Here is a 57,671-nt window from a genome sequence, read left to right as displayed (position 1 = left end):
CATCGCAGGTTTGGCAGCGTCGTGCGGCAATGTCGTTTTCCGCGCCGCAGTGCGGGCAGCTTTTGAAGCGGAAGCGGTAGTCGCATTGTTGTCGCCGCCCTTGTTCATCGTCCTGCCAGCCCTGACAGCGGCGGCCGTAATGCTCGATCACGCTGCCGTCATCGGTGCATTTCCCCCAGAACAGGTTGGCGAAGCCGCATTGCGGGCAGAATACCTGAACGGGTTGGCTGTCGCTGTGCGGTTTACTGTTGCCGACTTCCGGCGTGTAGAGATCGAAAGGGTTGCCGGCATAGTCGAGTATCAGGCAGTCGGTTTTACCGGGAAACAAACGCAAGCCACGCCCGATGATTTGCTGATAGAGGCTGACGGATTCGGTTGGCCGTAAAATGGCGATGGCGTCGACATGTGGCGCATCAAAGCCTGTCGTCAACACCGACACGTTAACCAGATAACGCAATTGCTGCTGTTTGAAGGCGCTGATGAGCGCGTCTCGCTGTGGGGTAGGCGTTTCCCCGCTGATAAGCGCCGCTGCGCCGACCGGTAACAATCCTTCGATTTCCCGCGCATGTTCCACCGTGGCGGCGAAAATCATCACGCCGCGTCGGTTTGTCGTGTATTCGATAATCTGGCGAATGATGTGCGGGGTGACGCGTTGCTGACGCTTCAGCTCCCGGTTCAGATCCGCATCGCTGAACGATCCATTATTGAACAGCCCGTTGCTGCGCGCCGCCAGTTGGCTGAAGTCGTACTGCACCACCGGCATGTCCAGCCGTTCCGGCGGCACCAGGAAACCGTGGCGGATCATGTAGCGCAGAGGCAATTCGTAGATGCAGTCGCGGAACAGGCAGCTCTCGTCGCCGCGGATCATGCCATGATAATGGTATTGATAGATCCAACCCCGGCCAAGGCGATAGGGGGTGGCGGTCAATCCCAGCAGCCGCAACTGGGGATTGGCCTGCTGTAAATGCCGGATGATTTGCTGGTACTGGCTGTTTTCATCGTCGCTGATTCGATGACACTCATCGACGATCAACAGTGAGAACGCCTCATCGAATTTTCCGGGGTGACGCGCCACTGACTGCACACTGCCAAATACCACTTTGCCTTCGCTGTCGTGCTGATTGAGCCCGGCGGCGAAAATATCCGCCGGTAAACCCAGCGCGCAATATTTGGCGTGATTCTGCTCAACCAGTTCTTTGACGTGCGCCAGTACCAATACCCGCCCGCGCGCCAGCCGCGCCAGTTCGGCAATTACCAGGCTTTTGCCGGCGCCGGTAGGTAAAACGATCACCGCCGGGGCGGTGTGCTGGCGAAAATAGGCAAGGGTGGCGTCAACCGCTTCTTGCTGGTACGGGCGCAGTGTAAATGACATCAGTGGCGGCAGATTTTGCTTTCGTGGGTAGTAAAGCCGCTATCTTGCGCAATGAATTTGCCTTTGTCAGCCAGAAATTGCACCAGCCCGGCAGCCGTCATGTCGGCGGCGGAACAGGTGTGAAAGCGGGCATCGCGGCCAAAACGTGCTTCAATGGCGGCGATCAGCTCGTCAGTGGTAAAGGATCTGTTGGCGGCCACCATCATATGTAATACTTCATGGCCGTGAATCGATGACATAATAGGTCTCCTGATAATTATCGGGCGATCGGTCATCGCCAGTACGGCGAGACGTCGCGGTTATACTTGCTATCGCGTACCGGCCGATAAGGCAGGGCGGCAGAATAGTAAAATTGCTTTTATTATGCTTGTTTTAACGGTGCAGAAAGACGGTTTACATCAACATACGCTGTGAAAGGCATACGATGTAACGGCGGTGCTTATGTCAGGCGACGCCATCGCCACCTCTGACCGGTAATTCATGACGACCATAGGCAGTCATTCATTAATGCGATTGGATAAATTTCTTTCCCAGCAGTTGGGGATCAGCCGTTCGCTGGTCGCGCGCGAGTTGCGTGCGCAGCGTGTGACGGTTGACGGCGAAGTCATAAAAAACGGCGCATTCAAACTGCTGCCGGAGCATGAGGTCGCGTTTGACGACAATGTGCTCGTACAGCAGAACGGGCCGCGCTATTTCATGCTCAACAAGCCGCTGGGGTATGTGTGCTCAACCGATGACCCTGATCATCCAACGATTTTGTACTTTATCGATGAACCGGTCGCGCACAAACTGCACGCCGCCGGGCGGTTGGATATCGATACCAGCGGTTTAGTATTGTTGACCGACGATGGTCAGTGGTCGCACCGCATTACCTCGCCGAAACACCACTGCGAAAAAACCTATCTGGTGACGCTGGATCAGCCTTTGGCGCCGGATACCGCAGAGAAGTTTCAGGCCGGCGTACAGCTTCACGGCGAGCAGAGCCTGACGCGCCCGGCCACGCTGGAGGTTATCTCTGAGCATCAGGTGCGTCTGACCATCAGCGAAGGGCGTTATCACCAGGTGAAACGCATGTTTGCCGCGGTGGGCAATCATGTGGTGGCGTTGCACCGTGAGCGTATTGGCGCCATTACCTTGGATGATGCGCTGGAAGCGGGCGAATATCGGCCGCTGACACCGGAAGAAATCGCTGGCATCGGGCAATAACTGCACGCAGTCAGTTGTTGATGTTATCCGGCGTAACGTCTTGATCCCCGCCGTTCCGTGGCGGGGTGCTTCCTTTTATCTGGAGAACCGCTTTTCGTGCCATCACCCTCATCTTCGCGCGTCGGTCTGATTTTTATCCTGGGATTAATATCGATGCTGATGCCTATCGCCATCGATATGTATTTGCCGGCGTTGCCGGTGATTGCCAAAGAGTTTTCGGTCGATCCGGGCCGGGTGCAGATGACGCTCAGTTCATATGTGCTCGGTTTCGCTATTGGTCAGATCTTTTACGGCCCGATGTCGGACAGCATCGGGCGTAAGCCGGTGATTCTGGGCGGGGTTCTGGTCTTTACGCTGGCGGCCGCAGCCTGTGCCTTGTCGCAAACGGTCGACCAACTGATTCATATGCGCTTTCTGCATGGCCTGTCGGCGGCTTCAGCCAGTGTGGTTATCAATGCGCTGATGCGGGATAGATTCTCGAAAGATGAATTCTCGCGCATGATGTCGTTCGTGATTCTGGTCATGACGGTGGCACCGCTGCTGGCGCCGATCATCGGCGGCGCGTTGTTGTTCTGGCTTAGCTGGCACGCCATCTTTTGGACGATAGCCGCGGCATCGCTGGTGGCGACGGTGCTGGTGTGGCTGTTTGTGCATGAAACCTTGCCGGCCGAGCAGCGACAGCCTTTCCGTTTGCGTACTACGGTGAGGAATTTTTTCCAGTTAGTGCGTCATCGCCGTGTTTTCAGTTATATGTTTGCCAGCGGACTGTCGTTTTCGGGGATGTTTGCTTTTTTGAGCGCCGGGCCGTTTGTCTACATCGACCTGAATGGCGTATCACCCCAACACTTTGGTTACTATTTTGCGCTGAATATCGTGTTCCTGTTTTTGATGACCTTGCTCAATAGCCGCATTGTGTCGCGTATGGGGGCGATGTTCATGTTCCGGTTGGGGCTGCTTATCCAATTTATGATGGGGATATGGCTGGTGGCGGTTTGTAGCTTTCATCTGGGTTTTATCCCGCTGGTGTTTGGCGTGGCGGTATTCGTCGGGTGCGTCGCGACGGTGGCGTCTAATGCCATGGCGGTGATTCTTGATGATTTCCCGCATATGGCCGGGACGGCCTCCTCACTGGCGGGTACGATGCGTTTCGGGTTGGGGTCGCTGGTAGGGACGTTGTTGTCGCTGGCTACTTTCCAAAGTCCTTGGCCGATGGTGGGCGCTATGGCGTTCTGTTCAACCGGCGCATTCGGCTTATTTCTGTACGCAGGCCGCCGCTAAGCGTCATCTCCTGATGTGTCCTTTCCTGATGTTGCTGCCGGCGTGTTGTCGGCAGTGTTCCCGCCTGCGTTCTTAAAATGTGAAAAATTTGAACCAAAAGTGAACAATCAGAAGAAATGGGTTGAGATATTGGGAATAAAAGGTTACATATAGCGCAAAATCGATCAAGAACGTGATCTTGCTAACGTTTTGAACGGTTGTCACGCTGAGCGCCATGCTTCTGGGGCGGCCTCATCATGAAAACATGTTACTTTTTTGTGTCGCCATCGTGGTAAAAAAGATGCGAAGCAAAGAAAACTTGTGAATTTATGTTATAATTTTGTGAATTTATGGCAGCTTAGCTGAGGAAGACCGCTGTGAATACTCTCCAACTTTCGGTAGTTCATCGCTTGCCGCAAAGTTATCGATGGTTATCGGGTTTTACTGGCATAAAAGTTGAACCGATTCCGCTTAGCAGCATGGATGATGACAGTTGTCTGATTGGTTTTAAACTACTCAGCCACGACGGCGAAGAAGCCCGTCAGATTATGCGCCATCTCAACCAGTCTCTGGATGAGATTCAACTGCAGTGCGCCGTTGTGGAGTGGGAGGGCGAGTCATGTCTGTTTTTGCATCGTCATGACGAAAGCGCCGCGATGTGCCGCCTGAAAGACGTGGGCGTGGCAATCGCCGAGTCCGTATGCGCGCAGTATCCTTTCTAAGCTCGCCGCATCGAAAAAAGCTGCAGTCGCCGTTCTCCCGCCCGGCCTGATGCCTGGCAGATTGTGCAAGTATCAGGCCGGGAGCGCATCAGGCGGATAACCGTAGCAATTGCCGGGTGTAGTCCTGCTGCGGGTGTTCAAAGATCTGCCGACAATCGCCTTGCTCTACGACTTCGCCGTGCCGCAGCACAATCACCTGATGGCACAGCGAGCGTACCACGTGCAGATCGTGACTGATGAACAGATAGGCCAGTTGATGGGTCTGTTGCAGGGTTTTGAGTAACGCCAGAATCTGCGCCTGGACGGTGCGATCAAGCGATGAGGTGGGTTCATCGAGAATCAGCAGTTCCGGCTGTAGGATCAGTGCCCGGGCGATAGCGATACGTTGCCGCTGGCCGCCGGAAAATTCCGACGGATAGCGATGACGGCTGTCCGGGTCCAGCCCGACTTCCTGCATCGCCTGAATCACCCGTTGCGTCTGTTCCGTCGAGCTTAACGGGTAATGTACCCGTAGCCCTTCGGCAATAATCTGTTCCACATTTAAACGGGGATTCAGCGAACCGTTGGGGTCCTGAAACACCACCTGAATACGACGACGAAACGGCAGCATCTGCTTGCGGTTAAAGCGGTGTAGCGGTTGGCCATCGAACCAGATCTCGCCGCTACTGCGTAGCAAACGCAGCAATGCCAGCCCGGTGGTACTTTTGCCGGAACCGGATTCGCCCACCAGCCCGATGCTTTCGCCGCGGCGCAGATTAAAGCTGAGCGCCTGTAGCACCGATTTTTCCCCTACGGTGCGACGCAGCAGGCCACGTTTGATGGGGAAGCTGACGCCCAGTTCCCGGACATCCAGCAGCGTTGACGCCTCTTGCTCCAGCGGCAGAGCTTCTCCGGTCGGCTCGGCATCCAGTAACTGCCGGGTGTAAGCGTGCTGCGGCGTGCTGAACAACGCGTGGGTACGGTTCTGCTCGACGCAGCGTCCGGCCTGCATCACCACGACCCGGTCTGCAAATCGGCGCACAATGTTCAGGTTATGCGTAATGAACAGCAAACTCATATTCAGTTCCTGCTTCAGTTCATTGAGCAGATCCAGAATTTGCGCCTGTACGGTGACGTCCAGCGCGGTAGTCGGTTCATCGGCGATTAACAGAGCGGGTTGCGTCAGCAATGCCATGGCGATCATCACCCGCTGGCGTTCGCCGCCGGAAAGTTGATGGGGAAAATCCGCCAGCCGTCGTGCCGCCTGACGAATCCCGACGCGTTCAAGACAACCGATGATCTCACTCCGGGCGGCTTCATGGCGCATTCCCCGATGCAACACCAGTACTTCCGCCAACTGTTTTTCGATGGTATGCAGCGGGTTGAGTGATACCATCGGCTCCTGAAAAATCATCGCTATTCGATCGCCGCGCAACTGGCGCAACCGCTGTTCATCGGCGTTTAGCAACGATTCGCCGGCAAATAAAATGTCTCCCTGCGGGTAGACGACCGGCGGCGAAGGCAGTAAACGCAACACCGATAGCGCGGTAACGCTTTTGCCGGAGCCGGATTCACCGACCAGCGCCAGCGTTTCACCGGTTTCAACGCTGAATGAGACCTGGTCGACCACTTGCCGCTGCTGGCCGCCGTTGCGAAAGGCAATGCTCAGGTCGCGAATTTCAAGTAAAGGTTGTGCGGACATATCAATGCGCCTTGCCTGGGTCAAAGGCGTCGCGAACCGCTTCGCCGATAAAAATAAGCAGTGACAACACCACCGCCAGCACCATGAAGACCGTAATGCCGAGCCACGGCGCCTGTAGATTGTTTTTCCCTTCCAGCAACAGCCCGCCGAGCGAAGCGGAACCCATCGGCAGACCAAAACCCAGAAAATCGAGCGAGGTCAGGGTGGTGATGGAACCACACAAAATAAACGGCAGGTAGGTGAGGGTGGCGACCATGGCGTTGGGCAGCATACAGCGAAACATGATGGACCGATCGCTCACCCCCATCGCCTGTGCGGCGCGGATATAGTCGAAATTGCGGGTACGCAGGAATTCCGCTCGCACCACCCCTACCAGCGCCATCCAGCCAAACAGTACCGTAATTCCCAGTAGCCACCAGAAATTCGGCTGAATGACGCTGGAGAGCAGGATGATCAGAAACAGCGTCGGCATCCCTGACCAGACTTCGATAACGCGTTGTCCCCACAGATCGACACGACCGCCGTAATACCCCTGAGACGCGCCCACTACGATGCCAATCAGGCTGGATAGCAGTGTCAGCGCTAGCCCGAACAGAATGGAAATACGAAAGCCATACAGTATCTGCGCCAGCACGTCGCGTCCCTGACTGTCGGTGCCGAGCAGGTTTTGGCTCGACGGCGGCGAAGGAAACGCTATCTGGGTGGCATAATTAATGGTGTCGTAGCGGTAGTGAATCAACGGCCACAACGACCAGCCGCCTTGCTCCAGCCGCTGTGCCAGCCAGGGATCGCGATAATCAGCCGGCGTGGCCAGAGGGCCGCCGAAGGTGGTTTCGCTGTAATCCACCATGAACGGGGCATACCATTGCCCGTTGTAGCGCACCAACAAGGGTTTATCGTTGGCGATCAGCTCGGAACATAGCGTAACGGTAAACAACGCCAGAAAAATCCACAGCGACCAGTAGCCGCGACGATTAGCGCGAAAGCGTGCCCAGCGCGCCTGATTAATGGGGCTTAGACGGCTCATTGGCGCTCCTCGAAGTCGATACGCGGGTCAACCAGCGTATAGGTCATGTCGCTGAGAATGTTCAGCAGCAGGCCGATGAGGGTAAAAATGTATAGCGTGCCGAACATCACCGGGTAATCGCGTTGCAACGTGGCGTCGTACCCCAGTAGCCCGAGGCCGTTGAGGGAGAACATCACTTCGATCAATAGCGAGCCGGTAAAAAACATACTGATGAAGGTGGCGGGGAAACCGGCGATCACCAGTAACATGGCGTTGCGAAACACGTGGCGATAGAGAATTTTTTTCTCATCCAGCCCCTTGGCGCGGGCGGTGATCACGTATTGTTTGCGGATTTCATCCAGAAATGAGTTCTTGGTGAGCATGGTCAGCGTGGCGAAGCCGCCAATCACCGTCGCCAGCACCGGCAGTGCGATATGCCACAGATAATCGATGATCTTGTCGAACCAGGACAGGCTATCAAAATGCGGCGATACCAGCCCGCGCAGCGGGAACCAGTCCAGATAGCTGCCGCCGGCGAACACGACGATCAGCAGAATCGCAAACAGAAACGCGGGAATAGCGTATCCGACAATGATCAGCGTGCTGCTCCAGACGTCAAAGGCGGAGCCGTTGCGTACCGCTTTTTTAATGCCGAGTGGAATGGAAACCAGATAGATAATCAACGTACTCCACAGCCCAAGGGATATAGAAACCGGCATACTCTCTTTGATCAGTGCGATGACCGATGATCCGCGAAACAGGCTGTTGCCGAAGTCAAACCGTACGTAGTCCCAAAGCAGTTTGACGTAACGCTCGTGCAGCGGTTTATCAAAACCATAGCGTTTGGTGATTTCGGCGATCACCTCCGGGTCCAGCCCACGCGCGCCGCGGTAGGTATTTTCCACCGACGGCTTTCCGCCGCCCGGCCCGCGCGCCAGCCCGCCGCCGTCGTTTCCGCCGGCGCCGAAACTGCTGCCCTGGCCCATTTCAATGGAGGCGATGGCCTGGTCGACCGGGCCGCCCGGCGCTATTTGCACAATAAAAAAGTTAATGGTGATGATGGCCCACAGCGTGGGGATCACCAGCAATAATCGACGTAACAGGTAAGTTCCCACATCGGCTCCTTATCGACGCGCCGCCGGCAATGTGGCGGCTTTCTCTGCGTCATACCACCAAGTGTCGATGCCCAGCGTATAAGCCGGACGGGTCGCAGGCATGGCGAATTTATTCCAGTAAGCGAAACGGTCGTGGTTGGAATACCACATCGGTATGGCGAACTGATTCCAGGTCAGCACTCTGTCCAGCGCCGGTCCCAGCGACAACAGCGCCGGCTTGTCGCCCTGATGACGAATAATGTTGTCAATCAACTGGTCGATGGCGGCGTCCTGTACCCCCGGCGAGTTATAGGAGGAGTTGATATAGGCTGAACTCCAACTGACCGTCAGATCCGAACTGGGGTAGGGCATCGCCGGGTACAACTTCGGGATCATGTCGAAATCGCGCTTGCGAAAGCGGTTGTTGAACTGTGGGCTGTCGACGCTGCGCACTTCCATGCGGATACCGAGTCGCGCCAGGCTATGCTGAAACGGCAACACATAGATGGCGTTGGCGGCGCTCGGCAACAGCAGTTCGAAACGGAAAGGCTGGCCGGTTTGTGTATTCACCAGTACCTGATTTTTCAACTCCCAACCGGCCTGTTGCAGCAGTTGTAACGCGTTGATCAGACCGGCGCGGTCATAACCACTGCCATCGGATTTCTCAGGCCGGTACGCCGGGCCAAACACCTCGGCGGGAATGTTGTCTTTCAGCGGCGTCAGCCAGACCAGTTCTTCTGTCGATGGCGTTCCCTGTGCTGCGTACTCGGTGTTCTGGAAAAAGCTGTAGGGGCGCTGGTAGCTGTTAAAAAATAGCGCCTTGTTCATCCAGTTAAAATCAAAGGCGAGCGCCAGCGCCTGGCGCACCCGGCGATCGCTAAACTGAGGCCGCTGGGTATTGAATACCAGCCAGCGGGTATCCTGCGCCGCCTGATTGGTTTCATCTTTCTTCAGAATATACCCGCGCGCGAAGTTGCCGCCTTCATATTGAGTCGCCCAATGTTTCGGTGACCCCTCGATACGCAGATCGAAAGCGCCGGCCTTGAAGGCTTCCAGCGCGACACTGTCGTCCAGATAATAGTCGTACCGTAATTGGTCGATATTGTAGCGACCCCGGTTGACGGGCAGATCGGCAGCCCAGTAGTCGGTTACACGGGAATAAATGACGTATTGCCCCATGCGGTAATCGGTGATGCGGTAGGGGCCGCCGGCCAATGGCGGCGTGCTCAGCGGATCACTGAGTTTGTGGTCGCGCCAGAATTTCTCCGGCATCGCCGGCAGCGTCAACATCCCCAGCATTTTTTCTTTGTCGGGGTCGGGGAAGGTGAAACGTACGGTATACGGTGTGATGGCCTTGGCTTCGGTGCCTTTGTAGTAGACGCGGAATTGCGGCACGCCCTGCGTCATAAACATATTGAAGGTGAATGCCACGTCAGCGGCGGTCACCGGCGAGCCGTCGTGGAAACGTGCGGCAGGGTTCATGTCCACTTCGAGCCAACTGTAGTCGCTGGCGTACCGTGCGGTAAGCGCGATCAACGGGTAGTAGCTACCCGGTTCGTCCTCCGAACTGACGTACAGCGAATCGTACAAGCTTTCGGTGCGAGCGGCGGCCAGGCCGCGCAAGGCAAAACGGTTGAAGTTATCGAAGGTCCCCAGTGCGCTCAGCGTGATTTTGCCGCCTTTGGGGGCCGATGGATTGGCGTAATCGTAGTGGGTGAAGCCCTGCGAGTACTTCGGGTCTCCCAGCGTCGCAAACGCATAGGTTTGCTGCGTGACGGGGGCCGCGTGCGCCAGCCAGACGCTGGCGGACAGCATGGCGGCGAGAATGGCACGTGTAAACATCGAAATGGCAGACTCCTGATAACCTCATGTTTCTCCGCGTGAAAAGCAGGCTTGCCGGAGAAAGTGCCTGAAATTCCTGGCAATCGCGATGCCGGACGCTATAGCGTTCTGTTTTACCATGAAATCAGATGTCAAACCTACTGTTAATCGATCCACGTCGTGACCTGATCTGCTATCAGGTTGTAATAAAAAACGCCGCTGTCTGACGAGCGGCGTTTTACGTTTGTTTGGGCGACATCAAGGGAAAGAAAAATCAGCTGTGCGGTTCCTGTTTCAGCACGCGGCGTGCTTCACGGTAGCGGGGCTTCCAATAGCTGTCATCCATACTGGAGATCGTCACACCAATACTGGTGGAAGCATGAACGAATTGCTGGTTACCCAGATAGATACCCATGTGGCGGCCGGTTGAGCCTGCGTGGAATACCACCAAATCGCCCGGACGCAATTTATTGCGTTGGATTTGAACGCCGATATCCTTCTGCTCATAGCTGGAGCGGGGTAAATCCATACCGAATTGTTCACGGAAAGTCCGCTGAACGAAACCGGAGCAATCAATACCTTTACGGCTGTCGCCACCAAGACGGTAACGCACGCCTTTCCAGCTCGCGTATTGTTCAAGCAACTTGGATTTGATTTCCACGTTGCGAACCATCGCTTCGAATTCATCCTGAGAGGCTTGTAGTGAAGGGTCACCACCGTTAACTACACGCCTATCAGTTTGATTATTAAGGCTTGCGTTGTTGCTTGTACAGGCTGAAAGCGCTATCGCCATCGCCACGGCAGGCAAGGCCCGCCAGATATATCTCAGAGTCGGTTGAGATTTGACCATTGTTGTTGTGTTCCCTTGATGTCCTTAGCGATTCAATCGCTATCGCTGTGTTTATTATCGATGTATCTACTGATCAATGTATCTACTGATCGATGTATCTATGCCAAACAAAACGAGTGTCAGACTAAAGTACTACTATTACCGGGACAATTATTCGTCAGTTAATTTGTGCAACACCGCACATTATTATTGGTGTTGCAACATTTATTTAACTGGCCGGACATCTGCCGATAAATCACAAACCTTGGTGACCATACCCTAACGAAAATCAGATTGCGAGTTTTTTTGTCTCTTTTGTTAATACGATTTCGTGATGAAATCTTTCATGTCAGCCCGATAAAAACCTGCTACAAGCGTTCAGAACGAGAAATTACAGGGAGAATAACGCCCGGACAGACATTCTGACGCCCGTTAATCGCTGCCTGAGCGTGCCGCCGGCACCACTTATAGTAACCGTGCATCCAGCAACTGCTTTTGTAACTTGTTCCATTCCGCTTCAGACTCATTAATGATTTCGATGCGGCTATCTGGCGGTGATGCCGATTGTGTTTCAATACGCAGGTCGAATCCCTGGCGGTTGACCACCAGTGTGCCCTCCGGAATGCGCATCACGCCTTTAACGCGGCTTACCGGTGCCAGGCGTACCCAGTCCAGCAGACTGGCGGTATTGAATTGGGTCTCGCCATCAAAAATCCAGCCGCAGGCGTAATAACCCTGTCCTTGATTGAGGGCGCGGCGCCAGCTTTCCCGGCCGGTTAGTTTCAGTGCGGCCAGCCCGGTTTTGGCAGCGGCGGCGTGATGATGGTGACGGGCATCCGGCAGCGCATTGTGGTTTTTCCGCGGCAAATCCAGTATTGCCGTGTCCAACTGCCCTTGAGATAGCGTTATCAGGCGACGATCCTGGCCCTGCTGCTGATACCAGCCTTGCAACGCTGCGCGGTCACTGTCCTGCCAGGTGTCTTCCTTGTTGGCGACGATGACGTCTGCCGCGGCGAGCTGATCGCGGAAGTTCTCATTCTCGGTATAACGGCCGTCGCCGAGCTGGCGTGGATCGAGCAAACAGAAGGTCGCCTGTAGCTGAAGCCACGGCTGGTAAGCTTCCGAGGTCAACAGCGTCAGAATTTGCTTCGGGTGACCAAGACCGGTCGGTTCAATCAACAAACGATGTGGTTTTTTCTGCAGCAACATGTTGAGGCCCACTTGCATCGGCAGGCCGTTGACGCAGCACATGCAGCCGCCGGGGATCTCTTTGAGCAGGGCACCGGAGTCGCTTAACAACGCGCCGTCGATGCCGATTTCACCAAACTCATTCACCAGCACCGCCCAGGTTTCGCCTTCGGGTTTATGAGAGAGCAGGTGCCTGATGGTGGTGGTTTTACCGCTGCCGAGAAAGCCGGTAATCAGGTTTACTTTCGTCAACACAGGAGTCTCCTTGCGTGTGCGGGATGCGCCTGACATGGCCTGCCAGACGCGGGAATGGTTGGTGAGGCGCTTTCTGTAATTTAGTCCGCGCGGCCCATGTAGCGGCGCTCAGGGATGTGAATACGGATTTTTTCGCCGGCGCTCAGGTATTCCGGCACCTGAATGACCAAACCGGTCGTCAGCGTAGCGGGTTTGTTGCGGGCGCTGGCGGAGGCGCCTTTAATGCCGGGAGCGGTTTCAACGATTTCCAGATCGACCGTCTGCGGCAGTTCCAGCGCCAGCAACTGACCATCCATCGTCAATACCTGAATACCCGGCATACCGCCTTCCGGAATAAACAGCAGTTCGTCTTCGATCTGATCTTTCTTGAAGGTATACGGCGTGTAGTCTTCCTCGTCCATAAAGATGTATTCATCGCCATCAATATAAGAGAAGGTGACGGAACGGCGGGTCAGGGTGATGGTATCCAGAATGTCATCGCCTTTAAAACGCTCTTCCACTTTCAAGCCGGTACGGACATCGGCGAAACGCATTTTGTACAGCGTACTGGCACCGCGGGCGCTGGGGCTTTGGATATCGATATCTTTTACCAGCAACAATTTACCGTTGTAGTTAACGGCCATGCCGCGTTTGATCTCATTTGCTCTTGCCATGGGATAGACCTTAAATAAAGAAGAGAAATTTTTGTGGCGACACGTTACTCGTCAGGATGGGTTCAGGCAAGCGGGAATTGTGGCGGCCAGACACCAGACAAACCACCGGCTGGATAAAACACGGCGGAAATGAAAACGGCGCCAAACCGGCCGAAAATAGAGTAGTAGCCTTGCGGTCGCCGGCCTGTTAGGCTCTGCGGCCTGAATATAGCGATGGGAATCTCCGGAGGTCACTGATGGAATGTCGCCCTGATTGCGGCGCTTGTTGTATCGCGCCTTCCATCTCCAGCCCGATTCCCGGTATGCCGCAGGGAAAACCGGCCAACACGGCCTGTATCCATCTGGATGAGCACATGCGTTGCGGTCTGTTCTTTTCGTCATTGCGCCCGGCGGTGTGCAGAGGCTTGCAGCCTCGCCGCGACATGTGCCGAAATGATCGTGATGAAGCGATGCTCTATCTTATCCGACTGGAAGACGCCACCGCGCCGTAACGAGCTCAAACGTCGCGGATGCGCCACATACAGAGGGCGGCGCCGGCCAGCATGGCGACGGCGATAACGAAACCGGCATGATAGCTCCACACTTCCGCCACTACGCCTGCCAGCGATCCGGAGATGATCCAACCGACCCGGGTGGTATTGGTGAACAGCGTCGTGGCGGCCCCGGCCTGACCCGGCATCAGATCCTGAAAATACAGCATCCCCATACCGGCCAGAATACCGATGAAAATGGCATTCATCAGTTGCAGAGCCAACAATGCCCATGAGGCGTTCAGCAGCGTCAGCCCGGCATAGAAAACCAGCCCGGCGATTACCGCCAGCCGCATCAGCAGGCGTTTACCTAAGCGATTAGCCAGATAACCGGCCAGCAGCATCACGGGAATTTCCAGTCCGGCGGCCGTGCCCATCATTACGCCGGCCAGCTTTTCCGGTAACTGCAATTCATGGACCAGATACAACGGCATATTGATCAAATAGATCCCGTTGCAGGTCCACATCAGGGTACAGGCGCTAAACAGTAACAGCGTATCGCGCCGATTCTGCCGGGGAGATTCCAGCGTCGCGGCGGATTTCACCCGGGTTTTCGGCATTGACGGTAGTAGCTGCCAGACCAGTAACCCGCATAACACAAACACCGTTGCCGCCGTCAGGTACATCACCGGGAAGCCGAAGCCCAGCGACAGCGCGAAGGCAACCGGCGGCCCAATTACCCATGACAGTGAAATCTGCGCCCGCATGACTGAGCTGAACATCGCGGCACCGCGGCCGGTACGGTCGGCATGTTCCCGCGCCAGTGCAAACAGTTGCGGGTTGGCGGTGGAGCCGAAACTCGACAGCAATACGCCGACAAACAACAGAACAAAATAGTTACGGTTCCAGGCATACAGCAGACAGGCCAGCGATCCCAACAGGCAACACTGCAATATCAGTGTCTTGCGGTCGCCCTGACGATCCGAATACGTGGCCAGAACTTGGCTGACAACGATGCCGATAATCGCGCTGCCGGTATAAAACAGGCCGACCATGAACGGACGCGCTTGTACTTCCGTCGACAAGAATAGACTGAGCGTGGGGAGTTGCAGCGCACCGGCGATCCCGGTCAAAAAAGCGATCACCAGAAATGCGGAAGACGTCAGGTCGGGCAGGCGCCGGGCTGAGCGGGCAGAAGAAAGTGTCATGCTGAATTCAGGTTAGAAAAAGAACAGGGAGAAAACCGAACGCGCTATCTTACGCTGATGAAGTAGAAACGAAAGTCCGTTTCAATTTTTTTTCTTCAGCACGCATTCAGCATGGACGCAAAAAGGCACCATTTTTTGTATGGTTTTAGCGTAAAAATGTGCGTGACCTCTAAGATCTGTTATTTCATCCATGCAGAATGCTTGCATAGGTATAGTGAAAAACGCAGAATTTTTGAAACGTTTCAGCGAGGTTTTGCTGAAACCACCCTGAGCGAGTCAGCAAATTATTTCTCATAAAAGCTGAAACGATTCAAGTTCAGCAAGAGAGGAGCATTATGTTTCAGTTGTCACAGCACGACATTCATTTAGGTGCTTCCGCCGGTAGCAAAGAGGAGGCTATCCGTCAGGTAGCCGCCGCACTGACCGAAGCGGGTTGCGTGAGCGAAGGTTATGTCGAAGGGATGCTTCAGCGCGAACAGCAGACTTCGACCTATCTCGGTAGCGGTATCGCTATTCCGCATGGCACCACCGATACACGTGATCTGGTAAAGAAAACCGGTGTTCAGGTGTTCCAGTTCCCGCAGGGGATTGCGTGGGGGGAAGGCCAGACCGCCTATGTGGTACTGGGTATCGCTGCGCGTTCTGACGAACACCTGGCGCTGCTGCGTCAACTGACCCATGTACTGAGCGATGATCGTGTGGCGGCCCGCCTGGCCAGCACCACGTCGGCGGACGAATTGCGCGGGTTGCTGATGGGCGAACAACTGGCGGGTGCGTTCCGCTTTGATACTTCGCTGATTAACCTGAATGTGGCGACCGACAATCTGATGACGCTGCAGGCGCTGAACGCCGGCCGTTTACAGCAGATTGGCGCGGTGGACGCCGGTTTTGTCAGCCACGTAGTCGCTAATAAACCGACTTACCTCGGGCAGGGCATCTGGCTGAGCGATAGCCTGAACGGCAATCTGGTCAGTGCGCTGGCGGTGAGCCGCCCGGCCGAGCCGTTCGTGGCGGATGGCGAAAACGTGGCGTTGTTGCTGACCGTTTCGGCGGCCGATGAACAGGTGTTCGCATCGCTCGATTACCTCAGCAAGCTGTTGATCGCCGGCAAAGCCGATAGTTTGCTGTCTGCTGATGAAGCGACGCTGCTGGCATTGCTGACCAGCGAAGAAGAGGAAGAAGAAGAAAGCGACGCGCTGACGGCGGAATTTACCATCCGCAACGAGCACGGTCTTCATGCCCGCCCGGGCGCGATGTTGGTTAACGTCATCAAACAGTTCTCCAGCGAAATCACCGTGACGAACCTTGACGGCACCGGCAAACCGGCCAACGGCCGCAGCCTGATGAAAGTGGTGGCGCTGGGCGTCAAGAGTGGTCATCGCCTGCGCTTTACTGCTAAAGGCGGTGATGCTGAAGCGGCGCTGAACGCCATCGGCGAAGCCATTCAGTCCGGTCTTGGGGAGGGTGCGGCATGAGCAGGCGTGTTGCCACCATTACCCTGAATCCCGCCTATGATTTAGTAGGGTACTGCCCGGAAATCGAACGTGGCGAAGTTAATCTGGTGCAGACTTCCGGTCTACATGCGGCAGGTAAAGGCATCAATGTGGCCAAGGTGCTGAAAGACCTTGGGATTGATGTCACCGTGGGCGGTTTCCTGGGAAAAGACAATCAGGACGGCTTTCAGCAGTTGTTCAGCGAGTTGGGCATTGCCAACCGTTTCCAGGTGGTGTCGGGGCGTACTCGCATTAATGTCAAACTTACCGAGCAGAATGGTGAGGTGACCGACCTGAATTTCTCCGGTTTTGAAGTGACCCAGCAGGACTGGCAGCGTTTCGTCAATGATTCGCTGAGCTGGCTGGGGCAGTTTGACATGGTCGCCGTGAGCGGCAGCCTGCCGAGCGGCGTTGACCCGGATGCGTTTACCGACTGGATGTCGCGTCTGCGTAGCCAGTGTCCGTGCATTATTTTCGACAGCAGCCGCGAAGCGCTGGTAGCGGGATTGAAAGCTTCGCCGTGGTTGGTGAAACCCAATCGCCGCGAGCTGGAAATCTGGGCCGGGCGTAAGTTGCCCACGCTGGCGGATGTGGTGGACGCAGCCCATGCGCTGCGTGAACAGGGTATTGCTCATGTCGTGATTTCGCTGGGAGCGGAAGGCGCGCTGTGGGTCAATGCGTCCGGTGCCTGGCTGGCAAAACCGCCGGCTTGTGAAGTGATCAGTACGGTAGGTGCGGGTGACTCCATGGTGGGGGGATTGATTTATGGCTTATTAATGCGTGAGTCCAGTGAACACACGTTGCGCCTGGCCACTGCGGTAGCAGCGCTGGCCGTCAGCCAGAGCAACGTAGGCATTAGCGATCGTCCGCAGTTGGCCGCGATGATGGCGCGCGTCGATCTGAAACCCTTTAACTGACAGCAGGAGATAAACAATGAAAACGCTGCTGATACTTGATAAATCACTGGGACTGGCGAAAAGCCGTCTGGTGAAGAATTTGCTTGGTGCTGCTGCCGCTAACGCAGGACTTACCCTCACCGAGCAGCTTGCCGATGCGGAGCTGGCCATTGTGCTGGGTGCTCCCGTACAGGCAGACAGCGGTCTGAATGGCAAAAAAGTGTTTGCCGGGGATGTAGAGCTGGCGTTGAGTCAGCCGGCTCAGTTCCTGGAGAAAGCGAAGGCTGAAGCGCAGCCGTATCAGGCGCCGGTCGCTACCGCTGCCGCGGCGGCGCCAACTGCGGCCAAACGCATTGTAGCGGTCACTGCCTGCCCGACAGGGGTGGCGCATACCTTCATGGCGGCGGAAGCCATTGAAAGCGAAGCGAAAAAGCGTGGCTGGTGGGTGAAAGTGGAAACCCGCGGCTCAGTCGGCGCCGGTAACCCGATCAGCCCGGAAGAAGTGGAGCAGGCGGATCTGGTGATCGTGGCGGCGGATATCGAAGTCGATCTCAGCAAATTCGCCGGCAAAAAAATGTATCGCACATCCACCGGTCTGGCGCTGAAAAAGACGGCGCAGGAGTTTGACAAAGCGTTGTCTGAAGCCGTGGTGTTCCAGCCATCCGCCCAGAGCGGGGCGGCGGGCGGCGGCGAAACCGCCAAAAAAGGCGGCGCGGGCCCCTATCGCCATCTGCTGACCGGTGTGTCGTACATGTTGCCGATGGTGGTGGCCGGCGGTCTGTGTATCGCCCTGTCATTCGTGTTCGGGATTACCGCATTCAAGGAAGAGGGGACGCTGGCGGCGGCGCTGATGAAGATCGGCGGCGGTTCCGCGTTTGCTCTGATGGTGCCGGTATTGGCCGGTTATATCGCGTTCTCGATTGCCGACCGCCCTGGTCTGACGCCGGGTCTGGTGGGCGGTATGTTGGCCGTCAGCACCGGTGCCGGTTTCCTTGGCGGTATCATCGCCGGGTTCCTGGCGGGTTATCTGGCGCGCGCCATCAGTAACCATGTGACGCTGCCGCAGAGCATGTCGGCGTTGAAACCGATCCTGATTATTCCGCTATTCGCGACGCTGATTACCGGTCTCATCATGATTTATGTCGTCGGTACGCCGGTTGCGAAAATTCTGACCGGTCTGACCGGCTGGCTACAGTCTATGGGTACGGCCAATGCGGTGATTTTGGGCGCTATTCTGGGCGGCATGATGTGTACCGATATGGGTGGCCCGGTGAACAAAGTGGCCTATGTGTTCGGTACTACGCTGTTGAGTAGTCAGGTGTATGCACCGATGGCCGCCGTGATGGCTGCCGGTATGGTGCCGCCGCTGGCGATGGGTCTGGCGACCTTCATCGCGGCGAAGAAATTCACCGCCAGCGAGCGGGAAGGCGGCAAGGCGGCGGTGGTACTGGGACTGTGCTTCATCTCCGAAGGCGCCATTCCTTACGCTGCCCGTGACCCGATGCGTGTGCTGCCGAGCTGTATTCTGGGCGGGGCGCTGACCGGTGCGCTCTCTATGGCGGTTGGCGCGAAGCTGATGGCGCCGCACGGCGGTCTGTTCGTGCTGCTGATTCCAGGGGCGATTACGCCGGTGCTGGGTTACCTGTTCTCCATCATTGCCGGTACGGTAGTGGCTGGCGTGCTGTACGCGGTGCTGAAACGTCCGGAAGAGCAACTGGCTAAAGCCTGATGTGATGATTCCATGGTGGAAACGCCGGTCTTGCGACCGGCGTTTTTTTTATGTTTTTCCCGCGATGTCGGCAAATAGCGGTATGATTTTTCTTTGCTGACGTCGATAAATTCGCTGACGTCGATAAAAAGGAGAAACGTATGCCGCGTCACCATGCCAGTCGTGGAATTCTGGTGCTGGAATCGCCCTGGGAACTGGATGAACACGATGCCAACCGTTCATCGGTGGTGCCGTTTATTGAAGGCATTGCCAAAGTAGCCGGCGATACCGAGGTGTATTACGCGAATTTCTACGATAAGAAGAGTTTTCGCACCGCATTACATTGCCTGTGCAAGATCCCGTTTAAGAACATCATTATTTATGTCGCCGCACACGGTCAGGGAAAAAAACTGGGCGGCACGCCGATGCGGGATGTGATTGAACCCGTCGGCGAGTTATCTCATCGTTTCACTATTACCGGGTTGCTGCTCGGCGCTTGTTTCGTCGGTGCGCATACCGATTTGATGGAAACCTTTACCTGCGGTAATCAACTGCGTTGGTGTGCCGGTTATGCCTCGGAAACCGAGTGGCTCACCGGGACGCTGATCGACTGCGCCATCATTAATCAGATGTTGTCGCTAAAAAAGAGCGATTTCTCAGACCGTGATACGATTATCGAAAACCTGGCGCTGGCGATTTCTCCCTTCCACGATAAATACACCATTGGACGTGATAAAGACGGCAAACCAATGCTGCTGCGGGATGCTTTTCAATGTGTGGTGCAACCGGGCGGGCAAGGGCATAAGCCACTCACGGCGTCAGGTAAGATATTTCAGCGGGCGGTGCAACTCAGGCGAGACGAGGGTGCATGAGCGCGACGATGTGAGCGGCCAGCCGATGGCCGCCTGTGTTCGGGCTCAGTTGCCCGGTGATTGCTGCGATTTCAGCCAGGCGATTTCCTGTGCCCAGATATCCGGATTGATGGTTTCCAGAATCAGTGGAATGCCGTCAAAGCGCGGGTCGCGCATAATATAACTGAATACGGTTTTACCGATGTTGCCTTCTCCCAGGCTGTGGTGACGGTCAACCCGGTTGTTAAACGCGCTTTTCGCATCATTCAGGTGCATGGCGCGCAAATAGCGGAAGCCGACGATACGTTCCAGTTCGGCAAAGGTGTGCTCGCAGTCGGCGTCGGTGCGCAGGTCATAGCCGCCGGCAAAGGCGTGACAGGTATCGATGCAGACGCCGACCCGGCTTTTGTCTTCCACCTGACTGATGATTTCCGCCAGATGTTCAAACCGGAACCCCAGATTGCTGCCCTGACCGGCGGTGTTCTCGATCACCGCCGTGACGCCGTTGGTAGCCTCCAGCGCCAGGTTGATTGACCGGGCGATGCGGCTCAGGCAGGTACTTTCGTCGATCTGACGCAGGTGACTGCCGGGATGGAAATTCAGCAACGTCAGCCCCAGTTGTTGGCAACGCGTCATTTCGTCGATAAACGCCGTTTGGGATTTCTGTAAGGCCTCGTCATCCGGATGACCTAAGTTGATCAGATAACTGTCGTGCGGCAGTATCTGCGCCGGGGTGAAACGATACTGTTCACAGGCTGCCTGGAAACGATCAATGACGTCCGCCGTTAACGGCGGTGCCTGCCACTGGCGTTGATTTTTAGTAAACAGCGCAAACGCGGTGGCGCCGATGTCATGGGCGCGGCTCACCGCCTGATCCACGCCGCCTGAGGCGCTGACGTGGGCTCCGACATATTTCATGTTTTTCTCCTTTTCATGCCCGCGCATTATGACATTACCCGCTTAGCGGGCTGTAGCCATGTTTTTTTATTCAGGCGAAGAGATGCTGTACCCCCAGATTGATGGCCGCACCGCCCACCACCAGCCAGATAAACAGGACGGCCGCCAGCAGCAATGGCTTGAGCCCGGCTTGACGTAGTGTACTCAGGCGCGTCGCCATCCCCAGGGCTACCATCGCCATCGTCAGCAGCGCGTTATCCAGTTGCGTTATCACGGCCACCCAATTTCCCGGCAACCCGTTCAGGGAGTTGACGCCGCACATCAATACAAAACCCAGCGCGAACCACGGATACCCGGCCGTAGTTGGGGTTGCCGTCGTGGGATGGGCAGGCTGACGCGGTTTCAGCCACATCCCCAACAGAAACAGGAACGGCGCCAGCATCATAACGCGCAGCATTTTACCGATGACCGCCGCGTTTTCGGTTTCCGGGCTGATAGCATGGCCGGCGGCGACCACTTGCGCCACTTCATGCACCGTTGAGCCGAGGTAGAGTCCGAAAGTCTGCGGGGTAAATAACCAGCCGCTATACTGGATAACATGCTGGTACAGCCACGGGTAAAAAAACATCGCGGTAGTGCCGAACAGCACCACGGTCGATACCGCCACGGCCACCTTGTCGGCGGTGCTTTTCAGTACCGGTGCGGTCGCCAGCACGGCGGCGGCGCCGCAAATGCTGCTGCCTGCGCCGATCAGTAAAGCGGTGTGTTGATCCAGCCGAAACCAGCGCCGCCCCAGCCAATAAGCGAGCAGCAGGGTAGAGGTGAGGGTCATCAGGTCGATCACCAGCCCGGTGACACCGACGGCGGCCAGTTGCTGAAAGCTGAGTTTGAAACCGTACAGGATGATGCCCCAGCGCAACAGATGATGCCGCGACCATTGAACCCCGGCGTCGCACCAGGGTTGCAGACGTGTGTAAGCCGTATTGCCTAACACCATGCCAACCAGTATCGCCAGCGTTAGGGAACCCAGCCCTAATCCGGCAATCGCCGGCAGGCTGGATAACCATAATACGCCACGGGTCAGCAGGCCGGTCAGGATGATGCCGGCCAGCAGGTGGCCCACGGCGGATAAAGGGGAAAGACGTTGTACCCTGGAAGAAAATGAAAACATAGCCATACCCGCTCTGAATGGTGAGGTTGAGGGCACAGCCTATGATCAGCGCGCTTAAAATAGAAATTGATTATATATTTATAACCTATAGATATTTACGATAAGAGCCCCTATGCACATTACGTTACGTCAACTGGAAGTGTTTACCGAAGTCCTGAAAAGCGGCTCAACGACGCAGGCATCGGTGGTGTTGTCGCTGTCGCAGTCCGCCGTCAGCGCCGCCTTGGCCGATCTTGAAAGCCAATTGGGAGTCCAGCTGTTTGACCGAGTGGGTAAACGGTTGGTGGTCAATGAGCACGGGCGCCTGTTGTACCCCAAGGCGCTGGCGTTATTGGAACAATCGGCGGAGATTGAGCAACTGTTTCGGCGCGATAACGGCGCACTGCGCATTTATGCCAGCAGCACCATCGGTAATTATCTGATGCCGGCGATGATTGCCCGCTATCGTCAGGATTTTCCTGCCATTCCGCTGGAGCTGTATGTCGGCAATACTCAGGATGTGGTGAATGCCGTGTCTGAATTTCGGGTTGATCTGGGTTTGATCGAGGGGCCCTGTCATCACCCCGACTTGATTACCCAGCCCTGGCGTGAAGATGAATTAGTGGTGTTTTGCGCACCGGGCAACCCGCTGATTAATAGTGATTTTACATTACAGACGCTGGCCGATGCGCCCTGGATCCTGCGTGAACACGGTTCCGGGACGCGTGAAGTGTTGGACCATCTGCTGCTGACTCGTCTGCCGCATTTCCGGCTGGTGATGGAACTGGGCAACTCGGAGGCGATTAAACACGCGGTGCGGCATGGCATCGGTATCAGTTGCTTATCGCGCCATGTGGTTGCCGAACAACTCGCAACCGGAATGCTGGTGGAATTACCGGTTCCCTTGCCGCGCCTGAGCCGCTCGTTATATCTGGTGCATCACCGTCAGAAGCACTTATCCGGCGTACTGCAATGCTTTTTGGAATATTGTCGTGGGGATGACTCAATTTAAACAAACCGGCAACGCGAATGTAACGATCAGCGGTTCCTTTCAGAGGGATTTCTTATGATGCCGGGTGAGTTATGAAGGTCTCTTATAATCCGCGCTGTGCGCTATTCAGCAGGTAGCGGATTGCCTACAATCCGCCCTCAAATTTTCAAGGGCATGGATAGTAATGGCTCAACATGATACTCACCCCGCAGAACAGCGGGGAACCACGCTACGGCGTGAGCTGAAAGCGCGGCATTTGACGATGATCGCCATTGGCGGTTCGATCGGCACCGGGTTGTTTGTCGCCTCCGGGGCGACGGTGTCGCAGGCCGGGCCTGGCGGCGCGATGCTATCGTATGCGTTGATCGGCCTGATGGTCTATTTCCTGATGACCAGTCTCGGCGAACTGGCGGCATTTATGCCGGTGTCCGGTTCGTTCTCCACTTATGGGGCGCGCTACGTGGAAGAAGGGTTCGGCTTCGCGCTGGGCTGGAACTACTGGTACAACTGGGCGGTGACCATCGCGGTCGACCTGGTGGCGGCGCAACTGGTGATGGGATACTGGTTTCCATCCGTTCCCGGCTGGGTCTGGAGCGCGCTGTTCCTGTCGCTGATGTTTTTGCTGAACTACATTTCCGTGAAAGGATTTGGCGAAGCGGAATACTGGTTCTCGCTGATTAAAGTCACCACCGTTATTCTGTTTATTGCGGTCGGGGTGCTGATGATTATCGGCATTCTGCGCGGCGGCGAGCACGCCGGCTGGCATAACTGGCAGATTGGCGATGCACCGTTCGCCGGCGGTTTTTCCGCCATGATCGGCGTGGCGATGATTGTCGGTTTCTCGTTCCAGGGCACGGAGCTGATTGGCATAGCGGCCGGAGAATCAAAAGATCCGCAGACCACTATCCCGCGCGCGGTTCGCCAGGTGTTCTGGCGCATTCTGCTGTTCTATATTTTCGCCATTCTGATTATCAGCCTGCTGGTCCCTTATACCGACCCGAATCTGCTGCGCAATGATGTGAAAGACATTAGCGTCAGCCCGTTCACGCTGGTGTTTGAAAATGCAGGTCTGTTGTCGGCGGCGGCGGTGATGAATGCGGTCATCCTGACGGCGGTGCTGTCGGCGGGCAATTCCGGTATGTATGCGTCCACCCGCATGTTGTTTACGCTGGCGCAGGAAGGTAAGGCGCCGGCCTGTTTCGGCAAACTGTCTAACGGCGGAGTACCGCGCAACGCGTTGTATGCCACTACGGTGGTGGCAGGCTTGTGCTTCTTATCATCGATGTTCGGCAACCAGACGGTGTACCTGTGGCTGCTGAATACCTCCGGCATGACTGGGTTTATCGCCTGGCTTGGGATCGCCATCAGTCACTACCGTTTCCGCCGTGGTTACGTGATGCAGGGGCGTGACCTGAACGCGCTGCCGTACCGTTCCGGCTTCTTCCCGCTGGGGCCGATTTTTGCTTTTGTCCTCTGCCTGATCATTACGCTGGGGCAGAACTATCAGGCGTTTCTGGCGGATAAGATTGACTGGTATGCCGTGACGGCGACTTACATCGGCATTCCGCTGTTTTTGGTTATCTGGTTCGGTTACCGTCTGGTGAAAGGTTCACGGATGGTGAAATACGGCGAGATGACCTTCCCGGAACATAAATAACTGTTTCATCAATAAAAAAGCCAGTCGGGTTACCGGCTGGCTTTTTTTATGCAATTTTTTATGCAAGAAGAACGCAGCGGTTTAAATACGGGAGTGCACCAGCCGCACATTGCGGTAGACGCTGAGCAGGGTGGCGAACAGCGCCACCAGCACCAGCGGCGCGCCGACATAGCCGATTTTGTCCATTCCCAGATGCAGGCTCACCTGGCTACCCAGCAGCGCGCCGCCGCCGATACCGAGATTGAACAACCCGGAGAAAATCGACATAGCGACATCGCTGGCGTCCGGCGCCAGCGCCAGCACTTTGGCCTGCATCGCCAGCCCTATCGCCATCATCGCCAGTCCCCACACCAGGCACAGCAATGTCAGGCCGAACGGGTAACCGGACAACGGCATCAACAGCATCAGGCAACTGAGCAACAGCAGCATGGCGGTAAACAGAAATGCGAGGGGAAAACGTTCGCTGTAGCGGCTGTAAAGCATACTGCCGACAATCCCGGCGCAACCGAACAGCAACAGAATCAGGGTAGTGAAGTTTTCCGGCAGCCGGGCCACCGTCTGGATGAACGGCTCAATGTAACTGTAAGCAGTGAAGTGCGCGGTCACCACGGCCACAGTCAGCAGATAAACGCCGACCAGCGCCGGGCGGCGGAACAACTTCGGTACGCTGGACAGTGAACCGGAATGCTCGCTCGGCAGGCGCGGCAGCAGGCGTGCCAGCAGGACCATGGCAACGGCCGCGCCGACGGCGATGGTCAGAAACGTAATGCGCCAACCAAGGTACTGACCGATAACCCGCCCCAACGGCAGCCCCAGCACCATCGCCAGCGACGACCCGGTGGCAATTAACCCCAATGCCTGCGCGCGTTTGCCGGGAGGCGCCATACGAATCGCCAGCGAGGCGGTAATCGACCAGAATACCGAGTGCGCCAGCGCAACCCCGGCGCGGGAAATGACCAGCACGGTAAAGTTCCAGGCAACGGCAGACAGCATATGGCTGATGATGAACAGACTAAACAGGCCAATCAGCAATTTGCGGCGCTCAATGCCGCTGGTCAACAACATACAGATCAGCGAAGCCACCGCCACGATCCAGGCATAAATGGTAATCATCAAGCCGACATCTTCGGTTTTCATGGCAAAGGTGTTGGCGATGTCGCTCAGCAGCCCCACCGGAATAAATTCCGTGGTATTGAAAATAAACGCGGCGATAGCCAATGTGACCACGCGCAGCCAGGCGGTGGCGCGCGAGGGAGAAGCGGATGTCATAATCAGGTTCCAGTCGGGTATTACGAATTGCGAACGCCCTATTGTAGTCAATGGACGATTACAATGCGATGTAGATCACACTTATGAGCGGGCTTTTTTTGTGCCGCAGCGAGTGGGCGACGAAGGGATGTTACCCGCCGGTATAGACCGGCGGGGAGAGGGTCAGCGTTTCTGGAAGTAGGTCATCGCCAACGCCAGCGCCAGCACCAGTCCTTTGATGATATCCATCGCGTAGTAGGGGACGGACAGCATCACCAGACCGTTTTGTAATACACCGAGGATCACCGCGCCGACCAGCGTGCCCAGCGCGTTGGGCTTGCCGGAGCCCGCCAGCGAAAAACCGATATAAGCGGCGGCTACCGCATCCATCAGATACCCGCCGCCGGCGTTAACCTGTGAAGAACCGATGCGTGATGCCAGCAAGATACCGCCCAACGCCGCCAGCAACGAGGAGAGCAGATAGGCCAGCACCCGGTAACGCGCAGTACGGATCCCGGCCAGCCGCGCCGCTTCCGGATTACCGCCAATGGCGTACATGCGTCGGCCGTGTTTGGTGAGCGACATATACAGCTGTACCAGCACCGTCACCACCAACATGATCACCACAATCACCGGCACCTGCCCAAGCGCCGCGAACACCTCGGGGATCACGCCTTCCGCCATATCGCCGCTCGGCAGCAACATATTCTGGGTGATCGAGCCGCCGTAACTGTAGGTCATGGCGACGCCCTGAATGACGAACAGGCTGGCCAACGTCGCCAACATGTCGGGAATACGCAACACCACGATCAAAAAGGCATTAAACAGCCCAACCAGCAGGCATAGCGTCAGCGTCAACATAATGGCGCCGGTCGTGCCGAAACCGTGCCAGACGAACAACGAAATCACCAGCGCGTTCGCCAGCGACGCGGTTGACCCGACCGACAGGTCGAATCCACCGACGGATAACGAAATGGAAACGGCTATCGCGATCACCGTCACGATGGCGATGGAGCGCAGAATATTGATGATGTTGTTCGGATCGAGAAAATTGTCCGACGCCAGCCCGAATAGCGCGATCAGAGCGACGACGGTAATCAGCATTCCCCATTTATAGAACAGGTCAAACAGGCGATGGCGCAAGGGAAGTGCTTCGTTGGGCGCACTGTTGGATGCAAGTGGCTGACTCACGCGGGAGTTCCTCCGGTTGAATAAAGTAACAACGTCTCTTCATCGGCGTCTGCGCCGTCCAGTTCGGCGACGATGCGGCCGTCCCACAGCACGCAGATGCGATCACACAGCCCGACCAGTTCGGAGAATTCGCCGGAAGCATAAATCACGCCCTTGCCTTGTCTCGCCAGTGAGTCGATCAACGTGAACAGATCCTGCTTGGCTTTGATATCCACGCCTTTGGTGGGCTCATCCAGAATCAATACCTGCACGTCGCTGCGTAACCATTTGCCGATCGCCACCTTTTGCTGATTACCGCCCGACAGGCGTCGCAACCGCTGTTGCGGCCCGCTGGTGCGGATGGTCAGCCGCTGGATCAGGTTGTGGGCCCAGGCCAGCGCCTGGCCATGCCCGAAAATGCCATAGCGGGAGAAACTGTCGCTGGCGCTGATGCTGAGATTCATGGTGATGGATTCGTCAATAAAAATGCCTTCTTTGCGTCGTTCCTCCGGCACCAGCGCGATACCTTGCTGCACGGCGTCGGCGGGGGAGGTAGGGCGCCAGGCGCGCCCCTGATAACGCCCGGAGGCAACCCGACTGCGGGCAGCGCCGAACAGCGCTTTACACAGTTCGGTTTTACCCGCACCGGCAAGGCCGGCGATGCCGAGAATTTCGCCCTGACGTAACCGCAATGAGATATTGTGCAGCAGCGTGTCGTCATGCAGACCGTCTACCTGCAACAGGATGTCGCCGTCATGACGTGGGCGGCGGGGCGGGTAAATATCATCCAGTCGATGGCCCAGCATCCGTTCGACGATTTCACCGCCGCTGAGGCCCGCCATCGGACCGCTGCTGACGAATTGTCCGTCGCGCAGCACGGTCAACGTATCGCAAATGGCCTTCAGTTCGTGAATGCGGTGTGAAATAAAGACAATGCCGATCCCGTCTTGTTGCAGACGGCGCACGACCGCAAATAAGCGGGCGCTTTCTTCCTGGTCCAGCGGCGCGGTAGGCTCATCCAGAATCAGAAAGCGGCAACGGTGGGATAAGGCGCGCGCCAGCAGGATTTGTTGTTTCTCCGCCAGCGTGCACTGCTCCAGTCGCCGGCGAACGTTGATGCTGACTCCTAGCTGCGTTAGCAGCGCCTGCGCCTGCTGATAGAGCGCTGCCCAGTTGAACACATGGCCGCTTTCCGCCAACTGGTCCAGCATGATGTTTTCCGCTACCGACAGCGTGGGCACCAGCGCGGCGTCCACTTCCTGCTGCACCAGATGAATACCATAACGTTTGGCGTCGCGGGGGGAATGAATCGAGACTTTTTCGCCATCCAGCAGGATATCTCCGCTGTAATGGTCATAAGAGCCGGAAAGAATCGCCATCAGCGTGGATTTTCCCGCGCCGTTGGCGCCGGTCAACGCGTGGATAGACCCGCCTTCCAGTGTGAAATTCACCTGTCTGAGGGCGGGAAATCCGGCAAAAGAGATGGAAATGTAGCGCATTTCCAGACGCGAGCGCGGGTTTATGGGCATAATTGACAACAACGGGTTCTTAATGGCGATAATGACGAGGAGCCGACGTTGAAAAATATCATATTAACCGCAGAATGGAATGCCTGATTAGGGCTCCGGGCGTTGCGGGAAAGAAATGAAAAAGCATAACTTAAGCAAAAACGTTATTAACACCGGAATCCGTTATCGCTAAATATGGTTTCCACCCGATTTTTCCACGCACAGCGGCAGGTTAATGCGTGCGTGTTATCGCCTAAATTATTCAGACAGGAACGTGTTCGTAATGAGTACAACCGATATTCGGGTCCAGGTAGGGCCGGCTAACTATTTTTCTTTCCCAGGGGCAATCGACAAACTGAGTGAATTTTACCCGGATGAGGTGCTGGCGCGAGCGTTCTGGATCTCTGGTGAACGTGCCTTGGCGGCGGCGCATCCGTATCTGCCGTCGGCATTTTCCGCACCGACGGCCCGGTCCGCCGGCTTTTCCGCGCATTGCAGCGAAAGCGAGATTGCTCGCTTAACCACGGCGGCGGGCGACGATCGCACCGTAGTGATTGGCGTGGGAGGCGGGGCGGTGCTGGATACCGCGAAGGTGGTGGCGCGTCGTCTGGGGCTGCCGCTGGTGGCGATACCGACTATCGCCGCCACCTGCGCCGCCTGGACGCCGTTGTCCGTCTGGTACAACGAGGCCGGGCAGGCGTTGCGGTTTGAGATTTTCAATGATGCCAACCACCTGGTGTTGGTGGAGCCGCGTATTCTGCTGGCCGCGCCGGTGGAGTACCTGTTGGCGGGGATTGGCGATACGCTGGCCAAATGGTATGAGGCCGTGGTGTTAAGCCCCCGGCCGGAGACATTATCGTTGACCGTGCGCCTGGGCCTGCAAACCGCGCAGGATATCCGCGATCTGTTGCTGCGCCAAAGCGAATCGGCGCTGAAAGCCGCGAACACCGCCACGTTGAATCAGGACTTTCTGGATGTGGTCGATGCCATTATCGCCGGCGGCGGCATGGTCGGGGGATTGGGCGAGCGTTATACCCGGGTGGCGGCGGCACATGCCGTGCACAATGGTTTAACGGTGTTGCCGCAGACGGAGCCATTCTTGCATGGCACCAAAGTGGCCTACGGTATTCTGGTGCAATGCGCATTGCTGGATCAAACCGACACGTTGCGCCAGTTGAAGACCGCGTTCCGGGTGTTTGGATTACCGGTGTCGCTGGCTGAACTGGGGGTGGATATCACCGATGATAAGGCGTTGCAGGCGGTGATCGCCCGTACCTTGCAGGCCGGCGAGTCCATTCATTATTTACCCGGCGTGTTGGACGCCGACAGGCTGCTGGCGGCGTTTCAATCAGTGGAGCAAACGGTGTGATGAGTGCGGGGCGGCGGTTAAACCGCCCCGCTGTTTGTTGTATTGGGCGGTGTTACTGCAGTTTGTTATACGGAAAAGAGTTCCTGATGTAACGTGAGTAATAACGTGCTTTGGCATTAGAGGCCATCAGCTCTTCATAAATCATCCGCGCCACATTTTTGTACTGATACAGACTGCCGTTCAATAACTCTATTTCCAGAATGCTATTGTCCGGATCGTAACCTACGGCAAACAACTCAGTGGAAGATACACGTTTGCGTTGCAAAACAAATTGCTCCCTGTTGATGATTGCGATGTAACGGTAATGTTACTTGCTGTGTTTTTTTTGGTCAATCACAGCCCCGATGGGGCAAAAACCGTCGTCAAAACAGACGAAGAAAATATAAAAAAGCGACTCTCGTTTTTTCACCTGCCTACCGGCCGCCCGGCAGATTGCCTTATGAAGAGTGTGCACGATGAAGAGTGTGCACGCTTTAAAGGCGACGGCCACGTACCGCAAGCGTTTCTGATGAACTCCGCGGTACGTGTGCCGTGCAGGGTTATGTTATTAAACAACCCCGATTAGTTTGACTGCAAGTGCTTTGCATGAAAACGCAGATGATCCTCAATAAAGCTGGCGATAAAGTAATAACTATGGTCATAACCCGGCTGAATGCGCAGTGTCAACGGCCACTGTCGTGCGCCGGCGATGCTCTCCAGTTGCTCTGGCTGAAGCTGGACGGGCAGGAAGCTGTCGCCGTCACCCTGATCGATCAGCGTCGGTAGCGGCGCTTCACTGTGAGCAAGCAGGTAACAACTGTCGTACTGTAACCACTGTTGCGGGTCATCGCCCAAATAGGCGCTGAACGCTTTCTGCCCCCAGGGCACTTGCGCAGGGTTGACGATGGGCGCAAACGCCGACACCGAACGGAAACGGCCGGGATGACGCAGCGCCAGCATCAACGCGCCGTGCCCGCCCATCGAATGGCCGCTGATGGCAAGCCTGTCGCTGGCGCTGATGTGCTGGCGGACCAGCGCAGGCAATTCGTCGCTGATATAGTCGAACATACGGAAATGCCGGTCCCAGGGCGATTGCGTGGCGTTGAGATAAAACCCCGCGCCTTTACCCAGATCGTACTGCGCATCGTCCGGAACGTCATCGCCGCGCGGGCTGGTATCCGGCATCACCAGCACCAGCCCCAACTCCGCCGCCACCCGTTGAGCACCGGATTTAAGGGTAAAGTTCTCGTCGTTGCAGGTGAGCCCCGACAGCCAATACAGCACCGGCGGCGGGGCGTCTTTGGCGAGAGGCGGATAAAACACGCTAAAGGTCATGTCGCAATTCAGCGTGGCGGAGGCATGGCGATAACGCCGCTGCCAACCGCCGAATAACCGGTGTTCTTCCAGCAATTCCAGTGATGCCGTCATGGTGTGTGAATTCCCCGTCATCAGTTGAAATGCACCACGGAACGAATGGATTTACCTTCGTGCATCAGATCAAATGCTTCATTGATCTGCTCAAGCGGCATGGTATGAGTGATGAAATCGCTGAGCTGGAATTCGCCGTCAAGATAGCGCTGTACGATCCCCGGCAGTTGGCTGCGACCTTTGACGCCGCCGAAAGCGGAGCCGCGCCATACGCGCCCGGTCACCAGTTGGAACGGCCGGGTGGCGATCTCTTCGCCTGCGCCGGCCACGCCGATAATGACCGACTCACCCCAGCCTTTATGGCAACACTCGAGCGCAGATCGCATCACGTTGACATTGCCGATACATTCGAAAGAGAAATCCACGCCGCCGTCGGTCATGTCGACGATCACGTCCTGGATCGGTTTGTCGTAATCTTTCGGGTTGATGAGATCGGTCGCGCCCAGTTTACGGGCCAGGTCAAACTTGCTGGTGTTGAGGTCGATACCGATGATGCGGCCGGCACCCGCCATTTTCGCACCAATAATCGCAGACAGGCCGATGCCGCCCAGACCGAACACCGCCACGGTATCTCCGGCCTTCACTTTGGCGGTATTGGTTACCGCGCCCATACCGGTCGTGACGCCGCAACCTAACAGGCACACTTCTTCCAATGGGGCTTCTTTGCTGATTTTCGCCAGAGAAATTTCCGCCACCACGGTCCGTTCCGCAAACGTGGACGTGCCCATGTAATGGAAAATCGGCTGGCCGTCTTTAAAGAAACGGTGAGTACCGTCCGGCATCAGGCCTTTGCCTTGCGTGGCGCGGATCGCCTGACACAGGTTGGTTTTACCCGAACGGCAGAATTTGCACTCGCCGCACTCCGGGGTATACAGCGGGATCACATGATCGCCGACGGCGACGCTGGTCACCCCTTCACCCACGGCCTCTACGATGCCGGCACCCTCGTGACCGAGGATCACCGGGAAAACGCCCTCCGGGTCTTTGCCGGACAAGGTATACGCATCGGTATGGCACACACCGCTGGCGAGGATGCGTACCAGCACTTCGCCTTTCTGCGGCGGCATCAGATCGACTTCTTCAATCGACAACGGCTGATTCGGGCCCCAGGCGATAGCGGCGCGGGTTTTAATCATTTGCATGGTGAAACTCCTTATTAAGTTGTAATGCAGCCGCTGGAATCACACAGCGGCAACCAGGGGTAATGCGGGGCTGATGCAGACACCGGTATCAGACGCCGAGTTCAATCATGAGCTTTTTCAACGCCTCGACATTGGGGCCGAACGCATCCCGCCGCCAGATAAGCCAGGTCGTGACCAATGCGATGTCGCCGGGCAATGAATGAGGCTGAACCTGCTGACCGGCCGGTAGCGCGTCCAGCACGCTGTGCGGCACCATGGCTATACCGCTGCCGCCGGCCACACCCGCCAACAAGGCGCTATACGACGGCATTTCCACGACGGCGACGGGAGTGAAGCCTTGTCCGCGAAACCAGCCCTCCAGTCGCTGGCGATAGCCGCAGCCGGCGGCGAAGGTCAGCAATGGCAGGTGCTTGACCTGCGACGCCTGGGAAACCGGCGGCATACCGACGGCGGTAATCAGCGCCAACTGTTGCGAAAACACCTGACAGCTGTTGACGGCGTCATGCCTGACCGGGCCGGTAACCAACCCTGCCGCCAGCTCGCCGGCATTTACCGCGTCCAGCAATGCGCCGCAGGTAGCGGTGTGCAGTGATAATTGAACCTGTGGATAACGGCGATGGTACAGCGCCAGCAGTTCAGGCAACGCCGTGATCAGCAGGCTTTCTACCGCGCCCAACGCGAACAGGCCGGCAGGTTCGCTGGTGTGCGCCATCGCCAGCGCTTCGTCGCTTAGCGCCAGAATACGCTGGGCATAACACAGGAAATTATGGCCTGCCGGTGAAAGACGAACGCGCTGACGCTCACGAATAAACAGATCGGTGCCCAGCTCTTGCTCCAACTGGCGCAGCCGGGTCGTGAGGTTGGACGGTACTCGGCCAAGCTGTGCGGCGGCGCGTACCAGTGAGCCGGTTTCCGCCACCAGGCAGAACATACGCAGTTGAGTGAGATCCATTTATTCTTTTTTCGTGAATAACTTTTGTTTAGTTGTTTATTTATATTGAGTGTAGCGGTTGTGTGTGGCACTGGCAACCCGGTTGTTGGTGAGGTTCTTTCTGGGCAGTCGCAGGCGGCATTCAACTCTGCTCCCGGCAGCGTTGTCGTTCACCCGAATCCGCTGCCTGAGTCAGCGCATCGGGATGAAATGCAGGACATCCTGGCTCTCAGCGGAGGCCGGCCGTTGGCGGGTCAAAATGGTTCCCAACGAATTGGTCACGCTCTTGCCGCGTAATAAGGCGCTTAACAAGCCTTGTTCTGAAGGACTAACGCGACGCGTTGTTCAAAACGTAAAGCGGTTTGTCCTGCAACTCGAATTATTTTGGGTATAGGTATAACCGCCGGATATACGTCGGCGCTTTTTTATTTTTTGTGACATTTTAATTAGCTGCATTTTAATCGAGTGGCTTTTTTTTTATCACGGAGTAGGGATAAGATGAGATTCGGGTTTTGGCATGGAGCCCTGGTTATTATTCTTTTTCTTTGTGACATTCTATGGACGACACTGACAGTCATAACTGACTGATCACCTACCCGTTATATCCTTCATACTTCAGGTCGCAGGTGCATGGGTTTTGTTATTTTTCCCCGTTGCTTATCTGTTACGCGCCAGGGGAGATTTTTAGTCGCCACTCTCCTGCGGCTCGAATTATTTAGGGTAAATACCTTATCCTCTCTGGCGTCATCGCGTTTTTCTACGCCGTGGATAAGTCATTATTCTAATCAGACAGACATTATCTGGATATCATGATGCGAATTTTAAACAATATCACCATCAGGGCCATGCTTTTAATCATACTCATCGGATTTACTTTAATCTGGGGAGGCAGCGCGATTACTACTATCGTGTCGTTAAATAAAGTGGAATCGTTATTGAGCACCAATCAGATTGAGAAAAAAAATTACACTATTTTGTCTAATGGCCGGGAAGCCTTTACCCAATCAATTGCGCTGATTAATCGCAGCGCGCTATTTCAACAACGAGGAGATACGGCTCAGGCGCAGGCCCTGTTGCAACGCGTGCAGGGTAACCTCGACAGTACCCGTACGCTGCTGGCAACTTTTCGTGCCTCCAGTCATGACGGCATCAATGCTACGCTGGCCGGGCAAATCGCCGACTCCTGGGATAACGCCATTGTCCAGGCATTGATTCCGATGCTGAATGCCAGCCGTGCGGGCCGTTTCGACGAATACCAACACTATTATCTGGACGTTTATCCTGCGTTGGCGCAGGCGTTTGGTAATCATGTGGCGCAGTACGGCGAGACAATACAGATTGATAACTCATTAGCCAAAGCGAATCATCTGACTTCTGTCAGCCGGAATGTGCTGAGTGCCGCCCTGATTTTTGGCGTGCTGGCGCTGTTGCTGTGCGATCGTTATCTGGTCAACTATCTGGTGAAACCGATGGGGGATATCAAACGTCACCTGAGCGCGTTGACGGAAGGGCGCCTTGGGTTGGAATTGCAGGAGTTCGGCCGTAACTGTGTTGGTCAACTGATCCCCTACATCCGCCAAATGCAAAATAATCTGCGTGATACGGTGAGCGTCATCCGCGATAACTCAGCAGCGCTGCATGTCGGGGCAAGCGAGATCAAAAGCGGCAATGATGAATTGGCCAGCCGTACGGAAGAACAGGCCGCAGCGCTACAACAGACGGCGGCCAGCATGGAACAGTTGAGCGCTACCGTGATCCATAATGCGGATAATCTGAAACAAGCCAGCCAGTTGGCACAGGACGCCACCAAACGTGCTGTGGCCGGCGGCGAAGTCGGGAAGGCGCTGGAAGATATGATGGCTGGAATTTCCAACAGTTCGCGTCAGATCAACGACATTATTACCCTGATTAACGGTATTGCTTTCCAGACCAATATTCTGGCGTTGAATGCGGCGGTGGAAGCGGCGCGTGCGGGTGAGGCGGGCCGCGGTTTTGCCGTCGTAGCGGGCGAAGTGCGTAATCTGGCTCAACGCAGTGCTCAGGCCGCCAAAGATATTAGCACGCTGATTGGCGATTCCGTTCAACGAGTGGCCGCAGGCTCCGTCCAGTTGACGCAAGCAGGGGCGGCGATGGGCGACATCATTAATAGCATCATGGGCGTGGATGCCTTGATCCGTGATATTGCGTCCGCATCGGAAGAACAAAAGCGTGGCATCATGCAAATAGGCCAGGCGGTGACGGAAATGGACGGCGTGACGCAACAGAATGCGTCGCTGGTAGAAGAAGCCGCCTCCGCTGCGGCATCGCTGGAATTCCAGGCCCGGCAGTTGGCGGATGCCGTTACCGTATTCAGCTTGTCGGAGGAGGAGGAACATCGGTACGCTACTCACGGAGTGCTGCCCCCGACGCGGCTGGCGACCTCATTCCGTTGAGCCGCCATTGCGGAGAGGGGAAGCAGGTGTCGTGCGCGCCATAGCGGCTTTTCTGATCGCGTAATCATTAATACAGACCACCTGCTTTATGTCGGTGGTTTTTACAATATATCCGTCATACTTCAAGTTGCAGGTGCGTTGGCGGCGTTCGTTCACCCGAATCACTTACCTGAGTAAGCTCATCGGGATTCACTCTCTTGCCGTCTTCCTGCAACTCGAATTATTTTGGGTATAGATTCAACCTAATCCATTGTCCCTGTTAGTTATTATTCCCGTCGTTTTGCACGTTGCTGTATTGCCGACGGCCATATCTCCCCGTTCGTCCCCATTCTACTCTGCCGTCATCATCTACCGGTGGCGATAGCCTTTCCCTGACCTGAAACAGCACGGAAATAACGATAGCAACGATATACCCGTCATACTTCAAGTTGCAGGTGCGTTGGCTTTATTACTCGGCCCTTCCCTGGGCCTCGTCCTTTCAGGACCGCAGCGAGCTGCGTTCAAATCTGCTCCCGGCAGATTTGTCGTTCACCCCGGTCACTTACTTGAGTAAGCTCCCGGGGATTCGCTGCGTCGCCGCGTTACAAGGCTCAATGAGCCTTGCCCTGACGGGCCAACGCTTTGCGTTGTTCAACACGCGAGCGTGTTGTCCTGCAACTCGAATTATTTTGGGTATAGATGCTTTGATGAAAAGAAAATAATCAACCATATGAAGGAGAAACCACAGGAATAGGTTAAACGGTGTGAAAAATGATGTCATGCCATTTTAATTTAAGGCTCGCTTAATTTTCGCTATGTAATCTTTAAATTGAAAATTGTCGAGGAGGGTGACTATCCCCTTCCGGTAACGAAAATAATTTGGTCTGACATGTTGCTTGTTTAATTGGTAATGATTTACACCAGAAAGATAAACACAGTGATTATTCTTAGCACTGCTCTTTTTGGTTTGGCCAGGAACTTTATTTTTACGATGAAAATATAAATAAACGGCGCGAATAAAGCTTCAGGTTATATTCAGTAATAACCAGCGCTGGTGACTACGACTAAATGTGTGCTGAGCACAAAAAAACTGGAGGCTGTTATGAATTTCTTGATAAATATTACTGTCAGAAGAATGATGTTGGTTATTCTCACGCTATTTACCCTCGTGTGGGGAATCGCCTCCTGTTTTACTTTGTACTCGCTGGGTAATGTCAGTCGTTTATTAGGTGACAATCAGGAGCAGAAAAGAAGTTATTCCATTCTGGTTCACGGTAATGATCAATATTCCCGTGCGGTAACCCGTATGTCACGCATACCGGAATTTATACAGCAAGGAGATATGGATAATGCGCAAAAAACGCTGGAGTCCGCCTCGGAGGCGCTTAAACACGCCAAAGCGGGATTAGCGCAATTCAGAAATAGCCCGCAGATTGGCATCAGCGATGGGCTGGTCCGGCAATTGGTGACATCCTGGGAGCAGATCCTCGGTAATGCGGTAGAGCCGATGATGACGGCATTGAAAGAGGGGAAAATGGACGAGTTTAAGCGAATTTTTCTGAAGCAATATCCGCCGATGAGTGTGGAATTCGGCGAGTTGACGGAAAAATATGCCGCTGCGATTCAGTCCGACAATACAATTATGGATGTAGAGCATCACATCGCAATCAGCAAAAATATCTTGCTGGCTGCGTTGGTCATCGGCGTCGGTGTGCTGTTTCTGAGCGACCGCTATCTGGTCAATTATCTGGTGAAGCCGATCGGCCAGATTAAACGCCATCTGGAATTGCTGACCAGCGGTAAGTTAGGCGTCGAGCTGGAAGAGTTCGGCCGTAACTGCGCCGGCCAATTAATCCCTTACATTCGGGCGATGCAGCATAGCCTGCGTAATACCGTACAGACCATTCATGCCGGTTCATCCGTGATTTACACCGGCACCAGTGAAATCCGCCAGGGGAATGGCGAACTGTCGCGCCGTACCGACCAACAAGCGGCGGCGTTGCAGGAAACGGCCGCCAGCATGGAAGAGTTGACCTCGACGGTGAAAAACAACGCCGACAACGTGCGTCAGGCGCGGCAGATTTCGGAAGAAGCGCAGAAAATGGCCCGACAGGGCGGTGATATTACCGACAGCGTGGTAACCACCATGCAGAGCATTTCCGACAGCTCCCGCAGGATCGCGGATATCACCAGCGTGATTAACGGCATCGCTTTCCAGACCAACATTCTGGCGCTGAACGCGGCGGTGGAAGCGGCGCGGGCCGGTGAACAAGGCCGGGGATTTGCCGTCGTCGCCGGTGAAGTCCGCAGCCTGGCGCAGCGCAGTGCGCAGGCGGCGAAAGAGATTGAGACGTTGATCGGCGAGTCGGTCAGCCGGGTCGATACCGGGTCGGCGCTGGTACGGGAAGCGGGCAGCGCGATGGAGGTGATTATCTCCTCGGTATCACGTGTGCACGACCTGATGGGCGAGATATCGGCGGCATCGGACGAACAGAGCCGCGGTATCGCTCAAATCGGTCAGGCGGTAACGGAAATGGACGGCGTGACGCAGCAGAACGCGGCGCTGGTGCAGGAAGCCTCGACGGCGGCGGCATCACTGGAAGAACAGGCGCAGAATCTGGCTGAAGCGGTGGCGGCGTTTGACCTGGGCGATCGGCACGGTATTGCGGGCTCGGCTCGCCGCGTGGGGCCGGCTTTGAAACGGCCGGCGGCGGCATCTTCGCCGGGCGTACGTTCGGTCGCGGTCTCAACGCAGGCCGACTGGGAAAACTTCTGACGCATTATCTGATGTGCCCGTCTCTTGTTTCGAATGCACCGGCTTGTCGGTGCATTCGGCTGTGTGCTGGTGTGTTGACCCAGGTCTGACGGGGATAAACGGCACCGCAATAAATATCGAATGGTCGCGACAGAGACGGTGACTCAGGGTTCAGTAACGGAAGAAATTAAAAAATAGAATAGTTGAAATGAAATAACGTGATCTCGGTCCATTTTATTTTTTTTATTTAAGGATGACTTAATTTTTAGTCGGTAGTTTAAACGATGAAAATACCGTGAATGAATAGCCAGTCATGGTAAACTGACAAACGTTGGATAAAAAGGAAACGCGGTTTTTTTCGCCGTAGCACTTACCGGAATAAAAAATTATTCAATTTATTAAGAGTGATTTTGCCAGGGTTTGATTGTCACGATACGCGTCAGGTGAACAGTTGTGAGAAGTGCTCATTATTTAAACTGGTGAATAACCAAACGCAGGTGGCTATGACTACGCAAGCGCTGAAGGCGCGATTAATTATCCGGAGCCTGTTATGAATATCTTAAGACACATTACCGTTAGGCGGATGCTGCTCATTATACTGACACTGTTTACTGTCATCTGGGGAATAGCCTCTTTTTTCACGCTGGGTTCGTTCAGTAGCATGAGTGATTTGCTGCATGACAATATGGCGCAAAAGAAGAGTTACTCAACGCTGGTCAAAGGTAATGATCAGTATTTTCGCTCGGTAACGCGCATGTTGCGTGCGGTGGATTACCTGCAGACCGGGAATAAGGAAGATGCCCAGAAAACCCTGAGTTCAGCCGATACCGCATTGAAAAACAGTCAGGATGCGCTGGCGGAATTCAAGAACAGCGAGCATATCGGGGTAGATAAAGAGATTGTCCGGCAGATGATCGATGTTTGGGGACGCTTGCTGCAAAGCGGCGTGGAACCGATGTTGACGTCCATCAAAAATGGCCGGATGGACGATTTTCGCCAGCAGTTTCGCAACCAATATCCGCCGTTGAGTGTGGAGTTTGGCGGCATAGCGGAGAAATATGCGACCGCTATTCAATCCGACGAGGCTATCATCCAGGCTTCGCAGCGCATTACCATTAATAAGAATGTGCTGTTGACCGCACTGATTATGGGCATCATCGTGCTGTTCCTGAGCGACCGTTATCTGGTCAATTATCTGGTGAAGCCGATCGGCCAGATTAAACGTCATCTGGAATTGCTGACCAGCGGTAAGTTAGGCGTCGAGCTGGAAGAGTTCGGCCGTAACTGCGCCGGCCAATTAATCCCTTACATTCGGGCGATGCAGCAAAGCCTGCGCGACACGGTGCAGACTATCCATGGCAGCTCGACGGTGATTTACACCGGCACCAGCGAAATCCGCCAGGGAAATGACGAGCTGTCGCGCCGTACCGACCAACAAGCGGCGGCGTTGCAGGAAACGGCCGCCAGCATGGAAGAGTTGACCTCGACGGTGAAAAACAACGCCGATAACGTGCGTCAAGCGCGACAGATTTCGGAAGAGGCGCAGAAAATGGCCCGGCAGGGCGGTGATATTACCGACAGCGTGGTAACCACCATGCAGAGCATTTCCGACAGCTCCCGCAAGATTGCCGATATCACCAGCGTGATTAACGGCATCGCCTTCCAGACCAACATTCTGGCGCTGAACGCGGCGGTGGAAGCGGCGCGGGCCGGCGAACAAGGCCGGGGATTTGCCGTCGTCGCCGGTGAAGTCCGCAGCCTGGCGCAGCGCAGTGCGCAGGCGGCGAAAGAGATTGAGACGTTGATCGGCGAGTCGGTCAGCCGGGTTGATACCGGGTCGGCGCTGGTACGGGAAGCGGGCAGCGCGATGGAGGTGATTATCTCCTCGGTATCACGTGTGCACGACCTGATGGGCGAGATATCGGCGGCATCGGACGAACAGAGCCGCGGTATCGACCAAATCGGCCAGGCAGTAACGGAAATGGACGGCGTGACGCAGCAGAACGCGGCGCTGGTACAGGAAGCTTCCGTCGCCGCCGCATCGTTGGATGAGCAGGCGCAGAGCCTGGCGGCGGCTGTCGCCGCATTTGACCTGGGGGGATCGTCGGGCGCATTGCACTCACCACGTGTCACGCCGACGGCGCCTGCGCTGAAACGGCCATCGCAGAAAGCTGCCTTACCAAACCGCTCGTCCCACAGTGACTGGGAAACATTCTGATCTGAACAACATATTTACCCATAATGCACCGGCTAGCCGGTGCATTTTTTATTCCGCTCTGGAATGGCGAACACAGTCTCGCTATTTTTCGGCGCGGTTTTTATATGAATAAGCGCTTGACCCTCTCATTTTTCCTATCCCTGCCTATACTTGCTGATAATCGGGACGTGCCTGTTCAGTTTATTGCTTACTCTGCTTATAACCACTGAGTGGTAGTATTTCTCTCTATGACGTGTGGTGCGGCGGTATTTGACGAGACACATGTTCTGATTGAAGGGACTGCCGTATTAATGCGTCAAGGGCACTCTGCTATTCAGCGAATCCTGGAAAATGTCGAATAACATTCGGGAGTGAATTATGTCTTTTCTAAGAAATATCAGTATAAGAGTGATGATATTATTTATTATGGGATTCTTCGTGGTGCTATGGGGAAGTGTATCGGGCTACAGCCTGTATTCGCTAAAACAGGTCACCGTGCTGCTAAATGATAACTCGACTCAAAGCAAAACCAATAGTTATCTCACGTATGGCAATGATCAATACTTCCGCTCCGTCACCCGCATGGCGCGGGTGATGGATTATTTGCAATTTAACGACGCGGAGAACGCGAAAAAAACGCTGGAGATGGCGCTGACGGCTATCAATAACACCAAAGGCGCGCTGGATAAATTTAAGACGGCCCCTCAGGTGGGGGTTGAGCAAAAAATTACCGATGAGATGATATCAAGCTGGTCTGCACTGATTGCGACCGCCATCGACCCCATGTATACCGCCTTGCAGAAAAATGATCTGGATGCCTTTCGCAATGTGTTTCGCAAAACCTATCCGCCAGCCAGTTGGGCATTTGGCGATGCAGCCCAGAAATACACCGCGGCAGTCACCAATGCCGATTTCCTGGGCACGGTAAATGAGCATAACAGTTGGACGCGGAATATCTTAATTTTGGCGTTAGCCATTAGCATCTTGATTTTCCTGATCAGCGAACGTTACCTGACCCGATATATGGTTAACCCTATTGCTGCGATCCAGGCCCACCTTGGAAAACTGATCGCCGGGCGGTTGGATCAGCATCTGGATGAGTTCGGCCGTAACTGTGCCGGGCGTATGATCCCCGATATCAAAAAGCTGCAATTTAGCTTGAAAGATACCGTATCGTTGATTCGGGATACCGCCGAGGCGATTTATCAGGGCGCGACCGAAATCCGACAGGGCAATAACGACCTGTCCGGCCGCACGGAGCAACAGGCTTCGGCATTGCAGGAAACCGCCGCCAGCATGGAGCAACTGAGTTCTACCGTGCAGCACAATGCGGAAAACGTCCATCAGGCAACACAACTGGCGCAAGAAGCGTCCGATGCCGCCAGACAGGGCGGTAAAATCACCGATAATGTGGTGGAAACCATGGACAGCATTACCGCCAGTTCCCGTAAGATCGCGGATATTACATCGGTTATTAACGGTATCGCTTTCCAGACCAATATTCTGGCGTTGAACGCAGCGGTGGAAGCGGCGCGCGCCGGTGAGCAAGGCCGCGGCTTTGCCGTGGTGGCAGGGGAGGTGCGCAGTCTGGCGCAGCGCAGCGCCCAGGCGGCCAAAGAGATCGAAGGCTTGATTGCGGAATCGGTATCCCGGGTGGATGTGGGGTCAACGCAGGTCAAGCAGGCAGGGGAGGCGATGCAGACGATTATCGATGTGGTATCGCACGTGAGTAATCTCATCGGAGAAATTGCTTCTGCATCGGATGAACAAAGCCGGGGGATTTCGCAAATAGGCCAGGCCGTCAATGAAATGGACAGCGTAACCCAACAGAATGCGACGTTAGTGCAACAGGCAATGGCGGCGATTGCCTCGCTGGAAGAGCAGGCGCGGCAGTTAACGCAGGCGGTGGAAGTGTTCCATCTTGGGACCGAACATCGTTCGACTGCCGTTAATACCGGGCGATCGGGCGGCATGGCGCTGAAACGACCGGCACTCAAAGGCGCGGTCCCTGCGTTGCCGAGTAAAGCCGGTACGCAGGATAATTGGGAAAAATTCTGAGTCTGTGGTGAGTTTGCCCGTCGTATTCGGCAGCGCTGAATACGACGGAGCCTGCCGTGTCGGCAAGTTGACGCCTTTTCATCAGTCATGACATACAATCGCTGGATAATCGTCAGGCACTCCATTAGAGTTGTGGCCGACGCTGGCTCCGGCCACCGTCAGACTGAAAGACACCTGCTGGAGAAAAACATGTCGGCTGTATTAACAAAAGAAGCGGCGATGGTTCACGAGGCGCTGTTGGCCCGTGGCCTTGAAACGCCACTGCGCGGCGAAATGCTGGAAAGTGAAACCCGCAAGCGCCTCATCGCTCAGCACATGACGGAAATCATGAACCTGCTGAATCTTGATCTGGAGGATGATAGCCTGGCAGAAACGCCTCACCGCATCGCTAAAATGTATGTGGAGGAGATTTTTTCCGGTCTGGATTACGCCAATTTCCCGAAGATCACCATCATTGAAAACAAGATGAAAGTTGATGAAATGGTGACGGTGCGCGATATCACGCTGACCAGTACCTGCGAACACCATTTTGTGACTATCGATGGTAAAGCCACGGTGGCCTATATTCCTAAAGACGGCGTGATCGGGTTGTCCAAGATCAACCGCATCGTGCAGTTTTTCTCTCAGCGCCCGCAGGTACAAGAACGGTTGACCCAGCAAATTCTGGTCGCGTTGCAGACCTTGCTGGGCACCAACAACGTCGCTGTATCGATCGATGCGGTGCATTACTGCGTCAAGGCGCGTGGTATTCGCGATGCGACCAGCGCCACTACCACCACGTCGCTGGGAGGGCTGTTCAAATCCAGCCAGAACACGCGTCAGGAGTTCTTGCGCGCAGTGCGCCACCATCACAACTGATCGTGAGTGTCGATGCTCTGCTGGCGGCCGCTATCAGCCGCCAGAAAATCATGGGCAATTGTCGTATCAGTCACTACAATTCGCGGATACGTTCCTGTATTTGCTAAAAACCATGTCGCCACCGCCTCACTCTTCATTCCGTATCCCGATGCTCGATTTCGCCCGTGGGCTGGCGATGCTCGGCATTCTATTGATGAACATCGTTTCGTTCGGCTTGCCACATGCCGCGTACCTTAATCCGGCCTGGCAGGGGCCACCTTCTTCCGCTGATGCCTGGGCATGGGCGTTGATGGATATGGCGGCGCAAGGGAAATTTCTCACCCTGTTTGCCCTGCTGTTCGGTGCCGGATTACAGCTGTTGCTAAGACGCGGCAAACGCTGGGTCCACGCCCGCCTGTTCTGGTTGATGGTGTTCGGTTTACTGCATAGCCTGTTGCTATGGGACGGCGATATTCTGCTGGACTATGGCCTGATCGGTCTGGTGTGTTACGGCATGTTGCGCCATGCCGACAGCACCCGCATGTTGCTGCGTACCGGCATGGCGTTGTACCTGATGGGGCTGGTGATGCTGGTGGTCTTGAGTCAGGTATTGAGCCCTGACGGCGGGGGCTTCTGGCAACCGGGGCCGGCCGAAGTGACCTATGAGGCGTGGTGGTTAACGCAGGGTGGACCTGAGGCCTGGCGCAACCGGTTGTCGCTGCTTAATGAGAGCCTGCTGTCGTTGGGGATTCAGTACGGGTGGTTGCTGGCCGGCTCTATGCTGTTGGGCGCCGCGCTGATGCGTAGCGGCTGGTTGCGAGGGCAGTTTAGCCAGCGCCATTATCGGCGTGTCGCGCTGTGGCTGCTGCCGCCGGCGTTGTTGATTAATGGGCTGGGCGTGGTGAGTCAGTGGCAGTTGCAGTGGGACTATCGCTGGTGTGGTTTACTGCTGCAAATTCCGCGGGAAATCGGCGCGCCGTTACAGGCGATTGCCTATCTGGCGCTGTGCTATGGATTTTGGCCGATGCTGGCAAACTGGCGGTTGACCGGCTGGATCGTCAATGTCGGCCGCATGGCGCTAAGTAGCTACCTACTGCAAACCCTGATTTGCACCACATTGTTCAACCGCTTCGGTTGGTTCATGCATTTGGATCGCTGGCAACTGTTGCTGGTCGTGCCGCCGGTATGGCTGTGCAACCTGCTGGTCGCGCGTTTCTGGCTGAGTCTTTTCCGGCAAGGGCCGATAGAGGCGATATGGCACTGGTTGACGGCTTGGGTCGCCGGGCCGGTTTCGGCATCCTCTGCCGACGAGCGATAATTAGCGAGACGACGCCGGCGCGGGTTTTTGTTGCAACGGCGGTTCTGCGCGCCAATCCTGATCGTTCATGAATTCCGGCGGTACGGCAGGATAACTGGGTTCATCGTCTGAAATTTTGTATTCAGACGGAATCGGGACCTGTGGGCCCAGAAAGCGGGGTTCCCGCTTCAGGATATAAAGATCAAACAGGGTGCCCAATCGAGCGCCGAATTCGCGTAATCGCACCTGCCAGATATCTTTGGGCGACGGTACGGCGAAGCATTGTGCCTGAATGCCCTTGTGCAGCGCGATAAACAGCGCGCGTTCGCAATGGAAACGTTGGGTAATAATCGTGAAATCGTTGGTGTCAAAGACCTTGCGGGTCCGCACGATGGAATCCAGTGTTCTGAATCCGGCGTAGTCCAGCACGATATTGGCGGGAGGCACGCCGGCGGCGATCAGATCACGGCGCATGGTCATCGGCTCGTTGTAGCTCTGCTGGGCATTGTCGCCGCTCAGCAGCAAGTAGCTGACTTTGCCGCTGTTGTAAGCATTGAGCGCCCCCTGAATGCGAAACAGATAATACTGGTTGATAACGCCGGTGCGATAGTATTTGGCGGTCCCCAACACCACGCCGACCTGACGCGGCGGCAGGTCCTGAACGTCTTCGTAGATGTAAGGCGCGGTACGCCAACTGATGCAGCGATCAAGCAAAAAAGCGCTGCAGGCCAGCACCAGAATCGTGGCGAAAAGACCAAATATCAGGCGTTTCCACATGCTGCTGCCTTCATCCGCATGGCGTAGAGAATCATCATGGAGTCGATCATCATGAGGCAAGGCTACTTGAGGTACTGAAACGACGCAAGGTGAACTGTCCGGAAGCGACAAACGGTGCTGATTTTTTGTTCGGAATTAATGGGGGGCGATCACCGGCCGGGTTTTACCCCAGCCGGAGTGAGAGCATCAGACCAGACTGCCCCACAGATCGTATTCGTCGGCGTGTTCGATTTTTACGGTAACCAGGTCGCCAACCTTGACCCGTTTTTCGCCGTTCAGATAGACCGCACCGTCGATCTCCGGCGCATCGGCCATACTACGGCCAATGGCGCCTTCGTCATCCACCTCATCGATCAACACTTTCAATTCCCGGCCAACCTTGGCTTGCAAACGCTGGCTGGAAATCTGTTGTTGTACCTGCATAAAGCGATGGTAACGATCTTCTTTCACGTCTTCCGGCACGTGATCCGGCAAGTCGTTTGCCGCAGCCCCTTCGACCGGGCTATAGCGGAAGCAACCTACGCGGTCTAACTGCGCTTCCTGCAGAAAATCCAGCAGCATCTGGAAATCTTCTTCGGTTTCGCCAGGGAAACCGACAATAAACGTTGAGCGTAAGGTGAGGTCAGGGCAGATCTCACGCCAGCGCTTGATGCGCTCGAGCGTCCGCTCGACCGCGCCGGGCCGTTTCATCAGCTTGAGGACCTTCGGGCTGGCATGTTGCAACGGGATATCCAGATACGGCAGGACCTTGCCCGCCGCCATCAGCGGGATAACGTCATCGACATGCGGATAGGGGTAGACATAATGCAGGCGAACCCACATGCCTAACGTCGCCAGTTGTTCACACAGGCTGACCATACTGGTTTTCACCGGTTGGCCGTTCCAGAATCCGGTACGGTGTTTGACGTCGGCACCGTAGGCAGAGGTATCCTGAGAAATCACCAGCAATTCTTTTACCCCGGCTTCTGCCAGCCGTTTGGCTTCATCCAGCACCGAACCGATGGGGCGGCTGTCTAAATCACCGCGCATTGATGGAATAATGCAAAAGGTGCAGCGATGATCGCAGCCTTCAGAAACTTTCAGGTAAGCGTAATGACGCGGCGTCAGCTTTACACCCTGCGCCGGGATCAAGCTGGTGAACGGGTCATGTTCCGGTTTGGGAACATAATGATGCACATGCTTAAGTACCTGCTCATAGCTATGCGGGCCGGTGATTTCCAACACTTTTGGATGCACTTCGCGGATCTGATTCTCTTTCGCGCCCAGACAGCCGGTCACGATGACCTTACCGTTTTCGTTGAGCGCTTCGCCAATCGCTTCCAGTGACTCCTGCACTGCGCTGTCGATGAAACCACAGGTATTGACGATCACCAGATCGGCATCGTTGTAGCTCGGTACTACCTGATAGCCTTCAGTACGCAGCTCAGTCAGGATCCGCTCAGAATCCACCAGGTTTTTCGGGCATCCGAGGCTGACAAAGCCAATCTTGCGGGACAGGTCCTTGCCGGCATCGCCGGACTGATCGCTCAGTGCCTTTTGCGGAGCCGAGAGTGTAGTGGTCTGGGATGGATCGAAGGTATTAACAGTCATAGCGTCTCATACATCGGGTTGGGGCGGAAAAATGCGGCGGATTATACCTGAATCGCCGACAGGAAACAGTCCTGCATGATTATAAAACAATCAGTGGAAATCTGTCCGGCGGCCATCGCCGTTTACATCGCCGGGATGCAAGTTTGAGTAAATTCTCCCTGACGATGTGGTGCAACATGCTATTAATTTGACCTTCTTTGAGGTTCGTCGAGTGGCGATGTTATTACCACTCCCCATAACAGGGAGACCGGCATGTTTTTCCCCCGCTTTCGTTTATTCGCCTTGCCGCTGCTGGCGGTGAGCTGGTTATTTTCCGCGAGTTTGTCTGCGGCGCCGACGGTCGCCGTGCTACAAGATAATCTTGACCATCCCTGGTCGCTGGCGTTTTTGCCGGACGATCAGGGATTGTTGCTGACCGAGCGTTCAGGTCAGTTGCGACGTTGGCAAGCGGGCAAGGGGTTGTCGGCGCCGATTGATGGCGTGCCGGCGGTATTTGCCCGTTCACAAGGCGGTTTGCTGGATGTGGTCGTGTCGCCGAACTTTCGTCAGGATCGCCGCGTATACCTGAGTTATGCCGAAGCCGGGGCGGAAGGGCTGGCGGGAACGACGGTAGGATTCGGCACGCTGTCGGACGATATGCAGAGGTTGAATAACTTCACCGTGATTTTCCAGCAATCGCCGAAACGCTCCACAGGCGCGCATTTTGGCGGACGCATGGTATTTGATAAGCAAGGGTATTTATTTATTGCTTTAGGCGAAAACCAGCAACGCATGTTGGCTCAGGATCTCGGTAGTCTGCAAGGGAAACTGGTGCGCCTCACACCCGACGGGCAAGTCCCGATTGATAATCCCTTTGTTAATCACACCGCGGCGCGGCCGGAAATCTGGGCTTACGGATTACGCAACCCGCAAGGTCTGGCGCTGAATCCATGGTCTGGCGACGTATGGGAAAGTGAACATGGCCCGCGGGGCGGCGATGAAGTGAATATTCCTCGCCCAGGGCAAAACTACGGCTGGCCGTTGGCAACCTACGGCATTGATTACTCGGGGCAGAAAATCCCGGAATTTCAGGGTGCGGAAGTCGTTGGAACGGCAACCCCGATTTATTACTGGAAAGTGTCACCCGCCATTAGCGGCATGGCGTTCTATAACAACGGCCGCTTCCCGGCCTGGCGTCACTCGCTGTTTATTGGTGCGTTGGCGGGAACCAGCCTGATTCGATTATCGCTGGAGGGCGATCGGGTTGTTTCCGAAGAGCGTTTACTCTCGGAACAGGGCGAACGTATCCGTGATGTGCGGGTTGGGCCGGACGGTTATCTCTATGTGTTGACGGATCAGGATAACGGTAAGCTGCTGAAGGTTGGGCTGGCAGAGTAACAAAACGCAGAGCGCAACCTTATCAAGCGTGTGGTGAACGGTTGAGTGCGCCCGTGCCGGGCGCACGAGAAAATATCAGGTCAACGGCAGCATGACGGTTTGGCGAAACGCTTCCCGCTCGGTCAATTGCTGATACCAGCGCTCCAGGTGAGGGCGAGGTTGGCGGCGAATCGGCAAGTTGAACCAGCTATAAGCGATGCACCCGGCCGGAATGTCGCCAATGCCGAACTCCGCACCGGAAAGCCAGCGTTGTTTCGCCAGTACGGTATCGGCAATGGCGAACAGTTTTTCGCATCCGGCGATACCGGCGTCGACATCCTGCATATTGCGTTTTTCTGGCGCAGTGCGCACCAGATTGACAAATACCTGCTTGTAAGGCTCGGTAAATCCTGCCGCCCAATCCAGCCATTTATCGATACCCGCCTGGATTTTCGGGCTAGCGTGATAGAAACGACCCTGACCATATTGCGCGGCCAGATAACGCACGATGGCGTGTGATTCCCACAGTACCAGTTCATCATCCTGCAGGCATGGCACCAGTCCGTTAGGGTTCATGGACAGATAATCCGCGTCGTGGTTACGGCCGAATTGCCCGCCAGCCAGCACCAGTTCGTACGTTAAACCGAGCTCTGCTGCGCACCAGCGTGCTTTTTTTACGTTGGTCGAGTTTTCTCGACCCCAGATTTTTAACATGGCGCCACTCCTTTTTGTTTATTCTTTTGCACAAAAATCGGTGGGTGTCATGCCGCCCACCGCTCATGACAAGGCTCAATGAGCCTTGCCCTAACGGGCCAACGCGTGGCGTTGTTCAACACGCGAGCGTGTTGGCCTGCAACTCGAATTATTTAAGATATACCTTTTTTCTATTTACCAATCAGACTGATATTTCCAATAATGGCAGCTATTTATTAGCAGACAGGATAATTATATATGACATTAACCTATTCGATTCGCGCCCTGTTGACGGTGGCGCTTTTGGCTTCTGGTACTTCGCAGGCATTCGCACAGAACGATCCTCATACTATCGTATTTGGCGTAGCGCCGGGGCCATACGGAGATATGGTCAATCAAGCCATTAAACCGGAACTGACCAAAAAAGGTTACAAGGTGGTGGTGCGCGAATTCAGCGATTATGTTCAGCCCAATCTGGCACTGTCTAACGGCAGTATCGACGCCAACCTGTTCCAGCATACGCTGTATCTGGACAAATTTTCCGCCGACAAAGGGCTGAAACTCACTCGTCTTATCACGGTGCCGACTGCCAGCATGGGATTTTACTCACGTAAAATTACCTCGCTGGATCAGTTGAAAAAAGGGGATGTAATCACCCTGTCCAACGACCCGACCAACCTGGCGCGTGGCCTGCGTTTTCTGCAATCACTGGGGTTGATCACCATCAAACCGACCATCGATCCGACCAAAGCCTCGGAAAAGGATATTCAGGACAACCCACGCGAGCTGGTATTCAAACCGCTGGAGGCGGCGCAATTGCCGCGTACGCTGGATAGCGTGACTGCATCGTTGGTGAACGGCAATTTCGCCATCGCCGCCGGGCTGAAACTCTCTTCAGCGTTAAAACTGGAAACGCTGGATGAGAATCTGAAAAACGTGATTGCCGTACGTACCGATGATTTGGACAAACCGTTTGTGAAAGATATCAAAGCGGTGGTGGAGTCCCCGGCGTATGCCGCGGTGATCAATGACCCGGCCACCATGTTCAGCCAGTTCCAGCGTCCTGACTGGATGCAGGCGCAAACGCCGGCGCCGGCCCAATAATAATGACCTGAGGCAGAGGGTGTCGGGAAGTAAACACCATTAGCGGTACGCCGATTCAGGGCAAGAATCGCGTCGTCTCGGCATGAGCCGGTCTTAGACCGGCTTTCTGTTTTTTTCCATAGGCTTATCAGGAGTCAGGCGGATAATGATTCAGTTAGAAAATATCTGCGTAGAATTTCCCCAGGGTAAAGGTGCGAGCGCACGGGTGGTCAATGACGTCAGCCTGCATATTCGCCCGGGAGAGGTCTACGGTATCGTGGGGGCCAGCGGCGCAGGTAAAAGCACCTTACTGCGCACCATTAACCTGCTGCAACGTCCGGTGTCGGGCCAGGTACGGGTCAATGGCGTGCTGGTTAGCGGCCTGCGAGGCCAGGCGCTGCGTACCGAGCGTCAGAAGATCGGCATGATTTTTCAGCATTTCAATTTAATGCAGACGCGCACCGTGGCGCAAAATGTCGCATTCAGCCTGCGTGCCGCCGGCGTAGCATCGCAGGCAATCAATCAGCGTGTTGCGGAAACTCTGGCGCTGGTAGGGCTGGCGGATAAAGCCAACGCCTATCCTTCTCAGTTGAGCGGTGGGCAAAAACAGCGAGTGGGTATTGCCCGCGCCATCGCGAATCATCCTGAAGTATTGTTATGCGATGAGCCGACGTCAGCGTTGGATCTGGAAACATCGGCGTCTATTCTGGATTTGCTGAAAGAAATTAACCAGAAACTGGGCATCACCATTGTACTTATCTCCCACGAAATGAGTGTGATCAAGGCGATTTGTGACCGGGTGGCGGTGATGAGCGACGGTTGCGTGGTGGAAGAGGGGGATGTGTTCGATATTTTCGCAACGCCACAACATGCTTTTACCCGGCAACTGGTATCGCACACCCTCAATCTGGAATTGCCTGCACGTCTGAAGGAAGAGCTACGCGGTACTTTGTTGAAAATCCTGTTCATCGGCGAGTCGGCTGAGCAACCTGTGCTGTCGGATGTGGCGACCCGCTACGGTGTGTCGGTCAATATTTTGCACGGCAAAATTGAATATATCGGTCATCGGGCGCTGGGCATTCTGGTGGCGTTATTGACTCATCCTACCGATGCCCGACAGGTCACGGATGCCGTGAAGCATATTCAACAACGCACGGCTCAGGTGGAGGTGTTGCATGGCTGAGTTATTGACCGATTTGTTCAATGCGTTTAACGAAACCTTCCAGATGGTCGGTATTTCAACGCTATTCGCAGTGCTGGGCGGGTTGCCAGTTGGATTCCTGATCTATGTGACTGACCGACATCTGTTTTGGGAAAATCGCTTCCTCTATTTGGTCAGCACCGTGCTGGTGAATATCATCCGCTCGATTCCGTTTGTGATTCTGCTGGTACTGCTGCTGCCGCTGACTCAGTTCCTGCTGGGGAATACTATCGGCCCGGTAGCCGCAGCGGTGCCGATGTCGGTGGCTGCGATAGCATTCTATGCGCGTCTGGTCGACAGTGCTTTGCGCGAGGTTGACCCAGGTATTGTGGAAGCGGCGGAAGCATTTGGCGCCAGTCCGCTGCGTATTATCTGTACCGTGTTACTGCCGGAAGCGCGAGCCGGTCTGTTGCGGGGGCTGACGATTACGCTGGTCAGCCTGATTGGCTACTCCGCTATGGCTGGGATTGTCGGTGGCGGCGGCGTGGGTGATCTGGCGATTCGTTTCGGTTATTACCGCTACGAAACGCAGGTAATGGTGATTACTGTGATTGCGTTGGTCATTCTGGTTCAGATAGTACAGACATTGGGCGACTGGCTGGCAAAACGCGCGGATAAACGCGAACGTCGCCGATAATGAAACCTTATTTGACTATCAGATAAATGTTCAGGCCACTGATGGGGGTCAGTGGCCTGATGGAAAGGAAGGTGTTCCGTTATGCGAAAAACGATATTATTTTTTCTGCTACTTGCTTTGCCGCTTTTCTGTTTTCAAGGTCAAGGAAATGGCCAGCTTCTGGAATCGTTGTGAATTCACAGCTCTGAATATATTTCTCCATTTTCTTAATATCGTCAGCTGTCGTGTACTCGTCATTTTCACCATTCAGAAATAGTACCTCAGCGTTAATATCCTTGAATATCTCGATATAATTCTCCTCTTTGAGCGTCAACACCTGATCTATATGAAAATTGACTTGCTGAAAAGCGAATTCGCTCATGGAAGAAATATGTTTCAGGTTAATATGCTTCAATAAAGGTGGCAAAAACTTACCGACTTCATTATTCAGCAACTCTGCCGCACTTTCGAATTCCTTCGAGTGGATATAGTGTCTGGCACGTTGGATATAATCCCGCATTTTATCGTTAAGATGTGCTGAAAATGATGCGATGACGGCCTTCTTGATATGCTTGGGCTTGTTAGACAAGGCAAGCATGGACGAGAGGCCTCCCCATGAGATCGACAGTATGTGGTCCGGTTCAAAAGTATCGATGAGGTGAAGCAGGATATTGACTTCATCGTTTTTGGTTATGACTCTATCCAGTGTGTTGTGTGGCAGTGATTCGCCAATAAACGGTAAATCAAAAAGAATAATATTAAACCTGCTGGACAGATTCTTAACGGTGTTTTTGAACGCGGCTGTTGTCGATAGTGCTCCGTTAACCATAATGATGGTTTCATGTTCAGGATTGGAAATATGCCTTTCAACATATATTTTCCATGAGTCATATGTGACAATGCATTTTTCTATTGACATGATAAAGTCCCTTTTGTTTGCCCGGCCAAGGCATGGCGCTATCGTTAGTTCATTTCTAGTCGTGAGATTTAACCGAATTAATAATACTCCCTCTTAAAACACGGAAGGAATTATGGTTTTTGTCTTTATTGTTAATATATTGACATGATTAATTTATCACATTATTCGGGATGAGATAAATGCCACTTAATTTATTCGCACTATTAAGCTCTCTAAAAATAAATAAGAGAGTAAAAATCCTGACCTAAGTGGTATGTAGAGACGATCTTATAAAAATTTTTAATGATTTCGATAGATATGTAGATTTGATGACGTTGTGACGATGTAAACAAGGGTATTATCACCTTTCGGTAGTGAATTTGACTGCACTCACCGGCAGAAGTTGTTAATTTTTTATTTTCTTTGACGAACTTTACAGAGAGAGTCGTTCTATTCTCAGATATGTCCGGCTAACTTGTACCCGTTGATCTCAGTAAACTGTTTGATCCTACTTACTTTTAACAATTTATGGACCGCGCGCATGAAGATAATGACACCTCACATTTCCTGGCGGCACGCAGTCGTAGCAGCGACTGGGGTACTGATGGTCGTTTCGTCGGGGCTTCGCGCCGAACAGACGCCGCCTCCGCCACAAATTGACGCCAAGGCTTTTATTTTGATCGATTCCGCCAGCGGTCGGGTGCTGGCGGAGTCAAACGCCGATACCCGGCTGGACCCCGCCAGCCTGACGAAGATCATGTCGAGCTATGTGATTGGGCAAGCCATAAAAGTAGGAAAGATTAAGCCCGAAGATAAGGTAACCGTTGGAAAAGACGCCTGGGCGACCGGTAATCCATCACTCCGTGGCTCTTCACTGATGTTTCTCAAGCCGGGTGACCAGATTTCGGTGTCCGATCTTAATAAAGGGATGGTGATTCAGTCCGGCAATGATGCCAGTATCGCTCTGGCGGATTATGTGGCGGGCAGCCAGGATGCGTTCGTCAGCCTGATGAATCAGTATGCGCTTAACCTCGGTTTGACGAATACCCATTTTCTCACGGTTCACGGTTTGGATACGCCCGGACAATACAGCACCGCCCGCGATATGGCGCGCCTGACGCAGGCGTTGATCCGCGATGTTCCGAGCGAGTACGCGTTACACAGCGAAAAAGAATTTACGTTTAATAATATTCGTCAGCCAAACCGTAATCGCCTGCTGTGGAGTGGCAATCTGCGGGTCGATGGCGTGAAAACCGGCTATACCGATGGGGCTGGTCATAGCCTGGTGGCCTCGGCGGTTGATGGGGACATGCGGTTGATTTCCGTGGTGCTGGGCGCGCCGTCTGATGCCGTGCGCTTTCGGGAAAGCGAAAAATTGCTGACCTGGGGGCTCCGTTTCTTTGAAACAGCGACGCTGGTACGCAGCGATACGCCGTTTACTACCCATCGGGTGTGGTTCGGCAGCGAAAAGCAGGCCCGGCTAGGCGTCGCACAGGATGCGGCGCTGACTGTGCCAAAAGGGCAGACGAAAAACCTGAAAGCCAGTTTTACATTGGCCCAGCCGCAACTGAAAGCGCCGCTGAAGAAAGGGCAGGTCGTCGGGACGATAGATTTCCAGTTGGATGGCGCCAGTATCGGCCAGCGCCCGCTGGTGGTGATGGACGACATACCGGAAGCCGGCTTTTTCAGTCGCCTGTGGGATACGGTGTTGATGACATTATCCGGATGGTTCGGCGGGTTATGGGGTTAACCCGTCAGGGGGAGCACGCAGCAGTGGGTTCATCAGGGCCTACTGCGGCGATGGTTTACGGCGTCAATAACTGGATATTGTTGGCTTTGAGGTAGTTCACGCAATCCGAGTCCGGCGTACGGTTAGTGATCAGCGAATCAAACAAGGTTAACGCACCGATGCGAGCAGGTTTGCGCTTGCCGAATTTACTGGCATCTGCGGTTAAAATTACCCGCTGAGACAACGTCATGGCTCGGTGTTTCATCGCCAGTTCGGCGAAATTAAAACAGGTCGCGCCAGCCTCCGGGTCGATGCCTCCTGCTGAAATGAAAGCTTTGGTCGGGCAGATTTGGTCAAGCTCATGTTGATGCCCCAGCGGGGTGAAGATCGCGTTGTCAGGATGAAATTCCCCACCACACAGGATTACCCGGCCATTTGGTTTGTCTTGCAGCGCCAGAAAGGTATTGAGCGAATAACAGATACCGGTAAACGGCAGGTCATCCGGAATAGCGGCGATGATAAAAGGTATCGTGGTGCCGCAGTCGAAGAACAGGGTGTCGTTGGGCTCAATGCAGGCGGCGGCTAATTCTCCCACGATATTTTTTTCTACTACGTGCTTTGTCTGCTGATCGGAAACAAAATAATTGGTGGCGCCGTTGGTTTTCGGGTCGCAAACCACGTAGCCACCCAACAACACCACCGATGCATCAGGGTTCGCGCTCAGATCACGCCGAACCGTCATTTCAGAGACGCCAAGCAGTTGGGCTGCATCCTTGAGATGCAGTTTGTCGGCTTTTTTTAAAGCCTGAGCCAGTTTGTTGAGCCTTGCTGCGCGACGCGTTTCCATGTTTTCCTCGATAATGCCGGTCAGACGTGTTCCGATGCGGTATCACCACCACGCATTACGCCATCCTTCATGGCTACGCCTGAATCGGGATAGAAATGGGGTGAAAGGAAATGCACCGGGGATGGTTAACCGCAGGCAATGTGCGCTGATTGCTCAGCAGATGGGGCATTAATATAACCTTCATGAAATACAGGGCGCAAATCCATCATGCAAATGTTATAACGCCTCGAACCTTATTAGATAGGCTAATTAACGCAAATAAACCAACAGTAAAGCGGTATGCCAATGAAAAACAGGCAACGCGGTGAATGCAAAACAGGGAAGGGGAAAAGAAAAGGCCCATCGTTCTTGAACCTAACCGGCGTGAACGACGGGCTCCTCAATTCAGGGATATCAAAGAAAAGCAGTGGCATTTATTCAGACTTTACTGTTGGAAAAAAGTTCTGCGTTTTCTGAAAAAAAAGTGACGTTGATTTACAAAATGGTTTTAGCCGGGCAGTTGCGGCCAGATAATCACAATCAACGAGCCCGCCAGCGTCAGTAGCACGTTGGCGATAGCATAGGTGCCGGCGTAACCCAATGCCGGGATGTTGCTGCGGGCGGCGTCGCTGATGATCTCCATCGCCGGCGCACAGGTACGCGCCCCCATGATAGCGCCGAACAGCAACGCCCGATTCATACGCAACACATAAGCGCCAAACAGGAAGCACACTATCACCGGCAGCAGGCTGACGATAAGCCCGGACAGCACCATCTGGATGCCGATATCGCCAAAGCTATGGTTGATGGTACTGCCTGCGCTGAGTCCGACGCCGGCCATAAATACCATCAATCCGAACTCTTTCACCATATTCAACGCCCCTTGCGGGATGTATCCGAACGTCGGGTGGTTGGCGCGCAGAAAACCGAGCATGATGCCGGAAAACAATAGGCCGGCCGCGTTACCGATGCCGAAAGAAAAATTACGGAACTGGAAGGTGATAAGCCCCACCATAATGCCGATGATGAAAAAGGCGCAGAAGGCCAGCAGGTCGGTAACCTGACTGTGAATGGAAATAAAACCGATGCGATCCGCGATACTTTTTACACGACGTGCGTCGCCACTCACCTGCAACACGTCGCCTTTGTTTAACACCACGCCGTCATCGATCGGCATCTCGATCTGACTGCGGACGATACGGTTAAGGAAACAGCCGTGGTCGGTCAGTTTTAATTGGCTCAGGCGTTTACCCACGGCGTTGTGGTTTTTCACCACAATTTCTTCCGTCACGATCCGCATATCCAGCAGGTCGCGCTCAAACACTTCCTTACCGTCGCGAAAATTGGGGTTAAGGCGAGCGTGGGCGTCCGGGTATCCCACCAGCGCGATTTCATCGCCTAATTGCAGCACCGCATCGCCATCCGGCGTGGCCAGAATGCCATTACGACGAATACGTTCAATATAACAACCGGTCTGACGGTAAATGCCGAGTTCACGCAGGTTTTTGCCGTCGGCCCAGGCGACCAGCTCCGGGCCGACCCGATAAGCCCGAATGATAGGCAGGTAAATCTTGCGCTGACTGTCGGCGTCCAGACCGCGCTCACGTGCGATTTGTTGTGCACTGGTCGGCAGATCCTGATGTTGCAGTTTCGGCAGATAGCGGGCGCCGAAAATCAGGCTGACTAAACCGACCAGGTAAGTCAGTGCGTAGCCAAGGCTTAGTTGTTCCTGCGTCATCGATAACTGCGGTCCGAGACTAATGGTATTGCGCAGCGTATCGCCGGCGCCGACCAACACCGGTGTCGAGGTCATGGCGCCTGCCAGCATACCGGCGGTCAGGCCGATGCCCCAGCCGAATACTTTACCCAGCACCAGGGCTATCAGTAACGCGCTACTGACCATAACCAGCGCCAGCATCAGGTAATTTTTACCGTCACGAAAAAAAATCGAGAAAAAGTTGGGACCGGCTTCCACACCGACGCAGAAGATAAACAGCATAAAACCGAGATTAAGCGCCTCGGTGTTGATAGCGAAGTGTTGTTGCCCCAATAACAGCGACACCACCAGAACGCCAATAGAATTGCCGAGTTGCACTGAACCAAGCCGCAATTTCCCCAGGCAAAGACCTAAACAGAGAACGACGAACAGCAGCAGAATGTAATTCCC

General features: G+C 54.9%; 47 protein-coding genes (2 of these 47 running past the window's edge). 22 read left to right on the top strand and 25 right to left on the bottom strand.

The annotated features are described in order from the left end of the window. Together FDP13_RS01790 and FDP13_RS01785 are read right to left on the bottom strand one after the other, a co-directional pair. Positions 1 to 1,372 carry the 5' portion of a DEAD/DEAH box helicase gene (locus tag FDP13_RS01790; RefSeq protein ID WP_143838366.1) on the bottom strand. 404 nt of this gene lie to the left of the window's left edge, so only the first 1,372 of its 1,776 coding nucleotides appear in the window; the start codon lies at positions 1,370 to 1,372; the stop codon falls past the left edge of the window. Beyond that, complete coding sequence (locus FDP13_RS01785; RefSeq protein ID WP_012770142.1) at positions 1,372 to 1,611, bottom strand: YecH family metal-binding protein; 240 nt, start codon at positions 1,609 to 1,611, stop codon at positions 1,372 to 1,374. Before FDP13_RS01785 ends, FDP13_RS01790 begins: the two co-directional genes overlap by 1 nt. Positions 1,612 to 1,879: 268 nt before the next feature. Here FDP13_RS01785 and rsuA point away from each other — a divergent pair, with 268 nt between their 5' ends. The 3 genes from rsuA (at position 1,880) to FDP13_RS01770 (ending at position 4,557) form a co-directional block, all read left to right on the top strand. Further along, the gene (gene rsuA, locus FDP13_RS01780) at positions 1,880 to 2,578 is read left to right on the top strand and encodes a 16S rRNA pseudouridine(516) synthase RsuA (RefSeq protein ID WP_199886291.1); all 699 of its coding nucleotides are present in this window, start codon (positions 1,880 to 1,882) and stop codon (positions 2,576 to 2,578) included. Between the two features lie 153 nt (positions 2,579 to 2,731). Beyond that, positions 2,732 to 3,856, top strand: coding sequence for a Bcr/CflA family multidrug efflux MFS transporter (locus FDP13_RS01775; protein ID WP_050516138.1), 1,125 nt, complete (start codon positions 2,732 to 2,734; stop codon positions 3,854 to 3,856). A gap of 356 nt (positions 3,857 to 4,212) precedes the next feature. Continuing rightward, on the top strand, positions 4,213 to 4,557 hold the full coding sequence (locus FDP13_RS01770; protein WP_012770139.1) for a YejG family protein: 345 nt from the start codon (positions 4,213 to 4,215) through the stop codon (positions 4,555 to 4,557). Positions 4,558 to 4,645: 88 nt separating this feature from the next. Here FDP13_RS01770 and yejF read toward each other — a convergent pair whose 3' ends face one another. The 7 genes from yejF to yeiP form a co-directional block, all read right to left on the bottom strand. Further along, complete coding sequence (gene yejF / locus FDP13_RS01765; RefSeq protein WP_143838362.1) at positions 4,646 to 6,238, bottom strand: microcin C ABC transporter ATP-binding protein YejF; 1,593 nt, start codon at positions 6,236 to 6,238, stop codon at positions 4,646 to 4,648. A 1-nt stretch (position 6,239) separates the two neighbouring features. Next, on the bottom strand, positions 6,240 to 7,265 hold the full coding sequence (locus FDP13_RS01760) for an ABC transporter permease (RefSeq protein WP_143838359.1): 1,026 nt from the start codon (positions 7,263 to 7,265) through the stop codon (positions 6,240 to 6,242). Further along, entirely contained in the window at positions 7,262 to 8,359 is a 1,098-nt protein-coding gene (locus FDP13_RS01755; RefSeq protein ID WP_143838357.1) for a microcin C ABC transporter permease YejB, read from the bottom strand. The genes FDP13_RS01760 and FDP13_RS01755 overlap by 4 nt, the downstream gene beginning before the upstream one ends. A 9-nt stretch (positions 8,360 to 8,368) precedes the next feature. Beyond that, positions 8,369 to 10,153, bottom strand: coding sequence for an extracellular solute-binding protein (locus FDP13_RS01750; RefSeq protein ID WP_370512544.1), 1,785 nt, complete (start codon positions 10,151 to 10,153; stop codon positions 8,369 to 8,371). A gap of 280 nt (positions 10,154 to 10,433) precedes the next feature. Then, positions 10,434 to 11,009, bottom strand: a complete 576-nt coding sequence (gene mepS, locus FDP13_RS01745; RefSeq protein ID WP_143838353.1) for a bifunctional murein DD-endopeptidase/murein LD-carboxypeptidase — start codon at positions 11,007 to 11,009, stop codon at positions 10,434 to 10,436. 444 nt (positions 11,010 to 11,453) lie between these two features. Further along, positions 11,454 to 12,431: a GTP-binding protein gene (locus FDP13_RS01740; protein ID WP_143838351.1), complete on the bottom strand. Its 978-nt coding sequence runs from the start codon at positions 12,429 to 12,431 to the stop codon at positions 11,454 to 11,456. A gap of 80 nt (positions 12,432 to 12,511) precedes the next feature. Beyond that, positions 12,512 to 13,084, bottom strand: a complete 573-nt coding sequence (gene yeiP / locus FDP13_RS01735) for an elongation factor P-like protein YeiP (RefSeq protein WP_012770132.1) — start codon at positions 13,082 to 13,084, stop codon at positions 12,512 to 12,514. Positions 13,085 to 13,320: 236 nt separating this feature from the next. Between yeiP and FDP13_RS01730 the strand changes: the two genes are divergently transcribed. Next, positions 13,321 to 13,575, top strand: coding sequence for a zinc/iron-chelating domain-containing protein (locus FDP13_RS01730; protein WP_012770131.1), 255 nt, complete (start codon positions 13,321 to 13,323; stop codon positions 13,573 to 13,575). A gap of 5 nt (positions 13,576 to 13,580) precedes the next feature. Here the strand turns inward: FDP13_RS01730 and FDP13_RS01725 are convergent, their stop codons facing one another. Further along, positions 13,581 to 14,762, bottom strand: coding sequence for a sugar efflux transporter (locus FDP13_RS01725; protein WP_012770130.1), 1,182 nt, complete (start codon positions 14,760 to 14,762; stop codon positions 13,581 to 13,583). Between the two features lie 335 nt (positions 14,763 to 15,097). Between FDP13_RS01725 and fruB the strand changes: the two genes are divergently transcribed. The 4 genes from fruB to FDP13_RS01705 all read left to right on the top strand — a co-directional run bounded on the left by fruB (position 15,098) and on the right by FDP13_RS01705 (position 19,731). Then, entirely contained in the window at positions 15,098 to 16,237 is a 1,140-nt protein-coding gene (fruB, locus tag FDP13_RS01720) for a fused PTS fructose transporter subunit IIA/HPr protein (RefSeq protein WP_012770129.1), read from the top strand. Then, on the top strand, positions 16,234 to 17,172 hold the full coding sequence (gene fruK / locus FDP13_RS01715; RefSeq protein ID WP_012770128.1) for a 1-phosphofructokinase: 939 nt from the start codon (positions 16,234 to 16,236) through the stop codon (positions 17,170 to 17,172). The genes fruB and fruK overlap by 4 nt, the downstream gene beginning before the upstream one ends. A 16-nt stretch (positions 17,173 to 17,188) precedes the next feature. Then, positions 17,189 to 18,880, top strand: a complete 1,692-nt coding sequence (fruA, locus tag FDP13_RS01710) for a PTS fructose transporter subunit IIBC (RefSeq protein WP_027712292.1) — start codon at positions 17,189 to 17,191, stop codon at positions 18,878 to 18,880. Positions 18,881 to 19,020: 140 nt separating this feature from the next. Beyond that, positions 19,021 to 19,731: a hypothetical protein gene (locus FDP13_RS01705; RefSeq protein WP_143838349.1), complete on the top strand. Its 711-nt coding sequence runs from the start codon at positions 19,021 to 19,023 to the stop codon at positions 19,729 to 19,731. A 45-nt stretch (positions 19,732 to 19,776) separates the two neighbouring features. Here the strand turns inward: FDP13_RS01705 and nfo are convergent, their stop codons facing one another. Together nfo and FDP13_RS01695 are read right to left on the bottom strand one after the other, a co-directional pair. Then, positions 19,777 to 20,628 (bottom strand): deoxyribonuclease IV, encoded by an 852-nt coding sequence (nfo, locus tag FDP13_RS01700; RefSeq protein WP_143838347.1) that lies wholly within the window; start codon positions 20,626 to 20,628, stop codon positions 19,777 to 19,779. Between the two features lie 70 nt (positions 20,629 to 20,698). Beyond that, entirely contained in the window at positions 20,699 to 21,784 is a 1,086-nt protein-coding gene (locus FDP13_RS01695) for a YeiH family protein (RefSeq protein ID WP_143838345.1), read from the bottom strand. 106 nt (positions 21,785 to 21,890) lie between these two features. Between FDP13_RS01695 and yieE the strand changes: the two genes are divergently transcribed. Together yieE and FDP13_RS01685 are read left to right on the top strand one after the other, a co-directional pair. Continuing rightward, positions 21,891 to 22,769, top strand: a complete 879-nt coding sequence (gene yieE / locus FDP13_RS01690) for a DNA-binding transcriptional regulator YeiE (RefSeq protein ID WP_012770122.1) — start codon at positions 21,891 to 21,893, stop codon at positions 22,767 to 22,769. A gap of 163 nt (positions 22,770 to 22,932) precedes the next feature. Continuing rightward, positions 22,933 to 24,405, top strand: coding sequence for an amino acid permease (locus FDP13_RS01685; protein ID WP_012770121.1), 1,473 nt, complete (start codon positions 22,933 to 22,935; stop codon positions 24,403 to 24,405). 81 nt (positions 24,406 to 24,486) lie between these two features. Here the strand turns inward: FDP13_RS01685 and FDP13_RS01680 are convergent, their stop codons facing one another. From FDP13_RS01680 to FDP13_RS01670, 3 genes are all read right to left on the bottom strand, one after another. Further along, positions 24,487 to 25,674, bottom strand: coding sequence for a sugar transporter (locus FDP13_RS01680; protein WP_143838343.1), 1,188 nt, complete (start codon positions 25,672 to 25,674; stop codon positions 24,487 to 24,489). Between the two features lie 162 nt (positions 25,675 to 25,836). Next, a complete protein-coding gene (locus FDP13_RS01675; RefSeq protein ID WP_234424362.1) occupies positions 25,837 to 26,757 on the bottom strand; it encodes an ABC transporter permease in 921 nt (306 codons plus the stop codon). Positions 26,758 to 26,840: 83 nt separating this feature from the next. Then, entirely contained in the window at positions 26,841 to 28,352 is a 1,512-nt protein-coding gene (locus tag FDP13_RS01670; RefSeq protein ID WP_143838339.1) for a sugar ABC transporter ATP-binding protein, read from the bottom strand. A 262-nt stretch (positions 28,353 to 28,614) separates the two neighbouring features. Here FDP13_RS01670 and FDP13_RS01665 point away from each other — a divergent pair, with 262 nt between their 5' ends. Next, positions 28,615 to 29,700, top strand: coding sequence for an oxidoreductase (locus FDP13_RS01665; protein WP_012770117.1), 1,086 nt, complete (start codon positions 28,615 to 28,617; stop codon positions 29,698 to 29,700). 52 nt (positions 29,701 to 29,752) lie between these two features. On the opposite strand, the gene FDP13_RS01660 is transcribed toward FDP13_RS01665, so the two are convergent. The 4 genes from FDP13_RS01660 to FDP13_RS01645 form a co-directional block, all read right to left on the bottom strand. Beyond that, the gene (locus tag FDP13_RS01660; RefSeq protein ID WP_012770116.1) at positions 29,753 to 29,965 is read right to left on the bottom strand and encodes a KTSC domain-containing protein; all 213 of its coding nucleotides are present in this window, start codon (positions 29,963 to 29,965) and stop codon (positions 29,753 to 29,755) included. Positions 29,966 to 30,261: 296 nt separating this feature from the next. After that, complete coding sequence (fghA, locus tag FDP13_RS01655; RefSeq protein WP_033577016.1) at positions 30,262 to 31,107, bottom strand: S-formylglutathione hydrolase; 846 nt, start codon at positions 31,105 to 31,107, stop codon at positions 30,262 to 30,264. Positions 31,108 to 31,127: 20 nt separating this feature from the next. Beyond that, positions 31,128 to 32,249, bottom strand: a complete 1,122-nt coding sequence (locus FDP13_RS01650; protein ID WP_033577006.1) for an S-(hydroxymethyl)glutathione dehydrogenase/class III alcohol dehydrogenase — start codon at positions 32,247 to 32,249, stop codon at positions 31,128 to 31,130. 88 nt (positions 32,250 to 32,337) lie between these two features. After that, positions 32,338 to 33,201 carry a LysR family transcriptional regulator gene (locus FDP13_RS01645; protein WP_012770113.1) on the bottom strand — a complete coding sequence of 288 codons (864 nt, stop codon included), beginning with the start codon at positions 33,199 to 33,201 and terminating at the stop codon, positions 32,338 to 32,340. A 788-nt stretch (positions 33,202 to 33,989) separates the two neighbouring features. Here FDP13_RS01645 and FDP13_RS01640 point away from each other — a divergent pair. From FDP13_RS01640 to yeiB, 6 genes are all read left to right on the top strand, one after another. Continuing rightward, a complete protein-coding gene (locus FDP13_RS01640) occupies positions 33,990 to 35,612 on the top strand; it encodes a methyl-accepting chemotaxis protein (RefSeq protein ID WP_370512543.1) in 1,623 nt (540 codons plus the stop codon). A gap of 1,081 nt (positions 35,613 to 36,693) precedes the next feature. Continuing rightward, positions 36,694 to 38,367 carry a methyl-accepting chemotaxis protein gene (locus FDP13_RS01635; protein ID WP_143838337.1) on the top strand — a complete coding sequence of 558 codons (1,674 nt, stop codon included), beginning with the start codon at positions 36,694 to 36,696 and terminating at the stop codon, positions 38,365 to 38,367. Positions 38,368 to 38,896: 529 nt separating this feature from the next. Further along, on the top strand, positions 38,897 to 40,564 hold the full coding sequence (locus FDP13_RS01630) for a methyl-accepting chemotaxis protein (protein ID WP_143838335.1): 1,668 nt from the start codon (positions 38,897 to 38,899) through the stop codon (positions 40,562 to 40,564). A gap of 357 nt (positions 40,565 to 40,921) precedes the next feature. Beyond that, positions 40,922 to 42,601, top strand: coding sequence for a methyl-accepting chemotaxis protein (locus FDP13_RS01625; RefSeq protein ID WP_143838333.1), 1,680 nt, complete (start codon positions 40,922 to 40,924; stop codon positions 42,599 to 42,601). 189 nt (positions 42,602 to 42,790) lie between these two features. Beyond that, on the top strand, positions 42,791 to 43,459 hold the full coding sequence (gene folE, locus FDP13_RS01620) for a GTP cyclohydrolase I FolE (protein ID WP_012770108.1): 669 nt from the start codon (positions 42,791 to 42,793) through the stop codon (positions 43,457 to 43,459). Between the two features lie 112 nt (positions 43,460 to 43,571). Beyond that, the gene (yeiB, locus tag FDP13_RS01615; protein WP_234424360.1) at positions 43,572 to 44,756 is read left to right on the top strand and encodes a DUF418 domain-containing protein YeiB; all 1,185 of its coding nucleotides are present in this window, start codon (positions 43,572 to 43,574) and stop codon (positions 44,754 to 44,756) included. Here yeiB and sanA read toward each other — a convergent pair whose 3' ends face one another. Together sanA and rimO are read right to left on the bottom strand one after the other, a co-directional pair. Then, entirely contained in the window at positions 44,757 to 45,512 is a 756-nt protein-coding gene (gene sanA, locus FDP13_RS01610) for an outer membrane permeability protein SanA (protein ID WP_027712276.1), read from the bottom strand. It abuts the gene before it with no gap. Positions 45,513 to 45,698: 186 nt separating this feature from the next. After that, entirely contained in the window at positions 45,699 to 47,102 is a 1,404-nt protein-coding gene (gene rimO, locus FDP13_RS01605; RefSeq protein ID WP_199886285.1) for a 30S ribosomal protein S12 methylthiotransferase RimO, read from the bottom strand. A gap of 252 nt (positions 47,103 to 47,354) precedes the next feature. Here rimO and FDP13_RS01600 point away from each other — a divergent pair, with 252 nt between their 5' ends. Continuing rightward, the gene (locus FDP13_RS01600) at positions 47,355 to 48,479 is read left to right on the top strand and encodes a PQQ-dependent sugar dehydrogenase (protein WP_143838331.1); all 1,125 of its coding nucleotides are present in this window, start codon (positions 47,355 to 47,357) and stop codon (positions 48,477 to 48,479) included. A 75-nt stretch (positions 48,480 to 48,554) separates the two neighbouring features. Here the strand turns inward: FDP13_RS01600 and FDP13_RS01595 are convergent, their stop codons facing one another. After that, complete coding sequence (locus tag FDP13_RS01595) at positions 48,555 to 49,172, bottom strand: glutathione S-transferase family protein (RefSeq protein ID WP_012770103.1); 618 nt, start codon at positions 49,170 to 49,172, stop codon at positions 48,555 to 48,557. Positions 49,173 to 49,409: 237 nt separating this feature from the next. Here FDP13_RS01595 and FDP13_RS01590 point away from each other — a divergent pair, with 237 nt between their 5' ends. From FDP13_RS01590 to FDP13_RS01580, 3 genes are all read left to right on the top strand, one after another. Further along, positions 49,410 to 50,255: a MetQ/NlpA family ABC transporter substrate-binding protein gene (locus tag FDP13_RS01590; protein ID WP_012770102.1), complete on the top strand. Its 846-nt coding sequence runs from the start codon at positions 49,410 to 49,412 to the stop codon at positions 50,253 to 50,255. Between the two features lie 145 nt (positions 50,256 to 50,400). Next, on the top strand, positions 50,401 to 51,417 hold the full coding sequence (locus FDP13_RS01585; protein ID WP_143838329.1) for a methionine ABC transporter ATP-binding protein: 1,017 nt from the start codon (positions 50,401 to 50,403) through the stop codon (positions 51,415 to 51,417). Beyond that, positions 51,410 to 52,072, top strand: coding sequence for a methionine ABC transporter permease (locus FDP13_RS01580; protein WP_012770100.1), 663 nt, complete (start codon positions 51,410 to 51,412; stop codon positions 52,070 to 52,072). The genes FDP13_RS01585 and FDP13_RS01580 overlap by 8 nt, the downstream gene beginning before the upstream one ends. A gap of 79 nt (positions 52,073 to 52,151) precedes the next feature. Here FDP13_RS01580 and FDP13_RS01575 read toward each other — a convergent pair whose 3' ends face one another. Next, on the bottom strand, positions 52,152 to 52,970 hold the full coding sequence (locus tag FDP13_RS01575) for an alpha/beta fold hydrolase (protein WP_012770099.1): 819 nt from the start codon (positions 52,968 to 52,970) through the stop codon (positions 52,152 to 52,154). 520 nt (positions 52,971 to 53,490) lie between these two features. Between FDP13_RS01575 and FDP13_RS01570 the strand changes: the two genes are divergently transcribed. Beyond that, entirely contained in the window at positions 53,491 to 54,699 is a 1,209-nt protein-coding gene (locus FDP13_RS01570; protein WP_143838327.1) for a serine hydrolase, read from the top strand. Between the two features lie 55 nt (positions 54,700 to 54,754). Here FDP13_RS01570 and deoR read toward each other — a convergent pair whose 3' ends face one another. Then, positions 54,755 to 55,525 (bottom strand): DNA-binding transcriptional repressor DeoR, encoded by a 771-nt coding sequence (gene deoR / locus FDP13_RS01565; RefSeq protein WP_012770097.1) that lies wholly within the window; start codon positions 55,523 to 55,525, stop codon positions 54,755 to 54,757. A 487-nt stretch (positions 55,526 to 56,012) separates the two neighbouring features. Continuing rightward, positions 56,013 to 57,671 carry the 3' portion of an aspartate:alanine antiporter gene (locus FDP13_RS01560; RefSeq protein WP_012770096.1) on the bottom strand. The gene runs 30 nt beyond the window's last position, so 1,659 of the gene's 1,689 nt are visible here — the last part of the coding sequence; the start codon falls outside the window, past its right edge — the gene reads right to left on this strand; its stop codon occupies positions 56,013 to 56,015.

The sequence above is a fragment of the Dickeya sp. ws52 genome, assembly GCF_007210685.1.
In the GTDB taxonomy this organism is placed as follows: domain Bacteria; phylum Pseudomonadota; class Gammaproteobacteria; order Enterobacterales; family Enterobacteriaceae; genus Dickeya; species Dickeya chrysanthemi.
The sequence above is the reverse complement of the archived record's forward strand: the minus strand, read 5'-3'. Positions and strand labels throughout refer to the sequence as shown.

Bases quoted from the DNA above. Each gene is read 5' to 3' on its own strand.
- FDP13_RS01665 (WP_012770117.1), top strand. From the start codon at position 28,615: ATGAGTACAACCGATATTCGGGTCCAGGTAGGGCCGGCTAACTATTTT.
- FDP13_RS01685 (WP_012770121.1), top strand. From the start codon at position 22,933: ATGGCTCAACATGATACTCACCCCGCAGAACAGCGGGGAACCACGCTA.
- FDP13_RS01640 (WP_370512543.1), top strand. From the start codon at position 33,990: ATGATGCGAATTTTAAACAATATCACCATCAGGGCCATGCTTTTAATC.
- FDP13_RS01580 (WP_012770100.1), top strand. From the start codon at position 51,410: ATGGCTGAGTTATTGACCGATTTGTTCAATGCGTTTAACGAAACCTTC.
- fruB (WP_012770129.1), top strand. From the start codon at position 15,098: ATGTTTCAGTTGTCACAGCACGACATTCATTTAGGTGCTTCCGCCGGT.
- FDP13_RS01785 (WP_012770142.1), bottom strand. From the start codon at position 1,611: ATGTCATCGATTCACGGCCATGAAGTATTACATATGATGGTGGCCGCC.
- mepS (WP_143838353.1), bottom strand. From the start codon at position 11,009: ATGGTCAAATCTCAACCGACTCTGAGATATATCTGGCGGGCCTTGCCT.
- fruK (WP_012770128.1), top strand. From the start codon at position 16,234: ATGAGCAGGCGTGTTGCCACCATTACCCTGAATCCCGCCTATGATTTA.
- sanA (WP_027712276.1), bottom strand. From the start codon at position 45,512: ATGTGGAAACGCCTGATATTTGGTCTTTTCGCCACGATTCTGGTGCTG.
- yeiP (WP_012770132.1), bottom strand. From the start codon at position 13,084: ATGGCAAGAGCAAATGAGATCAAACGCGGCATGGCCGTTAACTACAAC.
- FDP13_RS01645 (WP_012770113.1), bottom strand. From the start codon at position 33,201: ATGGATCTCACTCAACTGCGTATGTTCTGCCTGGTGGCGGAAACCGGC.
- rsuA (WP_199886291.1), top strand. From the start codon at position 1,880: ATGCGATTGGATAAATTTCTTTCCCAGCAGTTGGGGATCAGCCGTTCG.
- FDP13_RS01590 (WP_012770102.1), top strand. From the start codon at position 49,410: ATGACATTAACCTATTCGATTCGCGCCCTGTTGACGGTGGCGCTTTTG.
- yieE (WP_012770122.1), top strand. From the start codon at position 21,891: ATGCACATTACGTTACGTCAACTGGAAGTGTTTACCGAAGTCCTGAAA.
- FDP13_RS01570 (WP_143838327.1), top strand. From the start codon at position 53,491: ATGAAGATAATGACACCTCACATTTCCTGGCGGCACGCAGTCGTAGCA.
- FDP13_RS01725 (WP_012770130.1), bottom strand. From the start codon at position 14,762: ATGACACTTTCTTCTGCCCGCTCAGCCCGGCGCCTGCCCGACCTGACG.
- yejF (WP_143838362.1), bottom strand. From the start codon at position 6,238: ATGTCCGCACAACCTTTACTTGAAATTCGCGACCTGAGCATTGCCTTT.
- FDP13_RS01575 (WP_012770099.1), bottom strand. From the start codon at position 52,970: ATGTCAATAGAAAAATGCATTGTCACATATGACTCATGGAAAATATAT.
- nfo (WP_143838347.1), bottom strand. From the start codon at position 20,628: ATGAAATATGTCGGAGCCCACGTCAGCGCCTCAGGCGGCGTGGATCAG.
- FDP13_RS01675 (WP_234424362.1), bottom strand. From the start codon at position 26,757: ATGCTGATTACCGTCGTCGCTCTGATCGCGCTATTCGGGCTGGCGTCG.
- FDP13_RS01680 (WP_143838343.1), bottom strand. From the start codon at position 25,674: ATGACATCCGCTTCTCCCTCGCGCGCCACCGCCTGGCTGCGCGTGGTC.
- yeiB (WP_234424360.1), top strand. From the start codon at position 43,572: ATGTCGCCACCGCCTCACTCTTCATTCCGTATCCCGATGCTCGATTTC.
- FDP13_RS01730 (WP_012770131.1), top strand. From the start codon at position 13,321: ATGGAATGTCGCCCTGATTGCGGCGCTTGTTGTATCGCGCCTTCCATC.
- fghA (WP_033577016.1), bottom strand. From the start codon at position 31,107: ATGACGGCATCACTGGAATTGCTGGAAGAACACCGGTTATTCGGCGGT.
- FDP13_RS01585 (WP_143838329.1), top strand. From the start codon at position 50,401: ATGATTCAGTTAGAAAATATCTGCGTAGAATTTCCCCAGGGTAAAGGT.
- FDP13_RS01650 (WP_033577006.1), bottom strand. From the start codon at position 32,249: ATGCAAATGATTAAAACCCGCGCCGCTATCGCCTGGGGCCCGAATCAG.
- FDP13_RS01750 (WP_370512544.1), bottom strand. From the start codon at position 10,153: ATGCTGTCCGCCAGCGTCTGGCTGGCGCACGCGGCCCCCGTCACGCAG.
- FDP13_RS01760 (WP_143838359.1), bottom strand. From the start codon at position 7,265: ATGAGCCGTCTAAGCCCCATTAATCAGGCGCGCTGGGCACGCTTTCGC.
- rimO (WP_199886285.1), bottom strand. From the start codon at position 47,102: ATGACTGTTAATACCTTCGATCCATCCCAGACCACTACACTCTCGGCT.
- FDP13_RS01670 (WP_143838339.1), bottom strand. From the start codon at position 28,352: ATGCCCATAAACCCGCGCTCGCGTCTGGAAATGCGCTACATTTCCATC.
- folE (WP_012770108.1), top strand. From the start codon at position 42,791: ATGTCGGCTGTATTAACAAAAGAAGCGGCGATGGTTCACGAGGCGCTG.
- FDP13_RS01635 (WP_143838337.1), top strand. From the start codon at position 36,694: ATGAATTTCTTGATAAATATTACTGTCAGAAGAATGATGTTGGTTATT.
- FDP13_RS01625 (WP_143838333.1), top strand. From the start codon at position 40,922: ATGTCTTTTCTAAGAAATATCAGTATAAGAGTGATGATATTATTTATT.
- FDP13_RS01695 (WP_143838345.1), bottom strand. From the start codon at position 21,784: ATGGCTATGTTTTCATTTTCTTCCAGGGTACAACGTCTTTCCCCTTTA.
- fruA (WP_027712292.1), top strand. From the start codon at position 17,189: ATGAAAACGCTGCTGATACTTGATAAATCACTGGGACTGGCGAAAAGC.
- deoR (WP_012770097.1), bottom strand. From the start codon at position 55,525: ATGGAAACGCGTCGCGCAGCAAGGCTCAACAAACTGGCTCAGGCTTTA.
- FDP13_RS01705 (WP_143838349.1), top strand. From the start codon at position 19,021: ATGCCGCGTCACCATGCCAGTCGTGGAATTCTGGTGCTGGAATCGCCC.
- FDP13_RS01630 (WP_143838335.1), top strand. From the start codon at position 38,897: ATGAATATCTTAAGACACATTACCGTTAGGCGGATGCTGCTCATTATA.
- FDP13_RS01775 (WP_050516138.1), top strand. From the start codon at position 2,732: ATGCTGATGCCTATCGCCATCGATATGTATTTGCCGGCGTTGCCGGTG.
- FDP13_RS01600 (WP_143838331.1), top strand. From the start codon at position 47,355: ATGTTTTTCCCCCGCTTTCGTTTATTCGCCTTGCCGCTGCTGGCGGTG.
- FDP13_RS01595 (WP_012770103.1), bottom strand. From the start codon at position 49,172: ATGTTAAAAATCTGGGGTCGAGAAAACTCGACCAACGTAAAAAAAGCA.